Source organism: Macromonas nakdongensis, assembly GCF_002837145.1.
GTDB lineage: Bacteria > Pseudomonadota > Gammaproteobacteria > Burkholderiales > Burkholderiaceae_C > Macromonas_B > Macromonas_B nakdongensis.
The window spans coordinates 1-57281 of sequence record NZ_NWMV01000057.1 but is presented as its reverse complement, the minus strand read 5'-3'; the positions used below and the strand labels follow the sequence as shown (position 1 = coordinate 57281).

Annotated in this window: 48 protein-coding genes, 1 tRNA gene and 1 pseudogene (1 of these 50 running past the window's edge); 22 read left to right on the top strand and 28 right to left on the bottom strand. The window is 67.6% G+C overall.

Annotated elements, in window-relative coordinates:
- The 3 genes from CON77_RS09165 to CON77_RS09155 all read right to left on the bottom strand — a co-directional run.
- Positions 1-737 carry the 5' portion of an undecaprenyl-diphosphate phosphatase gene (locus CON77_RS09165; RefSeq protein ID WP_101048849.1) on the bottom strand. It extends 88 nt beyond the left edge of the window, so the window shows 737 of its 825 coding nt (coding positions 1-737); its start codon is at positions 735-737; the stop codon falls past the left edge of the window.
- 49 nt (positions 738-786) lie between these two features.
- Complete coding sequence (locus tag CON77_RS09160; protein WP_232788475.1) at positions 787-1200, bottom strand: hypothetical protein; 414 nt, start codon at positions 1198-1200, stop codon at positions 787-789.
- A gap of 183 nt (positions 1201-1383) precedes the next feature.
- Positions 1384-2391, bottom strand: coding sequence for a porin (locus CON77_RS09155; protein WP_157826895.1), 1008 nt, complete (start codon positions 2389-2391; stop codon positions 1384-1386).
- Between the two features lie 266 nt (positions 2392-2657).
- Between CON77_RS09155 and CON77_RS09150 the strand changes: the two genes are divergently transcribed.
- Entirely contained in the window at positions 2658-4508 is a 1851-nt protein-coding gene (locus CON77_RS09150; protein ID WP_101048847.1) for a glutamine--tRNA ligase/YqeY domain fusion protein, read from the top strand.
- A gap of 176 nt (positions 4509-4684) precedes the next feature.
- On the opposite strand, the gene CON77_RS09145 is transcribed toward CON77_RS09150, so the two are convergent.
- The 5 genes from CON77_RS09145 to CON77_RS09135 form a co-directional block, all read right to left on the bottom strand.
- Complete coding sequence (locus CON77_RS09145; RefSeq protein WP_232788474.1) at positions 4685-6460, bottom strand: DUF3732 domain-containing protein; 1776 nt, start codon at positions 6458-6460, stop codon at positions 4685-4687.
- A 74-nt stretch (positions 6461-6534) separates the two neighbouring features.
- A complete protein-coding gene (locus CON77_RS15155) occupies positions 6535-6981 on the bottom strand; it encodes a three component ABC system middle component (RefSeq protein ID WP_157826894.1) in 447 nt (148 codons plus the stop codon).
- Positions 6978-8198 carry an ABC-three component system protein gene (locus tag CON77_RS15150; protein WP_198552325.1) on the bottom strand — a complete coding sequence of 407 codons (1221 nt, stop codon included), beginning with the start codon at positions 8196-8198 and terminating at the stop codon, positions 6978-6980. The genes CON77_RS15155 and CON77_RS15150 overlap by 4 nt, the downstream gene beginning before the upstream one ends.
- A gap of 57 nt (positions 8199-8255) precedes the next feature.
- Positions 8256-10073 (bottom strand): DEAD/DEAH box helicase, encoded by a 1818-nt coding sequence (locus CON77_RS09140; protein WP_198552324.1) that lies wholly within the window; start codon positions 10071-10073, stop codon positions 8256-8258.
- An 84-nt stretch (positions 10074-10157) separates the two neighbouring features.
- Positions 10158-11366 (bottom strand): TGL-type protein-glutamine gamma-glutamyltransferase, encoded by a 1209-nt coding sequence (locus CON77_RS09135; protein WP_157826892.1) that lies wholly within the window; start codon positions 11364-11366, stop codon positions 10158-10160.
- Between the two features lie 134 nt (positions 11367-11500).
- On the opposite strand from CON77_RS09135, the gene CON77_RS09130 reads away from it, so the two are divergent.
- Both CON77_RS09130 and CON77_RS09125 read left to right on the top strand, forming a co-directional pair.
- Positions 11501-11827 (top strand): DUF2322 family protein, encoded by a 327-nt coding sequence (locus CON77_RS09130; protein WP_101048843.1) that lies wholly within the window; start codon positions 11501-11503, stop codon positions 11825-11827.
- Positions 11828-11930: 103 nt separating this feature from the next.
- Entirely contained in the window at positions 11931-13421 is a 1491-nt protein-coding gene (locus tag CON77_RS09125) for a protein adenylyltransferase SelO (protein ID WP_198552323.1), read from the top strand.
- Between the two features lie 13 nt (positions 13422-13434).
- Here the strand turns inward: CON77_RS09125 and CON77_RS09120 are convergent, their stop codons facing one another.
- The gene (locus tag CON77_RS09120) at positions 13435-14328 is read right to left on the bottom strand and encodes a LysR family transcriptional regulator (RefSeq protein ID WP_101048842.1); all 894 of its coding nucleotides are present in this window, start codon (positions 14326-14328) and stop codon (positions 13435-13437) included.
- 116 nt (positions 14329-14444) lie between these two features.
- Here CON77_RS09120 and CON77_RS09115 point away from each other — a divergent pair, with 116 nt between their 5' ends.
- The 6 genes from CON77_RS09115 (at position 14445) to CON77_RS09090 (ending at position 18946) form a co-directional block, all read left to right on the top strand.
- Positions 14445-15491, top strand: a complete 1047-nt coding sequence (locus CON77_RS09115) for an ABC transporter substrate-binding protein (RefSeq protein ID WP_101048841.1) — start codon at positions 14445-14447, stop codon at positions 15489-15491.
- Positions 15488-16585, top strand: a complete 1098-nt coding sequence (locus CON77_RS09110) for an aromatic ring-hydroxylating dioxygenase subunit alpha (protein WP_101048840.1) — start codon at positions 15488-15490, stop codon at positions 16583-16585. Before CON77_RS09115 ends, CON77_RS09110 begins: the two co-directional genes overlap by 4 nt.
- A gap of 7 nt (positions 16586-16592) precedes the next feature.
- On the top strand, positions 16593-17063 hold the full coding sequence (locus CON77_RS09105) for a YeeE/YedE family protein (RefSeq protein ID WP_101048839.1): 471 nt from the start codon (positions 16593-16595) through the stop codon (positions 17061-17063).
- On the top strand, positions 17060-17497 hold the full coding sequence (locus tag CON77_RS09100) for a DUF6691 family protein (protein ID WP_101048838.1): 438 nt from the start codon (positions 17060-17062) through the stop codon (positions 17495-17497). Before CON77_RS09105 ends, CON77_RS09100 begins: the two co-directional genes overlap by 4 nt.
- A 16-nt stretch (positions 17498-17513) precedes the next feature.
- Complete coding sequence (aroQ, locus tag CON77_RS09095) at positions 17514-17975, top strand: type II 3-dehydroquinate dehydratase (RefSeq protein ID WP_101048837.1); 462 nt, start codon at positions 17514-17516, stop codon at positions 17973-17975.
- Positions 17976-18055: 80 nt separating this feature from the next.
- Entirely contained in the window at positions 18056-18946 is an 891-nt protein-coding gene (locus CON77_RS09090) for a DMT family transporter (protein WP_101048836.1), read from the top strand.
- Positions 18947-18970: 24 nt separating this feature from the next.
- Here CON77_RS09090 and CON77_RS09085 read toward each other — a convergent pair whose 3' ends face one another.
- Positions 18971-20188, bottom strand: a complete 1218-nt coding sequence (locus CON77_RS09085; protein ID WP_232788473.1) for an MFS transporter — start codon at positions 20186-20188, stop codon at positions 18971-18973.
- A gap of 16 nt (positions 20189-20204) precedes the next feature.
- Positions 20205-21311 (bottom strand): chorismate synthase, encoded by a 1107-nt coding sequence (gene aroC, locus CON77_RS09080; protein WP_101048834.1) that lies wholly within the window; start codon positions 21309-21311, stop codon positions 20205-20207.
- Positions 21312-21503: 192 nt separating this feature from the next.
- Here aroC and CON77_RS09075 point away from each other — a divergent pair, with 192 nt between their 5' ends.
- Complete coding sequence (locus CON77_RS09075; RefSeq protein ID WP_101048856.1) at positions 21504-21926, top strand: cupin domain-containing protein; 423 nt, start codon at positions 21504-21506, stop codon at positions 21924-21926.
- 99 nt (positions 21927-22025) lie between these two features.
- Here the strand turns inward: CON77_RS09075 and CON77_RS09070 are convergent, their stop codons facing one another.
- Positions 22026-22682 carry a glutathione S-transferase gene (locus CON77_RS09070; RefSeq protein WP_101048833.1) on the bottom strand — a complete coding sequence of 219 codons (657 nt, stop codon included), beginning with the start codon at positions 22680-22682 and terminating at the stop codon, positions 22026-22028.
- Positions 22683-22818: 136 nt separating this feature from the next.
- Here CON77_RS09070 and CON77_RS09065 point away from each other — a divergent pair, with 136 nt between their 5' ends.
- Entirely contained in the window at positions 22819-24036 is a 1218-nt protein-coding gene (locus CON77_RS09065; protein ID WP_101048832.1) for a polyhydroxyalkanoate depolymerase, read from the top strand.
- Between the two features lie 36 nt (positions 24037-24072).
- On the opposite strand, the gene CON77_RS09060 is transcribed toward CON77_RS09065, so the two are convergent.
- On the bottom strand, positions 24073-24546 hold the full coding sequence (locus CON77_RS09060) for a CBS domain-containing protein (RefSeq protein ID WP_101048831.1): 474 nt from the start codon (positions 24544-24546) through the stop codon (positions 24073-24075).
- A gap of 82 nt (positions 24547-24628) precedes the next feature.
- On the opposite strand from CON77_RS09060, the gene CON77_RS09055 reads away from it, so the two are divergent.
- The 3 genes from CON77_RS09055 (at position 24629) to amt (ending at position 30232) form a co-directional block, all read left to right on the top strand.
- Entirely contained in the window at positions 24629-25930 is a 1302-nt protein-coding gene (locus CON77_RS09055; RefSeq protein ID WP_101048830.1) for an O-acetylhomoserine aminocarboxypropyltransferase, read from the top strand.
- Position 25931: 1 nt separating this feature from the next.
- Positions 25932-26741, top strand: coding sequence for an alpha/beta fold hydrolase (locus tag CON77_RS09050; protein ID WP_101048829.1), 810 nt, complete (start codon positions 25932-25934; stop codon positions 26739-26741).
- An 89-nt stretch (positions 26742-26830) separates the two neighbouring features.
- Entirely contained in the window at positions 26831-30232 is a 3402-nt protein-coding gene (amt, locus tag CON77_RS09045) for an ammonium transporter (protein ID WP_101048828.1), read from the top strand.
- 7 nt (positions 30233-30239) lie between these two features.
- Here amt and CON77_RS09040 read toward each other — a convergent pair whose 3' ends face one another.
- Positions 30240-31454 (bottom strand): YihY family inner membrane protein, encoded by a 1215-nt coding sequence (locus CON77_RS09040; protein ID WP_232788472.1) that lies wholly within the window; start codon positions 31452-31454, stop codon positions 30240-30242.
- A gap of 62 nt (positions 31455-31516) precedes the next feature.
- On the opposite strand from CON77_RS09040, the gene CON77_RS09035 reads away from it, so the two are divergent.
- Together CON77_RS09035 and CON77_RS09030 are read left to right on the top strand one after the other, a co-directional pair.
- Complete coding sequence (locus tag CON77_RS09035) at positions 31517-31945, top strand: DUF2069 domain-containing protein (RefSeq protein ID WP_101048826.1); 429 nt, start codon at positions 31517-31519, stop codon at positions 31943-31945.
- Positions 31946-31952: 7 nt separating this feature from the next.
- Entirely contained in the window at positions 31953-32792 is an 840-nt protein-coding gene (locus tag CON77_RS09030; RefSeq protein ID WP_101048855.1) for a thymidylate synthase, read from the top strand.
- A 60-nt stretch (positions 32793-32852) separates the two neighbouring features.
- Here the strand turns inward: CON77_RS09030 and CON77_RS09025 are convergent, their stop codons facing one another.
- From CON77_RS09025 to CON77_RS08985, 9 genes are all read right to left on the bottom strand, one after another.
- Positions 32853-33263: a cupin domain-containing protein gene (locus tag CON77_RS09025; RefSeq protein WP_232788471.1), complete on the bottom strand. Its 411-nt coding sequence runs from the start codon at positions 33261-33263 to the stop codon at positions 32853-32855.
- Between the two features lie 47 nt (positions 33264-33310).
- Positions 33311-33877 carry a dCTP deaminase gene (gene dcd / locus CON77_RS09020; RefSeq protein ID WP_101048824.1) on the bottom strand — a complete coding sequence of 189 codons (567 nt, stop codon included), beginning with the start codon at positions 33875-33877 and terminating at the stop codon, positions 33311-33313.
- Positions 33878-33925: 48 nt separating this feature from the next.
- The gene (locus CON77_RS09015) at positions 33926-34975 is read right to left on the bottom strand and encodes an adenosine deaminase (RefSeq protein ID WP_101048823.1); all 1050 of its coding nucleotides are present in this window, start codon (positions 34973-34975) and stop codon (positions 33926-33928) included.
- Positions 34975-35940, bottom strand: a complete 966-nt coding sequence (locus CON77_RS09010; protein WP_232788470.1) for a Rieske 2Fe-2S domain-containing protein — start codon at positions 35938-35940, stop codon at positions 34975-34977. Before CON77_RS09010 ends, CON77_RS09015 begins: the two co-directional genes overlap by 1 nt.
- Positions 35941-36057: 117 nt before the next feature.
- Positions 36058-37200, bottom strand: coding sequence for a BMP family ABC transporter substrate-binding protein (locus CON77_RS09005; protein ID WP_101048822.1), 1143 nt, complete (start codon positions 37198-37200; stop codon positions 36058-36060).
- Between the two features lie 54 nt (positions 37201-37254).
- Entirely contained in the window at positions 37255-38175 is a 921-nt protein-coding gene (locus tag CON77_RS09000) for an ABC transporter permease (RefSeq protein WP_101048853.1), read from the bottom strand.
- Entirely contained in the window at positions 38175-39233 is a 1059-nt protein-coding gene (locus CON77_RS08995; protein ID WP_101048821.1) for an ABC transporter permease, read from the bottom strand. The genes CON77_RS09000 and CON77_RS08995 overlap by 1 nt, the downstream gene beginning before the upstream one ends.
- Positions 39220-40758: an ABC transporter ATP-binding protein gene (locus CON77_RS08990; protein WP_101048820.1), complete on the bottom strand. Its 1539-nt coding sequence runs from the start codon at positions 40756-40758 to the stop codon at positions 39220-39222. The genes CON77_RS08995 and CON77_RS08990 overlap by 14 nt, the downstream gene beginning before the upstream one ends.
- Complete coding sequence (locus tag CON77_RS08985) at positions 40755-41780, bottom strand: LysR family transcriptional regulator (protein WP_101048819.1); 1026 nt, start codon at positions 41778-41780, stop codon at positions 40755-40757. The genes CON77_RS08990 and CON77_RS08985 overlap by 4 nt, the downstream gene beginning before the upstream one ends.
- 70 nt (positions 41781-41850) lie before the next feature.
- Between CON77_RS08985 and xdhA the strand changes: the two genes are divergently transcribed.
- From xdhA to CON77_RS08970, 3 genes are read left to right on the top strand one after another with little or no spacing between them, the layout of a single operon-like run.
- Entirely contained in the window at positions 41851-43434 is a 1584-nt protein-coding gene (xdhA, locus tag CON77_RS08980; RefSeq protein WP_232788469.1) for a xanthine dehydrogenase small subunit, read from the top strand.
- Positions 43431-45809 (top strand): xanthine dehydrogenase molybdopterin binding subunit, encoded by a 2379-nt coding sequence (gene xdhB, locus CON77_RS08975; RefSeq protein WP_101048818.1) that lies wholly within the window; start codon positions 43431-43433, stop codon positions 45807-45809. Before xdhA ends, xdhB begins: the two co-directional genes overlap by 4 nt.
- 46 nt (positions 45810-45855) lie before the next feature.
- Complete coding sequence (locus tag CON77_RS08970; protein ID WP_101048817.1) at positions 45856-46095, top strand: oxidoreductase-like domain-containing protein; 240 nt, start codon at positions 45856-45858, stop codon at positions 46093-46095.
- Here the strand turns inward: CON77_RS08970 and CON77_RS08965 are convergent.
- The 3 genes from CON77_RS08965 to dinG all read right to left on the bottom strand — a co-directional run bounded on the left by CON77_RS08965 (position 46082) and on the right by dinG (position 52305).
- On the bottom strand, positions 46082-49039 hold the full coding sequence (locus CON77_RS08965; RefSeq protein ID WP_157826891.1) for a bifunctional diguanylate cyclase/phosphodiesterase: 2958 nt from the start codon (positions 49037-49039) through the stop codon (positions 46082-46084). The genes CON77_RS08970 and CON77_RS08965 overlap by 14 nt on opposite strands.
- A gap of 216 nt (positions 49040-49255) precedes the next feature.
- Positions 49256-50044 carry a hydroxypyruvate isomerase gene (gene hyi, locus CON77_RS08960; protein ID WP_101048815.1) on the bottom strand — a complete coding sequence of 263 codons (789 nt, stop codon included), beginning with the start codon at positions 50042-50044 and terminating at the stop codon, positions 49256-49258.
- 35 nt (positions 50045-50079) lie between these two features.
- Positions 50080-52305: an ATP-dependent DNA helicase DinG gene (gene dinG / locus CON77_RS08955; RefSeq protein ID WP_101048814.1), complete on the bottom strand. Its 2226-nt coding sequence runs from the start codon at positions 52303-52305 to the stop codon at positions 50080-50082.
- A gap of 125 nt (positions 52306-52430) precedes the next feature.
- Between dinG and CON77_RS08950 the strand changes: the two genes are divergently transcribed.
- The gene (locus CON77_RS08950) at positions 52431-55403 is read left to right on the top strand and encodes a putative bifunctional diguanylate cyclase/phosphodiesterase (protein WP_101048813.1); all 2973 of its coding nucleotides are present in this window, start codon (positions 52431-52433) and stop codon (positions 55401-55403) included.
- Here the strand turns inward: CON77_RS08950 and CON77_RS08945 are convergent.
- Positions 55379-56107: an N-acyl amino acid synthase FeeM domain-containing protein gene (locus CON77_RS08945; RefSeq protein ID WP_157826890.1), complete on the bottom strand. Its 729-nt coding sequence runs from the start codon at positions 56105-56107 to the stop codon at positions 55379-55381. The genes CON77_RS08950 and CON77_RS08945 overlap by 25 nt on opposite strands.
- Positions 56108-56281: 174 nt before the next feature.
- Here CON77_RS08945 and CON77_RS08940 point away from each other — a divergent pair.
- Positions 56282-56369, top strand: a tRNA-Ser gene (locus tag CON77_RS08940).
- 60 nt (positions 56370-56429) lie between these two features.
- Positions 56430-57107, top strand: a complete 678-nt coding sequence (locus CON77_RS08935; protein WP_198552322.1) for a nitroreductase — start codon at positions 56430-56432, stop codon at positions 57105-57107.
- Positions 57108-57131: 24 nt separating this feature from the next.
- On the opposite strand, the pseudogene CON77_RS08930 reads toward CON77_RS08935, so the two are convergent.
- Positions 57132-57281, bottom strand: a pseudogene (locus tag CON77_RS08930) (acetyl-CoA C-acyltransferase); the annotation flags it as partial.

Here is a 57281-nt window from a genome sequence, read left to right as displayed (position 1 = left end):
GAGTGGCTGGCCACGTAGCGCAGCAGCCAGCGCACGCAGACCCAGGCGCTCAGGAAGGAGAACAGCAGGCCGACGGCGAACATCGGCGCGTCCGCCAGCGACAGCAAAGCACGGTCCTTGTACAGGCTGTAGGCCCCGGCCCCGATCAGCGTGGGAATGGCCAGGAAAAAGCTGAAATCGGTGGCCGCCTTGCGCGACAGGCCCAGCAACATGCCCCCAATGATGGTGGCCCCACTGCGGCTGGTGCCCGGCACCATGGCCAGGCACTGCGCCAGGCCCACCTTCAGCGCGTCCAACGGGGTCATGTCGTCCACATTGGCGATGCGCGTGGCCGACGCCGGGCGGCGCTCCGCCCACAGAATGACCAGCCCGCCCACCACGAAGGTGGTGGCCACCACCATGGGCGTGAACAGGTGCGCCTTGATGGCCTTGCCCAGCAACAGCCCCAGCAGCACCGCGGGCACAAAGCCGATGAGCACGTTGAGGGTGAAGCGCTGCGCCTGGCGCTGGGTCGGCAGCCCGACCACGGTGGCGCGGATGCGCTGCCAGTACACGATGATCACCGCCAGGATGGCGCCGGTCTGGATGGCGATCTCGAACACCTTGGCACGCTCGTCGTGGAAACCGAGCAGCGAGCCGGCCAGGATCAGGTGTCCGGTGGACGAAATGGGGAGAAATTCGGTCAGGCCCTCGACCACCCCCATCAGGGCGGCCTTGAGCAACAGCATCAGATCCATGTCAGGGGCTTGGGCACAAAACCCCCGAGTGTAGTGGCTTCACCCCGGCTCAACGGCGGTGGTCGCGGCGATCGTCCCAGCGCTCGTGCCGGTCGTCGCGGTCGCCCCAACGCTCATCACGGCCGTACCGGTCATAGCGGTCGTGGCGGCGGTCGTCGTCGCGCCAGTGGCGGTGGCGGTCGTGGTGTTTGTGCCAATGCTTGCCGTGCCCGGGGGGCGCCCAGCCGGCACGGTACACCGGCGGCGCGTACACCACCACCGGGGGCGGGCCGTACACCACGCGCGGCCCGTTGCTCACGCCCACGTGCACGCCAGGCTGGTGCACACCGATCGACCAGTACACATCGGCCGCCTGCGCCGACTGCGCCGACCACAACAGCCCGGCCACACCGGCCACCAGCACGCCCGCTGCACGGCGGGTCCGCGTCCAACGCAGGCCCAAGGTTTTTGCCGAAGAAAACATTTGCAGCTCCTGTTCAAGCAGCCCCAAGGGCCGATGGGGGGATTACAGCCCCGAAACCCGGTTACCAGGGCGTCGCAAATGTGAAGAACGTATCCAACCGTAACCCGGGGGGCAGACGCCCCCCACAAACGCAACAGCGGGTCCACCGACCGGCGGACCCGCTGCGCTTCAAGCCAAGGCCGGTCAGAACGCGTGCTTGATGCCCACGTTCAACTGGGTGGTCGTTTCACCCGCCATGCCGGGGGTCAGCGTGGCAGAGGTCTTGGCGGTGGCGCCGGCCTTGGCGTTGATGAACGCGACCTGGCCGTACGCGGTGGTGCGCTTGGACAGGGCGTATTCGTTGCCCAGGATGAAGGTGTTGGTCTTGTCCGCGGCGTTGTCTTTGTCCTTGCCCAGGTACAGGGCCGCCAGCACCGTGTTGTTGGCGGAGGTTTTCCAGTCCAGGCCCAGGCCGACCACGCCCACGTCGCTGGTCTGCACTTGCGCGAGGTTCTGGTTCTTGCCGCGCAGGTAGTTGACCTTGGCGGTCAGGTCGCCCATGGCATAGGCAGCACCCAGGGTGTAGAGGGAATTGGCGCGGTTGCCGGTGGCAGAGCTGTTGGCGCTTTGGTAAGCCGCCGACAGGGTGACCGGGCCGGTGTAGGTGGCGCCCAAGGACAGCACGGAACCGACGTTCTCTTTCAGGCCGTAACCGGCGGCCAGCTTGACCGGGCCAAAGTTGTTGCTGTAAGAAATGGCGTTCTGCAGGAACACGCCCACGTCGTCGTTGCCGTTCAGGCCGTTCGTGTCGGAGTTGAAAGCCCAGTGGTACAGGCCCGAGAAGTTCTCGCGCAGGCCGCGCGGCTCGGTCGCCGCGAAAGCCAGAATGGCGGGGCTGTACTGGTTGCCGATGGTGACGGAGCCCCAGTCGTTGGACGACACCACCAGGTTGGACTGGCGGCGGAACAGCCCGCCCACGTTGGTGCCGGTGTCGGGGTTCAGGTGGCCTTCCAGGTTGAAGCTCACCTTCAGGCCGCTGCCCAGGTCTTCGGTGCCGCGCAGGCCCCAGATGCTGGGAGAAATGCCACCGCTGTCCAGGGAGGTAGAAGAAGTGCCGGCCGCGGTCTTGCTGTTGACCATCAAACCCAGGTCCATGTTGCCGTACAGCGTCACGGTACTTTGGGCCGCCGCCAGGCCCGAAACCAGGGCCAACGAGGCCAGGGCAATTCATCGCTTGTTCATTTTGCGTGTCTCCAGTGTGTATCGCCACCAAAAGGGTGGCGGCTCCCTTGGGCAAATGCCGTGCCTGCGCTGCCACCGGCCGCAAAAGTCGCCCGGCAACGCGCAAGCAGACGATCACTGTCTCCTGCGTGACACATTTCGGCACACGCTGCCCCCGAACGCCACACCCCCGGGCCGGCGTCGGCCCCCCGTGCAACAGCCCCGGCCCACCCTGCCGCAAGGCCTAGAATTCCGTCATGAGTTCCGCACCCTCCCACGCCCCGAAAAACACCGCCCCCGCCGCCGCCGGCGAGGAGCACAAGGTCTCCAACTTCCTGCGCCAGGTCATCGAAAAAGACCTCGCCACCGGCGCCTACGCCAGCCGCCAGTGGGGCGGTGGCCCGGGTGATGCCGCCTTCCACGCCGCCGGCGTGCCCGACCCGGCCAAAATCCGCACCCGCTTCCCGCCCGAGCCCAACGGCTACCTGCACGTGGGCCACGCCAAAAGCATCTGCCTGAACTTCGGCCTGGCGCGCGACTACGGCGGCGTCTGCCACATGCGCTTTGACGACACCAACCCCGAGAAGGAAGAAAAGGAGTACGTGGACTCCATCCTCGACGCGGTGCAGTGGCTGGGCTTTGGCTGGCAGAGCCGCTTCAACGGCAAGACCGAAGACCACCTGTACTACGCGTCGAACTACTTCGACTTCATGTACCGCGCGGCCGAACACCTCATCACCGCCGGCCACGCCTATGTAGACGAACAGAGCGCCGAAGACATGCGCGTCAACCGCGGCGACTTCGGCAAGCCTGGCGTGGACAGCCCCTTCCGCACCCGCAGCCCGGAAGAAAACCTGGCCCGCTTCCGCGAAATGCGCGACGGCCAGCTGGCCGACGGCGCCGCCGTGCTGCGCGCCAAGATCGACATGGCCTCGCCCAACATCAACATGCGCGACCCGGCCATCTACCGCATCCGCCGCGCCACGCATCACAACACGGGCGACGCCTGGTGCATCTACCCCATGTACACCTTCGCGCACCCCATCGAGGACGCGCTGGAGCAGATCACTCACTCCATCTGCACGCTGGAATTTGAAGACCAGCGCCCGTTCTACGACTGGTTGATGGAGCGCCTCATCGAAGGCGGCCTGCTCAAGGCCCCGCCGCCGCGGCAGTACGAATTTGCGCGCCTGAACCTGACCTACGTCATCACCAGCAAGCGCAAGCTGGCGCAGCTGGTGAACGAGAAGAAGGTCAGCGGCTGGGACGACCCGCGCATGCCCACCATCGTCGGTCTGCGCCGCCGCGGCTACACGCCCGAGGCCATCCAGCTGTTTGCCGAACGCATCGGCGTGACCAAGAGCGATTCCTGGATCGACTACAGCACGCTCGACGGCTGCCTGCGCGAAGACCTGGAAAACAAGGCCCACCGCGGCATGGCCGTGCTCGACCCCGTCAAGCTGGTGCTCACCAACTGGGCCGAGGTGTTCGGGTCTGACGGCTACACCGAAGACTGCACCCAGCCCGCCCTGCCCCACAGCGCGATTGCCGAAGGGCAAACGCCCCCGCCCGACCGCGTGTTCAAGATCGGCAAGGACGTGTGGATCGAACGCGAAGACTTTGAAGAAGTGCCACCCAAGGGCTACAAGCGCCTGTTCCCGGGCAACGTGGTGCGCCTCAAGGGCGGCTACGTCATCGAATGCACAGGTTGCGCCAAAGACGCCGACGGCCAAGTGACCGAAGTGCACGCCAAAGTGATCGCCGGCACCAAGAGCGGCACCCCCGGCGCCGACAGCGTCAAGGCCAAAGCCGCCATCACCTGGGTGGGCGCCGCCGACGGCGTGAGCGCCGAAGTGCGCCTGTACGACCGCCTGTTCACCGACCCGCAACCCGACGCGGGCGGTAAGAACTTCCTGGACGCCCTGAACCCACACAGCCTGAAGGTGGTGACGGCCTACGTGGAGCCATCACTGGCCGCCGCCCAGCCGGACCAGAAATTCCAGTTCGAGCGCCACGGCTACTTTGTGGCCGACCGGGCGGACCACGGCGTGGGCGGGCAAGTGGTGTTCAACCGGGTGACGGGGTTGAAGGATAGTTGGGGAAAGTGATAGCTTCAGAATATCAATTAGAAAGCCAGCAAACTGAAAGGTTTGCTGGCTTTCTAATTTGGGCACCGCTTAAATGAATGATCGACCTACGCACACGACAAAAACCAGCGACCTAAACAAACCAAATACATAATCGCGGGATAAATCACAATTATTCAAAACAACTCTCATCCGCCTCATCCAGCAAGCCATTGCTGCGGAATAAGCGCATTCCCCCCATGAAACTCCTCAACAAGATGGAAATTCTTAAACCCAACGAGCATCGATTTTGGCACATGCTCGAACACAATCATCTGAAAATCCATTTGGTAGTCAGAATTCATTCGACTAATAAAGTTATCTAGAAGCTTAAAGGCCGACATAATCTTTGCTTCATCACTATGACGATTCCTAGCAGGGTCAGTGCCGTTTTGACTCCCATAATATGGCCTACTGGGCTGATCAATAACAAGAAAACTGGGAACAAAAGACGAGCCTCTATTTATTGCAACCTCGTGAAGCGCGAGAAACTGTATAAGATGCAAAAACATATGATTGGAGCTGCTACCGACATTCTCAATCAATGTTGACTTCGGCTTACGAAGCTGGATTCTCTTTTCGCGGTAATTAAAGATGGCTTGCCAATTCGCATAGTTCTCCAACGAGGAACTAACCTCCTTAACCAACTCCAGAGCAACCTCGTTGATCAGCTGAACAACTGCATCGCGCTCATCCTCGATCTCTCGAACCTGAATAGCATCTATTTTTTTCTGCAAATCAGAAACATCCGGCCTATCAATTGCAACTGAAACTAAAGTTTCAGATTCAATATACGTTGCAAGCTTCCCTCGCGCCTCCCCGAGAAACAAATACAAATCGCGCATAGATTCGAACGATTTAGGCTCTACCGGAAGCGACTCCAACTCTCGCTCCAGAGACTGCTTGCTCCTCTCCAGATCTTTTACCAACGAGGTAATCTCACCGTCGACTGGACGCTTTGGAGCAATCGCTTCCTTGATATTTTTCAAATCAACTTTCAATCCGCTGATTAGTGGATCAAATACATCTGACTTTACGAGCTCGGAAGATCGCTCAAGAATAACGGCGAGAGGCCGAAGGCTGTCATCAGTCTTCCCCAGCGCCTCTTTGTATGCGTTGTACTCTTGTGTGAATTGCTGAAGTTTCCTTAGGCGGCGATTCACCGCATAGAGCTTCACACTAGTTTCTGAGTATCGATCAAGACCCTTTGGCGTCTTTGGTGACGAGGCCTCAATGAGGACATCACGTAGCCGTTCTGGTGTTATCTCATTCGGAGCTTCCTTCATAAGACCGAACATAGCCGCCTGGGCAGCAATCTGTCGCGCCTCACGATCAAATTCACCGCGCCTAGTTACCGTGCTTTCAGCGCGTCGTTCTGCCCGCTCAAGCTCCTTGCGCAACTGCTCTCTCTTTTCACGTGCAGCGATGTTCTCAATATCATCGACACCCATTGCAAGGTCAAATATTCTCGGGAGGGCCTCTCGATATCGCTCGTCTGACTGTTTATCGAAGAACGTTTTTGTGCTGAGAATTATTTCATCTGAAATCGTATTAAAGAGAAAGAAGAACCGAAAAGAGACCTTTGATCCGGCTCGCAATGCCCGACCACCATAGGAGACAACAGTGCGTTGATCGATTCCGAATTCTGCTTCAATGATATGCCGAAGATCATCTTCCGCAATATTTGGCTGAGGAATTTGAGGCAACTCTCCTACACTCGAAAAGCAATAATCAGAAGATACACTATTTCCACTGGGACTTCGCCTCGCTACAACGAGCTCCTTATCATTAATGCACACCCTCAGACCATACCAGGCCGTATTATCATTAATGACATCATGTGGCAAATTGTGATTGCTTGCAAGGAAACAGTAATCAATGATGCCGAGCAGTGCTGTTTTACCCGTTTGACTATCCCCCGTTATCACGTTCACGCGATTCCGAGAGAAATTAATATCCCGCCTTATCCCCGTGCGGGACCAAAGGCAAATTGTATCTATAGCGAATTTCAAAGCTGAATCCTAAAGTTAAGATAAAGTTCTTCAATCGGGCTTGACAAAATGACGGCAATATTTGGTGTAGCCCTAACAATCCGCTCTGCACGCCGACCAAAATCCGGCCCGATCAGAATTGGCTTTACTGGCAGGACATCCCCCTGAATGCGAACGTAACCAAGATGAGCCAGTAGCTGTATTGAATTTAGCGACAACACTAAGCTATTTTCAAATCGATCATTGAAATTGGCGAATAACTCCGGCTTCACCGAAACCAATGCAGCAACTTCCCGCCTACGAATATTGCCCTTACTCAAGAACGTCAGGGTCGCGTCATGCATTATGAGCGGCATAATGAGAAGCGCCTTCGAAACAGGCAAACTTCCACAATGCTCCACGATATTTGCAATTGCAGCCGCACAAAGCCCAACATTGTTGAATGCACTCCAGTCCTGTCTCACATTGACTCCCAATCTCGATGCCAGCCGATTTTCTTTTGATCAGAGAGCAGGTACAACTCGCCATTACTTAAGCCGGTATCTAGAGTAGACGGCCCAACTGTGAATCGCTCCTTGCGGAACTGACGGAGAATTTCAATAGCTTCGCTTATTACTTCCTGATCGGACATACAATTTTTGAATGCAAGTTTGAATTCATTCTTCCATCTCAAAATCACATCTTCATGCAATCCTGAAACTTCATCCGAGATCAAGTCCCCGCTTTGAACCCAAACCTCCAGATATCGTGCGATACGAAGTTTGAGTAGCGTGTAATCTACAGCAGACTCCGTATCCGAAGGCGCAATAGCATTGATCTCAATAAGCCTTTTAATGAAGATTTGTGAAAATATTTGATCCGGAAGCGCCGGAGTGAATTTTGGAGCCGGCAAGCTCTTACTCCTCGCGTCAACGAACACATTTCGATATTTCTTCATGAACTGCTCATAACTAACAAGAACCGGCTTCCCAGCCTTTATTGATATGAAGTTATCTTGTCGTACATTAGAATCAAGCCTTTCAAAGACTTCATCCACGCGATGAGCATCAACAAATTTATCTCTAATTGAGACTTTTACTCTACCTACGATGTCCTCAAGGGAATGCAGGACAAAAACACGGCGAAGGAATTGCTCACCAACTGAGTCTCTTAAGCCAAGAAGCTTCTCAATGTAACTCTTTATTTTTGCATCACTCGTTTTTTTGGAAAGAGCTATCGCCGTAGCTTTTACACTACCAAAATCCAAATCCCCAATCTGAAGACGCCCCAACAGCGCCAGAAAATTATTTCCTTTGCTCTCAGATTTATTGGTAACAAGGTGAAATTCTGTCTTTCGAACAAATGCGAGCTGAGCATGCTCCTGCCCTCTCCCAAGAGCATCATCCGATATTAAAGATGACCAGTTATAAATAGTTTTCCAAAAATCAACATCAAGCTCGGGCAATGCGACTGGCTGACCTCCAACCACTTTCCTCACCGTATGCTTAAGTTGAAATAACAACAATAGATCAGCATCCATTTCAACATGAACATCATCCTCAACCTCCAACCCCACAGTTTGTCCGCTTTTTAAGTTCAATAGCCTATCTAGGAAGTAGTAATACTGATATTCAAATCCGATGCTCTTGTCATCAGCACTGGTCTTTTCTGCAACACTTTTATTATTCATAGTGTCATGCATTTAATTGGAATAAATACGCAAATAAGGGGCGCGTGCGAGTCAGGTCTTGCCTTTTGCCTATAGGCGAGCAGCGAACTTCCCGTCCCCACTCAAACCAATCACCAACCGCTGCGTCGCCCGCGTAGCCCCCACATAGAACAGCCGCGCTTCCTCGCGCTCGTCTTCGCCCTCGGCGGGCATGCGCCCGGCGCCCACCAGCGCCACCACCGGGAACTCCAGCCCTTTGCTGACGTGCAGCGTCATCACCTTGATGCTGTCGTGCGCGGGGTCGAACACGCTGGACGAGTTGCGGCGCAGCTGGTGCGGCAGCTTGCGTTTGCGCAGGAACTCGGCGCACATATCCATTTCGCTGTGGTGGCGGCAGAGGATGGCCATGTCGGCCCAGGCGTGGCCTTCGCGGTGGGCGGTGGCCAGCAGTTCGGCCACTTTGGCCACCTCTTCGCGCAGGGTGGGCAGGCGCACGATGAGCGGCGCCTCGCCGTCGCGCCCGCAGCTCACGGGCTTGAGCAGGGGCACGCCGTCGTCGTCCTTGTCTTCGGCGGTCAATAGATCAGCGGCAACGAGGCTGGCCGTTTGCAGGATCTGCCGCGTGTTGCGGTAGTTGATCTTGAGGATGGTGGTGCGCCCCTGCGCCTGGATGCCCACGCTCTTGAAGCTGAAGTTTTTCTTCTGCGTGCGTTCGTAGATGCTCTGCGCGTCGTCGTACAGCACAAGCAGGCTGTTGGTGGCGGGGTCCACCATCTGCACCACCAGGCGCAGCCATTCGGGCGCGAAGTCGTGGCCTTCGTCGATGAGCACGGCCTGGTATTGCCCGCTGGGGATCTGGTGGCGGTCCACGCCGGTGATGACGCGCTGGACCATGTCGGCCATCTTGTCGCTGACCGGCTGGTTGTTGGCCGGCATTTCCTGCCCGTAGGCCTTTAACTGGGCGTAACACCACTTGTGGAAGTGCACGGCGTGCACGCGGTCGGCAATGCCTTTGGCGGCCATCACGCGCGCAATCTGCCGGGCCAGCGGTTCGTTGTAGCAGAGGATGAGGATGGGTTTGCTGGCCGCTGTCTGCGCCTTGGCCAAGTGCTCGGCCCGGTAACCCAGCAGCATGGTTTTGCCCGAACCCGCCACGCCGTGGATGACGCGGTGCCCATCGCCCAGGCTGCGGGCCAGCTGTTCCTGCTGCAGGTCCATCACCCGCATGATGCTGGGCAGTTCGGCGGCTTCGTCGGTGTCGTCAAACAGGCTGTCTTGCGCGGCCACGCGCACCTGGGGGAACATGATCCAGCGCACGCGGTCCAGCTGCGGCAGCGACATGACGCCGCGCATGGCGTAGGGGAACATGTTCCACAGGTGGGTCTGCAGGTCTTCGGGGTCCACCTGCTCCAGCATTTCGTCTTGGCAGATGACGCGCTGCGGTTCGATGGCGTGGTGCAGTTCGGCCTTGTCGAACTGGGCACGGGTGATGTTGGGCAACACCACGCCGTAGCTCCATGGAAAGGCCAGCTTGCCCTGGTGTGGGCCGCTGGGTTGCACCAGTTGCGGGTCGCGCTCCAGCGCCTTGACCACCTGGTGGGCGTATTGCCGCGCCTGCTCCAGCGGGTTGGGTATGGTTTTGGGGCCTGCGTCGCCGTGAATGACCCAGGTTTGCCGGTCGGCCTGGATGAGCGTGCTCAGGCGAAAGTCCTTCACCTCCAGCACCAGAATGCCGCGCCGGGGGTGGATGATCACAAAGTCCGGGTGGGCGCTGCGCGGGCCCACGGGCACGTCGTACCAGAGCAGGTAGTCGTCGTCGAGCTTTTGCTCCAGCCGCTCGGCCACGCGGCGCTCGCCACCCGTCATGCGCGAGACGCAACTTCCCAATGCCGGTATCAGTGCAGCCATCCCTTGCCTTCTTGCTTTTGCGTTTCTTTGTTAGCAGATTTTGCACCATCTGCCGGGCGCATTCTGCACTCCCCACCCAACCAGCTACCGCACCGGCAACGCCGGCAGTGCTTCGTACCCAAACAGGTAAGGCACCAGCCGCCAGTCGAGCAGCAAGCCGCCTTGCGCCGGGGTCTGGCTCAGGCGGTCCAGGTCGGCCGGGGTGAGCGGGCGCACCAGGGCGGCGTCGCGCGAGCGGCTGAACACGCCGTGCCGCCACTGGTACACCTCGTCCAGCTTTTCGGCAAAGGTGTAGGCGTGGTGGTGGTCGTCGTAAAAGTCGTCGAACCGCCCACGCCCCAGGTAGATGGCGTTGGAGCCTTCGTAGCCGGTTTTCTCGTAGCTGGCGGGGTCGGTGTTGAGGAAGTAGGCCCAGTCGCCCGGCACGAAGTGGTGGGCCGGTGCGCCGCGCTCCAGCCGCAACAGCTTGCCTGGGTCGTGGCGGGTGGCGGGGTCGAAGCCGGCCTCGAAGTCCCAGGCGGCGGCGGGCTCCACGTCCACCAGGGGGTCGCCGTCGTGCAGCAGGCGCTGGCGCACCAGGGCGGCCTGGGCCGGGTCCTGGCGCACGCGGGCGTAGTAGTCGAGCACGCCGTGCGCGTACACCAGTTTGCAGGCGGTGTAGCAGCCTATGGCGTAGTCGGCCTGGCGCACGAAGGCGTCCAGCAAGGCCTCGTCCAGCGGCACGATGGGCACGCCTTTCAGCCATTTTTTCGGGTTCCAGCAAGCGGGGCCGCCATCGGGCCAGACCCAGTGCAGCTCTTCCGCCCAGGCGACGATGTGCTGGCGCAGGGCCACGTGTTCGCGCAGGGCTTGCAGGTCGCACGCGGGCCCGCCAAAGTGGTGGGCACGGCCGGGGTGGGCCAGGGCCAGCACGATTTCGCGCTGGGACACGGTGCGCACCGCCCGCGGCCGGCCCTGGGCGCGAGGCAGGTACACGGGCACGGGGCGCAGGCGGTAGCGGCGGTCCTGGTGCAGGTCCAGGGTGGAGCGGCCGGCACGGTCCAGCGTGAAGCTGAGGGCGCCGTCGGGCCATTCGGTCTGCACGATCCAGTCGCGGTCCACGTCGAGCCCGCGCAGGTAGCCGGCCATGGCCCGGGCCAGGCCGGCGCGCTGTGCAGGGGCACAGTGGAAGACCACCCCCTCTGGTACCAAGGCAGAGGGCTCGGCCGCCGGCTGGGCCACGGCCCAGGTGGCCCACAGGGCCAGCAGCCAGGCCAGCGCTAGTCGGACACGGGGGAATGAAAAGCATCGCATGGTCTGCGGCATTCTGCGCCCAAACCACCTAGGCCCGGCGCACGCCGTAACACACCACCCGCCTCAGGCGCCAGCGCCGGCCAGGGCGGGCGGCCGTGTCATGATCCGGGGTTTTGCCGCCATCTGCACACGCCATGAACTTTGCCGACCGCCTGAAACAGCTCCCCTCCGTCAGCCACCTGGCCGCCCTGCACCTGCTGGGCGCCCAGGGCGAGGTGCTGGCCACCATCGAAAACAAACCCGGGCAAGCCGGCTCCCTGGCGGTGTACCACGCGCTGGCGGCCGCCCACGGTGGTCACATCACCCCAGCCGCCGCCGCCCAGGGGCTGGAGTGGTACGCCGAGCACACGGCCGACGCCCGCACCCACCCGGGCAAACACCCCAACATCGACCGCCTGCTGACCTGGGCCGCGGGCACCGTCAGCCACCGGGTGGAGGCCGTGCCCCAAGCCGCCTCCTGAGCCCTGGGCCGGTCTGCGCGCGGCGGGTCAGCAACCCCACCCGCAGCAGGCCCATGCCCAAGCCGGACAATGCGGGCATGCCCCCCAGCCCACGGAAACCCGAGTGACCACCGCCGCCGACACGCCCATCCGCATCGCCTTCGACAACCGCTACGCCCGCGAACTGGAGGGCCTGTACCTGCCCTGTCAGCCGACCCCCTCGCCGGCGCCGCAGTGGCTCAAGTTCAACCACGCCCTGGCCGACGAACTGGGCCTGGACGGCGCGGCCCTGTCCAGCGACGCCGGCCTGGCCGTGCTGGCCGGCAACGTGGTGCCCGAAGGGGCGCAACCCATTGCCCAGGCCTACGCCGGCCACCAGTTCGGCGGCTTTGCCCCGCAGTTGGGCGACGGCCGCGCCCTGCTGCTGGGCGAGGTGCTGGACCGCCAGGGCCAACGGCGCGACATCGCCTTCAAGGGCTCGGGCCGCACGCCGTTTTCGCGCGGGGGCGACGGCAAGGCCGCCGTGGGGCCGGTGCTGCGCGAGTACCTGGTGAGCGAAGCCATGCACGCGCTCGGCATTCCCACCACCCGCACCCTGGCCGCGGTGGCCACCGGCGAAACCATCCGCCGCCAGCGCGCCCTGCCCGGTGCCGTGCTCACCCGGGTGGCGGCCAGCCACGTCCGCGTGGGCACCTTCGAATTCTTCGCCGCCCGGCAAGACTCCACCCATTTGCAGCGGCTGGCCGACCACGTCATCGCCCGCTTTGACCCGCATGTGCGGGAACACCCCGACAAGTACCTGGAACTGCTGCGCGCGGTGGTGGCGCGCCAGGCCCGGCTGGTGGCGCGCTGGATGGCGGTGGGCTTCGTCCACGGGGTGATGAACACCGACAACACCACCGTTTCGGGCGAAACCATCGACTACGGGCCCTGCGCCTTCATGGAGGCCTACGACCCGGCCACGGTGTTCAGCTCCATCGACCACCACGGCCGCTACGCCTACGGCAACCAGCCCAGCATCGCCCACTGGAACCTGGCCCGGCTGGCCGAGGCGCTGCTGCCGCTGATCGATACCGACAGCGAGCGCGCCGTGGAGCGCGCCACCGCGGCGCTGGACGAATTCCCGGCCCTGTACGCCAGCGCCTGGCGCAGCGCCATGCACGCCAAACTGGGGCTGGCCCCCGACGCCGACCCCACGCTGCTGGACGACTACCTGCAACTGCTGCACGGGCACCGGGTGGACTTCACCCTGGGCTTTCGCCACCTGGCCGACACGCTGCGCGGCCAGCCCGCCGACTGGCAGGCGCTGTTCACCGGCCCCGACCCACGCCTGGACGCGTGGTGGCAGCGCTGGCACGCCCAATGCCAGGCACCAGGCCAGCCGCCCGAAGACACGGCCCGGCGCATGGACGCCTGCAACCCGCTCTACATCCCCCGCAACCACCAGGTGGAAGCCGCCCTGGACGCCGCCACCGACCGCGGCGACCTGCAACCCTTCGAGCGGCTGCTGGCGGTGCTCACCCGCCCCTACCAGGCGCGAGCGTCCGACACCGCCTACGCCCTGCCGGGCACGCCGGAACAAAGCTTCGGCTACCAGACCTTCTGCGGCACCTGAGTGCCCCCCGGACTCAGCGCGCCCGGGTCGATCCGGTCAGGAGTTCGCGGAACACGCTGGCCGGCGGCGACAAAGGCCGCCCCGGGGCACGCAACAGCACCAGCGTGCGCGAAACGGCCGGCCGCCCCACCGGCCGGGCCACCAGGTGCAGCCAGTCCACCAGGGGCCGCAAGGCCGTGGTGATGACCGCCACCCCCAATTGCTCGCGCACCAGGCCCAGCATGGTCCAGGGCAAGGACACCTCGTGCGTGTACGACAAGCGCAGGCCCTGCCGGCCCAGTTGCTCGTCCAGGTGGCGCCGGACTGGGTTGTCAGGCAAAGGGCCGATCACCGGCACATCCCGCAGGTGGGCCCAGTTCAGCGCGGGGCGCTTGGCCAGGGGGTGTTCCGGCGGCATGGCCACGGTGTACTGGTCGGTGTAAAAGGGGGCGGCCACAAGGTCGGACCGGGCCTCGGTGGCGGTGGCAATGCCCAACTCCGCCACCCCGTCACGCACCAGGCCCTGCACCTGTTGCTCGCCCACATCGTGCAGCAGCAGTTGCACCTGCGGCAGGCGCTGGCTGAAGGCACGCACCACCGGCGGCAGCATCAGCGCGCATTGCGCCGTGGGCGCGGCCACGCACAGGCGCCCACGGCCCAGCGTGGCCAGGTCGCGGGCGTTGTCCGCCATGTGCTGCCAGTCTTGCACCAGTCGGCTGAGCGAGGGCAGCAAGGCCACGCCGGCCTCGCTCAGGCGGCACCCCCGGGTGTGCCGGTCGAACAGGCGCACCCCCAGCTGCGCCTCCAGCCGGGCGATTGCGTGGCTGAGCGTGGATTGGGACTGGCCCAGGCGCTGCGCCGCGCGGGTGAAGTTGCCGGCCTCGGCCAAGGCCAGGAAGGCCTTCATCTGGTCTATGGACGCTGTCATCGATTTTTTGGATTGATTTATCCAATTATCTGAATTTTTAGATGGCCAATCCTTCGTAGGATGCCTCCGAAGCGGTCCCACCACACCGCCCCCCAGCCCACCCACCAGGAGCCCCCATGCCCGACCCCCGCCTGCCCCCACCGTTGCGGCGCCGGACCTTCAGCGCCGCGCTCACCACCCTGCCCCTGGCCTGGGGCGCCGCCCGCGCCCAAGCCCCCACCAGAACGCTGCGCTTCACACTGGACTGGCGCGTGGACGGGCCAGGCGCCATCGTGCTGCTGACCCAAGGGCGCGGCTACTTTGCCCAGGAAGGTCTGGATGTGGGCATCGACGCCGGGGCCGGCTCGGCGGCCTCGGTGCAGCGCCTGGCCAGCGGCACACACGACATCGGCGTTGCCGACACCGGCGCGCTGGTGGAATACCTGGCCAACCACGCCCAGGGCGCCCGCCTGCAGGCGGTCTACATGCTGATGGAGCAGGCCCCGTCGGCGGTGTTCGCCCTCAAGAAGAGTGGCATCCTCCAACCGTCCGATCTGCCCGGCCGCACCCTGGGGGCCCCGGTGTTCGACGCCGGCCGCAAGGCCTTCCCGCTGTTCGCCAAGGCCAACCGCTTCGACGCGGGCCGCGTGCGCTGGACCAACGCCGACCCGGCCCTGCGCGAAACCCTGCTGATCAAGGGCGATGTGGACGCCATCACCGGCTTCTACTACACCAGCCTGCTCAACCTGGAGGCGCGCGGCGTCCGACGCGAGGACCTCACCATCCTGAAATACGCGGACCACGGTGTGCCCCTGTACGGCAACGCCGTGGTGGTCTCGCCCACGCTGGCGGCGGAGGAGCCGCAGGCGGTGCGGGGCTTCCTGCGCGCGCTCAACCGGGGCATCCGCGACTGCATCGCCGACCCGGCCGCCGCGGTGCGGTACGTCAAGGCGCGCGACAGCCTGCTCGACGTGAAGGTGGAGGAACGGCGCCTGCGGCATTTCCTCGACCACTTCGTGGCCACATCCGCCGTGCGCCGCGCCGGCCTGGGCGGGGTGGACCTGCCGCGCCTGCGCAACAACATCGTGCAGTTGAGCGACGCACTCGGCCTGAAGCGTTACGTGCCGGCGGAGGAGGTGTTCAGCAGCGCCTTCCTGCCCACGCTGCAGGAGCGGCGGCTGTGAACCGCACGGAAACCGGACAAGGCCCCTTCCTGCGCCAGGCCTGGTACGCCGCGGCCAGCAGCGACGAAGTCGGCGCCGGGCTGCTGGCGCGCACCCTGCTGAACGAGCCCGTGCTGCTCTACCGCCTCGAATCCGGCGAGCCCGTGGCGCTGCTGGACCGCTGCGCGCACCGCTTCGCGCCCCTGTCGCTGGGGCGGCGTTGTGGCGATGAAGTGGTCTGCCCCTACCACGGCATGCGCTACGGCCCCGACGGCGTCTGCACCCAGGTCCCCGGCCAAGCCACCGTGCCCGCACGGGCCCGGGTGCACCGCTACCCCACACTGGAACGCTACGGCCTGGTCTTCGTCTGGATGGGCGACCCGGCCCGGGCCGATGCCCGTCACCTGGTTTCGATCGCCCAGTACGGCCAGGCCGGCTGGGGGCTGTCGCGCGGACATGCCCTGTTCCATGCCTGCCTGGACAACATCCTGGACAACCTGATCGATCCGGCCCACACCACCTACGTGCACCCACGCACCATCGGCAGCGACGCCGGTGCCGATGTGGCCGTGCAAGCCGAACTGGAAGGGGCCGACACCCTGGTGTGTGGCCGCTGGGTCAACGACGCGCCGGCCGTGCCGATGGTGCAGCGCTTTGCCCCACCCGACGGACCGGTGGACCGCTGGCAGTTCTACCGGGTACGTCTGCCCTGCACCTCGTGGGTGGACTTTGGCTCCCTGCCTGCCGGCAGCCCGCACACCCCGGAGGCCATGGACGCCGCCCCCTACCGCGTCATCTCATACGCCTTTCTCACCCCGCAGGACGCCGAACACACCCACTATTTTTCCTTCCAGCTGCGCAACTTCGCCGCAGACGACGGCGCGGTCACCGCCGAATTCAACGCCCTGTACCGGGCCACCTTCGACGAGGACCGGGTGCTGCTCGAAGCCATCCAGCGCGAAGAGCGGCGCGCTCCCGGCACCGCGCCCACGCGCATCGCCTCCGACGCCGGGGTGGCCCGACTGCGGCGCATGGCCCACGCCTGGCGCGAGGCCGAGCAGCCACACGCCACTGCGGCAGCTCCACACCAGCGCACACCGGATCTCGGCGGATAATTCCCGCATGTATGTGTCTTCGCTTTTTCCCCTGGGCTGGCAACATTACCTGCTGGGCGGTCTGGTCATCGGCAGTGGGGTGGCTTTGCTGTTCGTCTGCACCGGTCTGGTCGGCGGCATGAGTTCGGTGTTTTCGTCCACCTGGTCGTACTGGGTGCAACGGCCCTATTTCCAGCAGGCACGCTACACCGGCTCGCGCACCTGGCGGCTGGTATACGCCCTGGGCCTGGTGCTGGGCGCTCTGATCTGGTGGCTGACGCTGGGCGATGGCACCCCGCTGACCACCGACATCCCCGTCTGGCAACTGCTGGTGGGCGGCTTTCTGGTGGGCTACGGCGCCCGCCTGGGCAATGGCTGCACCTCGGGCCACGGCATTTGCGGGCTGGGCTCGCTGCAATGGCCCTCGCTGCTGGCGGTGCTGACCTTCATGGCCACCGCCTTCCTCACCGCCAACCTGGTGGCCTGGGGGCTGGCATGAAGAAAACCGCCACTCCTCCCGACGCCCGGGCCCTGTTCGTCACCCTGGTGGCCGGCGCCCTGTTCGGCTTTGGTCTGGCCCTGTCCACCATGGTGCAACCCGAGGTGGTGCTGAGTTTCCTGCGCTTCCAGGACTGGGGCCTGATGCTGGTGATGGGTGGCGCCGTGGCGGTGACGCTGCTGGCCTACCAGCTCGCCCCGCGCCTGTGCCAGCGCTCGCTGCTGGGCCACGGATTCCAGGCCCACGCCAGCGTTTGGAACCGCGACACCTGGCGCGGCGCTGCCCTGTTCGGGGTGGGCTGGGGTTTGTGCGGCGTCTGTCCGGGCCCGGCCATCGCCGGCCTGGGCACCGGCAACTGGACCCTGCTGTGGGCCCTGGCGGGCATTGCCCTGGGTGCCCTGGCGCAAGGCTGGCGCGCCCGCGCCCCTCATTGACACCGCCCCACCGAACATGAAAAAAATTCTCATCCTCAACGGCCCCAACCTGAACCTGCTGGGCACCCGCGAGCCCGAACAATACGGCCGCACCACCCTGGCCGACGTGGAGGCGCAATGCCGCGCCGCCGGCGAGCGCGCGGGCTGCGCGGTGGAATGCTTCCAGAGCAACTGGGAAGGCGCCCTCATCGACAAGATCCACGAGTACGGCCGCCTCTACAAAGCGGGCGAGGCGCTGGGCTGCGTGTTCAACCCCGGGGCCTTCACCCACACCTCCATCGCGCTGCACGACGCCATCAAGGGTGTCGATGGGCTGCCGGTGATCGAGTGCCACATTTCCAACGTGCACGCGCGCGAGTCCTTCCGCCACCATTCGTGGATTTCGCCGGTGGCCGCCGGCATCGTGGTCGGCTTCGGCACCGACGGCTACCTGATCGCCCTGGACGCGCTGCTGCGCCGCGCCGACACGCCGCGCTGAATCCGCGCCAGCCCGCGCCTCTATCGCGCAGGTGACGCCCGCCGCTGGCGGGCCCCGCCCCGGCCACCCACAATCGGCGGGTGAACATCCGCTACCTGCTGCAACTGGTGGGCCTGTCGGCGCTGTGGGGCTCGTCCTTCGTGCTGCTGCGCATCGCCAGCCCCGACCTCGGCCCCCTGGTGCTGGCCACGCTGCGCCTGGGCCTGGCCGCCGCCACCCTGACCGTGTTGATGCTGGGCCTGCGCCACCGCTGGCCCCACAAGCACTGGAAAGAGGTGCTGGGCCTGGGCGTGCTGACGGCGGCCCTGCCTTTCCTGTTTTTCTCCTACGCCGCGCTGGAACTGCCAGCGGGTTACATCGCGCTGCTCAACAGCACGGCGGTGCTGTTCGGCACCCTGTCGTCGGCCTGGCTGAAGGAAGACACGCTGAACTGGCGCAAACTGGCCGGGTGCGCCGCCGGCTTCACCGGGGTGGCCATGGTGGTGCAACTGGGCCCAGTGGCCACCACCCCCGCCGTGCTGTGGGCGGCCCTGGCCGCGGTGCTGGGCGCCGGCTGCTACGGCGTGGCCACGCCGATGATGAAGCGCGCCACCACCCGCATGCAGCCCCTGGCGATTTCGGCCAGCATCCACCTGGCGGCCGGGCTGTTCATGTTGCCGGGTGCCGCCTGGGCCCTGCCGCAGGCCCGCTTCACCGCGCCCGCGCTGGCCGCGGTGGGGGTGCTCGGCATCGTCACCTCGGGCCTGGCGTACTGGGTGCACATCCGCATCCTCCAACACGTACCGCCGGTGGCGGCGATGAGCCCAGCCTTCATGATTCCGCTGTTCGGCGTGGGCTGGGGCCACCTGTTCCTGGGCGAGCCGCTGGGCTCCGGCGTGTACCTGGGCGGGGCCTTCGTGCTGCTGGCCACGGCCCTGGTCACCGGCTTCAACCCGCTGCGGCGGTTGTGGCCGGCCCCGCCGGTGGCCTGAAGCGGCACACAGACCCCAAACCCGCTACCCCGGCCCGGCAGCGCCCGACGCCGCCCGGCTCCGCGACAAGCGCCACAGCCACCAAGCCGACAGCGTGGCCAGGACCGCCGCCGCGGCCGCGCACCAGAACACCGCGGCCAGCCCCCAGCGGCTGCTGACCACGCCCCCGGCCCAGCCGCCCAGCACGCCCGACAGGCCGTAGCCCAGCACCGCGAACAGGGCCTGTCCGCGGGCGCGCAGCCGCCCCGGAAAGTGCGTGTTGACCCAGGCGATGCACACCGAATGGTGGGCCGCGAAAGTGATGGCGTGCACCGCCTGCGCGGCGAACAGCGCCCACAACCAGGCGCCGGCCGTGGCCGTCACGCCCATGCGCAACGCCATCAGGCCCGAGGCCAGCACCAGCCAGCCCGCCAGGCTCAGGCGCGGCAGCCAGCGCCCCTGGGTGAAGAACCAGCCGATCTCCACCACCACCGCGAAGGCCCACAGCAACCCGATGACGCCTTTGCCGTAGCCCAGCGCGTCCAGGTACAGCGAAAAAAAGATGTAGATGAAAACGTGCGCCAGGATGTGCCAGAACACCGCCACAAAGAACCAGCGCACCAGCGGCTGGCGCAGCACCGGGGCGACGGGCGGCTGCGTGCCGGGCGCGTGGCGCGCATCGCGCCGGTCGGGCATGGCCCAGACGCTGGCCACCACCGCCAGCAGGGTCGCCGCCGTCCAGGCCGGGAAGCTGCCCATGCCGTGGCGCTCGAACCAGGCCCCGGCCACCAGCACCGTCACCAAAAAACCCAGCGAGCCCCACAGGCGCACCCGGCCGTAGCGCCGGGCGTCAAAGGCCCCGCCCTGGCTCACCAGCTGCGACAACACCGACTCGCTCAAGGGCATCATGCCACTGGTGTGGGTGAACATCAGCAGCAGCACCACGAACAAGCCGACCGTGCCCCACTCCCACCACAAGGCCAGCGACACCGCCAGGGCCACGCTGGCGCAGTAGCGCAGCAGCCAGACGCGGTGGCCGCTGTGGTCGCTCAACCAACCCCACACGTAAGGGGCGAACAGACGCGTGGCCGACTGCAGCGATGTCATCAGGCCGATGGCCACCAGGCCGTAACCCAGGTCCTTCAGCCACAGCGGCAGGTAGGGGTTGAAAAAGCCGATGTGCGCGAAGTACCCCGCCGACAGCGCGGCGAAGGGCAGCAACTGCCGACGCGACACCGGGCCGGCCGCGGGCGCCGTGCTCACGGTGGGGACAGACCGCTCAGGCGTGACCGGGCGCGGCCGCGGGAATCGGGCCGACCGGCACGCGCACATCGCCGCACTGGGCGCGGTGGCGCAGGGCGTGGTCCATCACCACCAGCGCCAGCAGCGCCTCGGCGATGGGCGTGGCGCGGATGCCCACGCAGGGATCGTGCCGGCCCTTGGTGATCAGCTCCAGCGGCTGGCCCTGCACGTCGATGGAGGGGCGCGGGATCAGGATGGAGCTGGTCGGCTTGATGGCGATCGACACCTCCAGGTCCTGCCCGGTGCTGATGCCGCCGAGCACGCCACCGGCGTTGTTGGAGAGGAAACCTTCGGGCGTGAGCGCATCGCCGTGGGTGCTGCCGCGCTGGGCCACGCTGGCAAAGCCCGCGCCGATTTCCACGCCCTTGACCGCGTTCAGGCCCATCATGGCGTAGGCGATGTCGGCGTCCAGCTTGTCGTACAGCGGCTCGCCCAGGCCCACCGGCATGCCCTGGGCGGTGACGCGCAGCCGCGCGCCGCAGGAGTCGCCGGCCTTGCGCAGCTCGGCCATGTAGGCCTCCAGCGCCGCCGTATCGGCCACCGGCGCGAAGAAGGGGTTGTTCGGCACGTGGTCCCAGTGCTCGAACGGGATCTCCACTTCGCCCACGGCGGTCATGCAGCCGCGGAAGGTGGTGCCGAACTTTTCTTTCAGCCACTTTTTGGCCACGGCCCCGGCGGCCACGGTGGGCGCCGTCAGCCGGGCCGAGGAACGGCCGCCGCCGCGCGGGTCGCGGATGCCGTACTTCTGCCAGTAGGCGTAGTCGGCGTGGCCCGGGCGGAAGCTCTGCACGATGTCGCCGTAGTCCTTGCTGCGCTGGTCGGTGTTCTGGATCAGCAGGGCGATCGGCGTGCCGGTGGTCTGGCCCTGGTACACGCCGCTCAGGATCTGCACCTGGTCCGGCTCGTTGCGCTGGGTGACGAACTTGCTGGTGCCCGGGCGGCGGCGGTCCAGGTCGGCCTGGATGTCGGCCTCGCACAGCGCCAGGCCCGGCGGGCAGCCGTCGATGACGCAGCCGATGGCCGGGCCGTGGGATTCACCGAAGTTGGTGACCGTGAAAAGGGTGCCGAAGGTGTTGCCGCTCATGGCGCCAATTATCCCAGACGCGGCCGCACCGCCCGACGGCCGGCCCCGGTCCCATCCGGTGCGCCGCCTCCCCGTCGCGGTGCATGGCGCGCCCCAGGCCAGCGCCCACCGGCCCGCCATGGGCCATGGAACGGTTCCTGCATGATGCTGCAGCGCAGCAATTGGCTGCGGATTTTGGCGAAGGAGCGCACCATGCTGGACCGCACATCGACCCTGTTTTCGCACGTCAAACCCACCGACACCGACTTCCAAGGTGGCGGTCTGCGCGACTTTTTCCTCTACCGCGACCTGGGCGTGGCCGCGGCCACGCACGGCAAGGTCGTCGCCCACCTGGTCAAAGCCAACCTGCCGCCCGAAGGGGGCACCGGCTGGCATCGACACGAGGCCGACTTCCAGATCGTCATCATGACCCAAGGCTGGGCCAAGTTCATGTACGAAGACCAGGTGACGCTGGTGCAGGCCGGCGACGTGGTGCACCAGCGCCCAGGCATCCGCCACTACCTGTTCGACTACTCGCCCGACATGGAGTACCTGGAAATCGTCTCGCCGGCGGACTTCAAGTCCATCGACGTCGAGCCGGTGTGCGAGGTGCCACCCTCCACCCCTTGGCCCTGAAACGCCGCCCCGCAGACGGGGTAGGCACCACCAGCCCGAACGCCGGGCACGGATGCAGGTGCCGTTTGCGCGGCCACCGGCACGGCCGGTGGCCGCACCTCAGAACTCGGCGTCCAGCTCGTCGATCTCGTCCGGCTCCGCCTGGGCCGCGGCCACCCAGGCCTGCATGTCGGGCAGCGCCATCACGGTGACACAGTAGGCCACGCAGGCCGGCGGCAAGGTCACGTCGTAGGTGACGAAGCGGGTGACCACCGGGGCAAACATCGCATCGGCCATGCAGGGCCGGGCGCCGAACAGGTAGGGTCCGCCGTAGGTGGCCAGGCAGTCGGTCCAGATGTCAACGATGCGGTCGATGTCGGTCTGCGCCCGCGACCAGAGTTTGAAGCCCGGGAAGCGCGCCTTGATGTTCATGGGCAGCGAAGAGCGCAGTGCGGAAAAGCCGGAGTGCATCTCGCCGCAGATGGCGCGGCAATGGGCCCGGGCGGCGCGGTCGGCCGGCAGCAAACCGGCCTGGGGCGCGATCTCGTGCAGGTACTCGCCGATGGCCAGGGTGTCCCAGACGTGGATGCCGCCGTGGTCCAGGGCCGGCACCCGAATGGACGCCGACAACAGCAACATCTCGGCCTTCATGGCCGGGTCATCTGGGGAGACGGTGTGCTCCTCGAAGGGGAGCCCGGCGAGCCTGGCCATGAGCCAGCCGCGCAGGGCCCAGGCGCCGTAGTTTTTGCTGCTGATGGTGAGTACCGTTTTGGCCATGGTGTGCTCCTAGGGTGCGCCACAAGCAGAGCAAGGCCTGTGCCACACCGCGGCCACGAGCGCGCACCGAAACGGCGCGCCCACGGGCTGGCCCAGGACTTGCCTGTCCCGCAACAGCACCACCGGAAAGAACCCCATGCTCTACCAGGCCTACCAGTTTCAATCCGACCTGTTGTCGCCGCTGCGGCTGTCGGCCCAGGGCTTGGGCGCCGCCCTCTGGCTGCAGAAGACCGAACGCACCGTGTTGCGCCAGTTCGCGGCCGCCTGCGAAGTCGTGGCCCGGCTGCGGCTGACCCACGCCCGTCCCGCCTACGGCATCGACCGGGTGGAGGTGGACGGGCGCAGCGTGCCGGTGGTGGAGGAAACCGCCCTGCGCCTGCCCTTCGGCACCCTGCTGCACTTTCGCAAAGACGCCAGCGGCCTCCCGCCCCAACCCAAGGTGCTGCTGGCCGCGCCACTGTCCGGCCACTTCGCCACTTTGCTGCGCGACACGGTGCGCACCCTGCTGCAGGACCACGACGTCTACATCACCGACTGGCACAACGCCCGCGACGTCTCGCTGCGCCACGGCGAATTCGGGCTGGAGGACTACATCAGCTACCTGATGCGCTTCGTCGAAACGGTGGGCGAGCCTTGCCACCTCATGGCCGTGTGCCAGCCCTGCGTGGCGGCGCTCGCCGCCACCGCCCTGATGGCCGAAGGCCAGCACCCGGCCCAGCCGCGCAGCCTCACGCTGATGGCCGGACCGGTGGACTGCCGCGTGAACCCGACCGAAGTGAACCGGCTGGCCACGAGCAAGCCCATCGAGTGGTTCGAGCAAAACCTCATCAGCCACGTGCCGCTGCCGCACGCCGGCTTCATGCGCCGGGTCTACCCCGGTTTCGTGCAGCTGTCGGCCTTCATCAGCATGAACCTGGAACGCCACCGGCATTCCTTCCAACAGATGTACGAGCACCTGCTGGAAGGGCGCGAGGAAGAGGCCCGCACCATCCAGACCTTTTACGAGGAGTACCTGGCGGTGAACGACCTGCCCGCGCCCTTCTACCTGGAAACCGTGGAAAAGGTGTTCCAGACCTACGATCTGCCCCTGGGCCGGCTGCAATGGCAAGGCCGCACGGTCGATCCCGCCGCGATCCGGCGGACCGCCCTGATGACGGTGGAAGGCGAACGCGACGACATCTGTTCGGTCGGACAGACGGTGGCGGCGCAGGACCTGTGCCGCCACATCCGCCCCTACCTGAAAAAACACCACGTGCAGACCGGGGTGGGCCACTACGGCGTGTTCAGCGGCCGCAAGTGGCAGCAACAGATCTACCCGCGGGTGCGCGACATGATCCACGCCAGCGAGGGCTGACGCGGGGCCCCGCCCCGCAGCCGGGCCAGCGCGGCGTCAGGACGGGTGGGCCGTGCTCTGGCGGCTGTCTTCCTCGCCTTCGGGCCAGTCGCGGATGTAGGCCTTGAGCATCTTGTTCTCAAAGTTCTGGCTGTCCACCACGGCCTTGGCCACGTCGTAGAAGCTGATCACGCCCATCAGCATCTTGCCCTCCATCACAGGCATGTAGCGGGTGTGGCGCTCCAGCATCATGGGGCGCACCTCGTCGAGTTCGGTGTCGGGGGTGCAGAAGTGGGGCCCGGCGTCCATCACCTGGCGCACGGTGGTGGCCCCGACGCTGCCGCCGTTCTTGGCCGCGGTGTGGATGACTTCGCGGAAGGTCAGCATGCCGGCCAGGGCACCGCGTTCCATGACGGCCAGGGAGCCGATGTCGAACTGCGCCATGGTCTCGATGGCGCGGGCCAGGGATTCGTCCGGAGACACGGTGTACAACGTGCCGCCTTTGACACGCAGAATGTCGCTGACCTTCATGTTTTCTCCTCTGTCGCCGGTGTGGCGTGTGCGGAGTCAAATATAGCCCACAATTGCGCCCAACCACACCCGAGGAGACACCATGTCCGGCTACGCCGACCCCGGCTTCGATACGCTCGCGTTGCACGCGGGCGCCGCCCCCGACCCCGCCACCGGCGCGCGCGCCGTGCCCATCCACCTGACCACGTCGTTCGTGTTTGAATCGAGCGACCACGCGGCCGCGCTGTTCAACCTGGAACGCTCGGGCCACGTGTACAGCCGCATCAGCAACCCCACCAACGCGGTGCTGGAGCAGCGCGTGGCGGCGCTGGAAGGGGGCATTGGTGGCATTGCGGTGGCCAGCGGGCAGGCGGCGCTGCACCTGAGCGTGGCCACGCTGATGGGCGCGGGCTCGCACATCGTGGCGTCCACCGCGCTCTACGGCGGCAGCCAGAACCTGCTGCACTACACGATGCGGCGTTTCGGCATCGAGACCACGTTCGTGAAGCCCGGCGACATCGACGGCTGGCGCGCCGCCGTGCGGCCCAACACCAAGCTGTTCTTCGGCGAAACCATGGGCAACCCGGGGTTGGACGTGCTGGACATCCCGACCGTGGCGCAGATCGCCCACGAGACCGGCGTGCCGCTGCTGGTGGACTCGACGCTGACCACGCCCTGGCTGATGAAGCCGCTGGACCTGGGCGCCGACCTGGTCTACCACTCGGCCACCAAGTTCCTGAGCGGCCACGGCACGGTGGTGGGCGGCATCGTCGTCGATGGCGGCAGCTTCGACTGGGAGCGTTCGGGGAAATTCGCCGAACTGACCCAGGCCTACGAAGGCTTCCACCACATGGTGTTCAGCGAGGAATCGACCGTGGGCGCCTTCCTGCTGCGCGCCCGGCGCGAAGGCCTGCGCGACTTCGGCGCCTGCATGAGCCCGCACACCGCCTGGCTGATTTTGCAGGGCATCGAAACCCTGCCGCTGCGCATGGCGCGCCACATGAGCAACACCGAAAAGGTGGTGCAATTCCTGGCCAGCCACCCCTTCGTGGGCCGCGTGGGCCACCCGCTGCTGGAGAACCACCCCAGCCACGCCCTGGCGCAACAACTGCTGCCGCGCGGCGCCGGCAGCGTGTTCAGCTTCGACCTCAAAGGCAGCCGCACGCAGGGCAAGGCCTTCATCGAAACGCTGAAAATTTTCAGCCACCTGGCCAACGTGGGCGACTGCCGCAGCCTGGTCATCCACCCCGCCAGCACCACCCACTTCCGCATGGCCGACGAGGCCCTGGCCGGTGCCGGCATCGGCCCGGGCACCATCCGCCTGTCCATCGGACTGGAAGACCCGGACGACCTGATCGACGACCTGAAGCGCGCGCTGAAAGCGGCCGAGAAAGCGGGGGCTTGAGATGATCATCGACGTCCACGGCGCCCCGCTCTACGCCTACACCGGCGGCAAACCCTTCCACCCGGCCCAGCCCACGGTGGTGTTCGTCCACGGCGTGCTCAACGACCACAGCGTGTGGATCCTGCAAAGCCGCTACCTGGCCCACCACGGCTGGAACGTGCTGGCCATCGACCTGGCCGGTCACGGCAAAAGCGGCGGCGAAGCGCCCGCGAGCGTGCAGGACGCCTCGCGCGCAGTGCTCGGCCTGCTCGACGCGCTGAAGATCGAGAAAGCCGCGCTGGTCGGCCACAGCTTCGGCTCGCTGATTGCCTTGCAGACCGCGGCCGACGCGCCCGAGCGCGTGAGCCACCTGGCGATGGTGGGCACCGCCTACCCGATGAAGGTCTCGCCCGCGCTGCTGGACGCGTCGCTGAACCAGCCCATGAAGGCGATCGACATGGTCAACGTGTTCAGCCACTCCACGCTGGCCCCGCCGCCGTCGGCGCTGGGCCCCGGCACTTGGCTGCTGGGCGGCTCCAGGGCCTTGATGCGCCGGGTGCTGGCCAGCAACCCGCGGGTGAACGTGTTCCACCGCGGCTTTGTGGCCTGCGACGGCTACGACCAGGGCGAGCAAGCCATGGACCGGGTGCAATGCCCCACCCTGTTCGTGCTGGGCCGTCTGGACCAGATGACCCCGCCCAAAGCGGCCCAAAGTCTGGTGCGGCGGGCCCGCCAGGGCCAGGTCGTCGAACTCGCGGCCGGCCACTCGCTCATGACCGAAGACCCCGACGGGGTGCTGCACGCGCTGCAGCGCTTCCTGCGGCCGGCCTGAACCGCGCCGGCCGGCGCCGCCACGGCGCTGGCTGGAACACAAATTGCTAGATCTGGTCATCGGCCTGCGGGCCGCCCGGGCCCACCGCCATGACCAACAGCCAGCCTCTCGACCTCCTCTGGGTGCTTCTGTGCGCCGGCCTCGTCTTCGTGATGCAGGCCGGCTTCCTGTGCCTGGAGTCGGGGCTGACGCGCAACAAGAATTCGATCAACGTCGCGGCCAAGAACGTGGCCGACTTCGCCGTGGCTTCGCTGCTGTACTGGCTGGTGGGCTTCGGGCTGATGTTCGGCGCCTCGGACCGGGGCTGGGTCGGCAGCACCCTGTTCGGCGCCTTCGACCAGTTGCCGGCCGACCCGGCGCTGCTGACCTTCGTGTTGTTCCAGCTCATGTTCTGTGCCACCGCGGCGACCATCGTCTCGGGGGCGGTGGCCGAGCGCATGCGCTTCGGTGCCTACCTGGGCCTGTCGGCGTGCGTGTCCCTGCTGGTCTACCCGGTCTTCGGCCACTGGGCCTGGGCCGGCGCCTGGAACGGCGACCAGGGCTGGCTGAAGGCGCTGGGCTTCGTCGATTTTGCGGGCTCGACCGTGGTGCACAGCGTGGGCGGCTGGGTGTCGCTGGTGGCGGTCTGGCTGGTCGGCCCACGCCAGGGGCGCTTCGTCGCCGGACAGGCGGCCACGGTCATCCCGGCGGGTAACCTGCCCATGGCCATGCTCGGGGCACTGCTGCTGTTTTTCGGCTGGATCGGCTTCAACGGCGGCAGCACCCTGGGGTTCACCGAAGCGGTGCCCGGTATCCTGCTCAACACCACCCTGGCCGCCGTGGCGGGTTGCACCAGCGGGCTGCTGCTGGGGCGCATCTGGCACGGCTACTACGAAACGCTGTACCTGATCAACGGCCTGATCGCCGGGCTGGTGGCCATCACCGCCGGGGCGCACGCGGTGTCGGGGCTGGAGGCCATGCTGATCGGCCTGGTCGGTGCCCTGCTGATGGTCTGGGCCAACGGCATCCTGCTGCGCCTGGGCGTGGACGACGCGGTGGGCGCCATCCCCGCCCACCTGATGGCCGGTATCTGGGGCACCCTGGCCGTGGGCCTGTTCGGCGACTTGGCGGTGCTGGGCACCGGCCACGGCCGCTGGGCCCAGGTGGGGGTGCAACTGCTGGGCATCCTGAGCTGCGGGGCCTGGTGCGTGGCCGTGACCTGGCTCTGCCTGCGCCCCTGGATCCGCGGCGGGGGCCTGCGCGTGACCGCCGAAGAAGAGCAGATGGGCCTGAACGTGGCCGAGCACGGCGCCCGCACCGAACTGATCGACCTGCTCAACGCCATGGAAACCCAGCGCCGCTCGGGCGACCTGAGGCAGCGCGTGCCCGAAGAGGCCTTCACCGAAGTGGGCCAGGTGGCGCAGGCCTACAACCGCGTCATCGCGGCCCTGGAACAGGCCACGCAACGCACCCTGTCGGTGGTGCGGGACATGCGCGACGGCATCGTCACCTTCACCCGCGACGGGGTGCTGACCAGCCTGAACCCCGGCGCCGAAAAACTGCTGGGCGTGGCCGCCAGCGGCGCCACCGGGCGCCCCTTCGTGCAGGTGCTGCGCGAGGCCGGCCACCCCGACCCCCTCGACACCGAGCGCCTCTGCCGCCCCGGCGCCAAGCTGGAACTGCGCATCGCCCGGCCGGGCAAGACCAAACTGTATTACGAGGTCTCGGTCAGCGAAAACCACCAGGACCAGGAACTGCGCTTCACCGGCGCGGTGCGCGACATCACCGAACGCAAGGCCGTGGAAGCCCAGCTCCACCGCGAGCGCGACCTGGCGCAGGTGACGCTGGCCTCCATCGGTGACGGCGTCATCACCACCGACGAGGCCGGGGTGATCCAGTACATCAACCCGGTGGCCGCGCGGCTGACCGGTTGGCCGGCGCACCAGGCCAAGGGGCAGCTGATCACCACCGTCTACAACCTGCAAGACGAACACACCCACCAGCCCCTGCCCAACCCGGTGCGCGAGGTGCTCAAGCGCAGCCAGCTGCTGCCCCGGCGCGAGCACGCCCTGCTGCTGCGCCGCGACCAGGACAGCGTGCCGGTGCTCGACACCACCGCCCCCATCCGCTCGCGCGACGGCATCCTGATCGGGGCGGTGCTGGTGTTCCACGACGTCACCGTGACCCTGAACCTGGCGCGCGAACTCACCCACCAAGCCACACACGACGCGCTCACCGGCATCCCCAACCGGCGCGAGTTCGAGCGCCGGCTGAACGAACTGCTGGCCCGCCCCGAACCGCAGACCCAGCAGCACGTGCTCTGCTACCTCGACCTGGACCAGTTCAAGATCGTCAACGACACCTGCGGCCACGTGGCGGGCGACGAACTGCTGCGCCAGGTGACGCAGCTGATGCGCGGCCTGCTGCGCGCGGCCGACACCCTGGCCCGCCTGGGCGGCGACGAGTTCGGCCTGATCCTGCAGAACTGCCCGCTGGAACGCGCCCTGCAGTTGGCCAACAAGCTGCGCGAGGCGATCGCCGATTTCCGTTTTGGCTGGGAGGGCAAGTCGTTCTCCATCGGGGTGTCCATCGGGCTGGTCTGCATCGACAGCGAACAACGCGACCTGGGCCTGCTGCTGGCCTGCGCCGACGCGGCCTGCTACGCGGCCAAGGAAAGCGGCCGCAACCGGGTGCACGTCTACCAGGCCGACGACAGCCGCCTGATGGAGCAGCAGGGGCAGATGCAATGGGTGGCGCGCCTGCAATCGGCGCTGGACCAGGACCGTCTGCGCCTGTACGTGCAGCCCATCGTGCCGCTGTTCCCCGCGCCGGGGCAGAAAACCCACTACGAAATCCTGGTGCGGCTGGAAGAGGAGGGCAAGCTCATCCTGCCCGGCGCCTTCCTGCCGGCGGCCGAACGCTACGGACTGATGCCCCGCATCGACCAATGGGTGGTCAACAACACCCTGGCCTGGATGGGCGACCGCCTGCGGCAGAGCGGCAGCCTGGACGGCGTGTACTGCATCAACCTGTCGGGGGCTTCACTGTCGGACGAGCGCTTCCGCCAAAGCCTGCATGCCACCCTGGAGCAGCTGCACCTGCCGCCCGGCGCGGTGTGCTTCGAAATCACCGAAACCGCGGCGGTGGCCCACCTGTCCAAGGTGGTGCACTTCATCGGCGAGGTCAAGCAGCTCGGCTGCCTGTTCGCGCTCGACGATTTCGGCAGCGGCCTGTCCTCCTTCGCCTACCTGAAAAACCTGCCGGTGGACTTCCTGAAGATCGACGGCGGCTTCGTCAAAGACATCGAGACCGACCCGATCGACCTGGCCATGGTGCAGGCGATCAACGCCATCGGGCACGTGATGGGCCTGCAGACCATCGCCGAGTACGTCTCCAGCCCAGGCATCCTGGAACGCATCCGCGACATCGGGGTGGACTTTGCCCAAGGCTTCCACCTGGGCGAACCGCAGCCCCTGGCCAAGCTGGCACAGGTGCGCATGATGCCGCGCTGAAGGCCGCTCAAGCCCGGGGCAGAACGTCCAGCAGGCGCAGGCGGTCCCATCCACTGGCCTGCCAGGCGGCGTGTGCCCCCGGGCTGCGGGGCAGCAGCAGGGCCTGGGCCAGCGGGGCCAGCGGCACCGCGTCCGGATCGACCAGCAGCACCAACCGGCCCTCTTCGCCGGTGAGCTGCCCGACCCAACCGAAGGCCAGCAAGGTTTCCACCGAATCCGCCAATTGCAGCGGGTCCACCTGCAGTTGCTGGGCCAGCACCGCCTGGCCCAGCCCGGCGCCGTGGCGACCGCGATCGGCGTGCAGGGCCGCCACCACCTCCAGCGCCAGTTGGAAACCCCAGCCCGGGGTGTCGCCGCGCCGGGCAATGCCGGCCAGCAAACTGGGCAGGTAGGCCGTGACCACCGCCCCCAGCAGCACGATCACCCAGGCCAGGTAGAGCCAGATGAGCAAGATCGGCACGGTGGCGAAGGTGCCGTACACCACCGAATAGGTGGGCACGCTCGACAGGTACCAGGCCAGCAGCTTTTTTGCGCTCTCCAGGGACAGCGACACGAACAGCCCCCCCACCACGGCGTGGCCCCAGCGCACCTGGGCGTTGGGCACGTAGCGGTAGAGCGCGGCCATGGCCAGGATCACGACCCCGAACTCGAGCACATCGAGCGCGACCTTGACCCCGCCGTGCAGCCCGCCGACCCAGCCGCGCGAAGCGGAGATGGCGTAGGAACTCAGGCTCAGGCTGAGGGCGATGAGCAGCGGCCCCAGCGTCAGCAAAGCCCAGTAGACCAGCACCCGCTGCGTCAGCGGGCGCAGCTTGCGCACCCGCCAGATGTCGTTGAGCTTGCGGTCGATGGTGAGGATCAGCGCCAGCGCCGACACCAGCAGCACCAGGGCCCCGGCCCAGCCCATCTGCCCGGCCTTGTTGGCGAACTGCAGCAGGTAGTTGGACACCTGGCGCGCGATATTTTCCGGCACCAGGCTTTGCACCAGCCATTTCTGGAGCTGGGTTTCCATGCGGCTGAACATGGGAAAGGCGCTGAAAATGGCCAGGGCCACGGTGAACAGCGGCACCAGCGAGATGGTGGTGGTGAAGGTCAGGCTGCCGGCGGTCACGCCCAGGCGGTCTTCGCGGAAACGCTCGCGCAGCGTGCTCACGGTGGTGGCCCAGGGGAAGATGCGCAGGTCCGCCCACAGCGCCTCGGCGCGCTGGCGCAAGCGTTCCATCAACCCCGACAACCCTGTGGCACTGTGCATCCCGGTATCATGCCACCTCCCGACGCCGCACCATGACCGACACGCCCGCCCTGCCCCCGTCCACCGCCACCCCGCCCGAAGCCCTGGCCGCCGCCGGCTGGACCCGCCTGCTGGGCGTGGTCAGCCTGCTGGCCATGATCGTCCTGGGCCTGGGCTGGGAACTGTGGTGGGCGCCGCTGCGCGAAGGCGGCTCCTGGTGGGCCATCAAGGTGCTGCCGCTGACCCTGCCCCTGACCGGCCTGCTCAAACACCGCATGTACACCTACCGCTGGCTGAGCCTGCTGGTGTGGCTGTACTTCACCGAAGGCGTTGTGCGCGCCTACAGCGACACCGGCCTGTCGGCCACGCTGGCGCTGGTGCAGGTGCTGCTGTGCGTGGCCTTGTTCGTGGCCTGTGCCTCGCATGTGCGGCTGCGGCTGCGGGCGGCCAAGGCCGCGGCCCCCCGCCCACCCCAGGACTGACGCCATGATGAACCCCACCCCCCGCCCCGTTCGCCACCAGTACGAAGACTTCATGCGCCACGTGTTCGAACACGGCGTGGCCAAGGGCGACCGCACCGGCACCGGTACGCGCAGCGTGTTCGGCCACCAGATGAGGTTTGACCTGAACGAAGGCTTCCCGCTGGTGACGACCAAGAAGGTCTTCCTCAAAGCCGTCATCGTCGAGTTGCTGTGGTTCCTGCGCGGCGACTCCAACGTGAAATGGCTGCAGGAACGCGGCTGCACCATCTGGGACGAATGGGCGCGCGACGACGGCGAACTGGGCCCGGTGTACGGCGTGCAATGGCGCAACTGGCCCAAGCCGGGCGGCGGCCACATCGACCAGATCGCCGAGGTGGTGCGCACCCTCAAGACCAACCCCGACAGCCGGCGCATCATCGTCAGCGCCTGGAACGTGGCCGACCTGGACCAGATGGCCCTGATGCCCTGCCACGCCTTCTTCCAGTTCTACGTGGCACCGGCCACCGAGCCGGGCGGCAAAGGCAAATTAAGCTGCCAGCTCTACCAGCGCAGCGCCGACATCTTTCTGGGCGTGCCCTTCAACATCGCCAGCTACGCCCTGCTGACGCACATGCTGGCGCAGCAGTGCGACCTGGAGGTGGGCGACTTCGTCTGGACCGGGGGCGACTGCCACATCTACAGCAACCACTTCGAGCAGGTGGCGCTGCAACTGGGCCGTGAACCGCTGCCCTACCCCACGCTGCACCTCCAGCGCCGGCCGAACTCGATCTTCGACTACGAACTCGACGACTTCGAGGTGCGGGACTACCAGCACCACCCGGCCATCAAGGCGCCGGTGGCGGTGTAAGCCCCCGGCCGAGCCCGCGCGGGGGCGGCCGGGGTGTGCAGGTCCGCGCAGGCCCGCCGCTCACTCGACGATGACGTAGACCTTGGTCACCGCCTCCAGCACCTCGAAGGAGCCGGCAAAACCGGGCGGGATGTGGATGGCCTGGCCGGGCCCGGCTTCCTGACACCCACCGGCCGCGCTGTGGACGCGGCAACGGCCTTGCACCACGGTGAAGACTTCGCGTTCGGTCGGTCCGAAGGCGATGCGCCAATGCCCCGGTTCGCAGCGCCAGACGCCGGTGCTCAGGTTTTGGGCGCCGGCCAGCGGCGCGTCCAGCGCGTTCCAGGTTTCGCGCAGCGGCTTGCCGGCGATCAGGCGCTCGGGTTTGGGGTGGGACAACTCCGCCTCACCCGAGACGGGCAGGCCGAACGCCAGCAGGCCGTGGGCCCCTGCGGCCATGGGGCTGGGTGCCGAGGTGGGTGGGGTGCTCATGCGGGATCGGGAGCGGTCGGAGCGCTGGCGGGCGGGCCGAACTGGTATCAGGCGCGCGGCAGGGTCACGCCGTGCTGGCCCTGGTACTTGCCGCCGCGATCCTTGTAGCTGGTCTCGCAGACCTCGTCGCTCTCGAAAAACAGCACCTGGGCGCAGCCCTCGCCGGCGTAGATCTTGGCTGGCAGCGGCGTGGTGTTGCTGAACTCCAGCGTCACGTAGCCTTCCCACTCGGGCTCGAAGGGGGTGACGTTGACGATGATGCCGCAGCGCGCGTAGGTGCTCTTGCCCAGGCAGATGGTCAGCACGTTGCGCGGGATGCGGAAATACTCCACCGTGCGCGCCAGCGCGAAGCTGTTGGGCGGGATGATGCAGTGGTCGCCGTGGAAATCGACGAAGCTCTTTTCGTCGAAATTTTTGGGGTCCACCACGGTGCTGTGGATGTTGGTGAAGACCTTGAATTCGGGCGCGCAGCGGATGTCGTAGCCGTAGCTGCTGGTGCCGTAGCTGATGATCTTCTTGCCATCGGCCTGGCGGACCTGCCCCGGCTCGAACGGCTCGATCATGCCGTGCTGCTCGGCCATGCGGCGGATCCACTTGTCGCTTTTGATGCTCATGCGTGTGCGCTCCAGTTCGCGCCGATTGTAGTGGGGGCGTGCGCGGGCTCAGTCGTGCTCGCGCAGCCCTTCGAAATAGCTTTTGAGCTGGCGCTCCCAGCCGCGCTTGGCGGCCTCGTCGGCAAAGCTGGCCTCGAAGCTGTTGAAGGCCAGTTGGTAGGCGTGGCGCGGCTCCAGGTCGAGCGCGGCAAAGAGCTGCAGGTAGTTCTCGTTCAGGTAGCCGCCGAAGTAGGCCGGATCGTCCGAATTGACGGTGGCGCACAGGCCGGCGTCGAGCAGCTGGCGCAGGTTGTGCTGCGCCATGCTGGGGAACACGCAGAGCTTGACGTTCGACAAGGGGCACACCGTCAGCGGCACCTGCGCGTCGGCCAGGCGGCGCAGCAGCACCGGATCGTGCACCGCCTGGACGCCGTGGTCGATGCGCTCGGCCCCCAGCACGTCCAGCGCGCTCCAGATGTAGGCGGGCGGGCCTTCTTCACCGGCGTGGGCCACCACGCGCAGGCCCAGTTCGCGGCAGCGGGCGAAGACGCGCTCGAACTTTTCGGGCGGGTGGCCCATTTCGCTGGAGTCCAGCCCCACGCCGATGAAGTGGTGGCGGTAAGGCAAGGCCGCTTCCAGCGTGGCGAATGCGTCTGCCTCGCTCAGGTGGCGCAGGAAGCAGAGGATCAGCTTCGCGCTCAGGCCAAATTCCTGGTGCGCCCGCTGACAGGCGTGGTGCAGGCCCTGGATGACGCTGCCCATGGGCACGCCACGGGCGGTGTGGGTCTGCGGGTCGAAGAAGATTTCGGCGTGCACCACGTTCTCGGCGGCGGCCTTTTCCAGGTAGGCCCAGGCCATGTCGAAAAAGTCCTGCTCCTTCAGCAGCACGCTGGCCCCGGCGTAGTAGATGTCGAGGAAGCTCTGCAAATCGGTGAAGGCGTAGGCGGCGCGCAAGGCCTCGACGCTGGCGTAGGGCAGCGCCACGCCGTTGCGCTGCGCCAGCTTGAAGATCAGCTCCGGCTCCAGCGAGCCTTCGATGTGGATGTGCAGCTCGGCCTTGGGCATGCCGCGCAACACGGCGGGCAGGCGCTGGGGGGGGATGTGGGGCAAATGGAACATCAGCACACTCCGAACGTGATGCCGCAGGCCTGCAGGTAGCGGCGGTAGGCGGCACTCAGGCGGTCGGCGGCGCTGTGCGCCTCGCCGCCGCTCAAGGGCAGCCGCTTGGGTTGCTGCGACTCCAGCACCGGCTGGTCCTGCGAAAAAATCTCCACCTGGAAATCGCGCAACGCGTCGTCGGACGATACCGCATCGGTGGTGTATTGGGCAAACCACAGTCGGCAATGGTCGGGCGCGGTTGGGCAGGCCCAGATGGTGTAGCTGTCTTGCGGGCCGCCGGCGTCGCCCTGCTTGCTCAGCAGCGCGCTGTAGGGGCTGAGCACTTCGTAGCGGTAAGTCACCCAGTCGCCCCCCGCTGCTGCGGCGCTGGCGCGCGGTTGCCAGGCCTTGTAGCGTTCGATGACGGGGCGGCCGTCGGCGGTGTGGGTGACCTCGTAGGGCGGCACCTCAGGGTGGTCGGCGGCGCCCAGCCAGCCTTCGTGCACGAAGGCGAAGTGCGAGGTGTCAAGGAAGTTTTCCACGGCACGCGGGGCGCTGGTGGCCACGTCGAAGGGACCGTAGACCAGGCGCCGCTGCGGCAGGGCGCTGAGGTCGGGCAAGGCTTCGCGGACGGTGGCGTCGGCGGCCAGGGCCACCCAGACCAGACCTTCGTGCTCCACCGCGGCGTGGCGGCAGACGCCGCTGCTGGCCGGCGGGGTGAAACCCGGCTGTGCCGGAATGCCCACACACCGCCCTTGCGGCTCGAAGCGCCAGCCGTGGTAGGGACACTGCAAGGTGCCCGCCACCACCCGGCCCAGCGACAGTTGCGCGCCCCGGTGCGGGCAGCGGTCCACCATGGCCACCGGCTGGCCCTGGGCGTCGCGCCACAGCACCAGGGGCTGGTCCAGCAGACGCAGGCCCAGCGGCTGCGTGCCCAATTCACTGGCCAGACACACCGGCCACCACCAACGCATTTCGTTCAACATCGCGCCATCCCCATGCAGGTCGAAAAAAACAAAAAACCACCCGACCGGCGCTGCCGGTGGGGTGGCCGTGCCGAGTGCCACCCCGCGGTGGCACCGGCCCTGTGAGCCCAAAGGGATTTACTTGCCGGACGGCACTTTGCCTTCCACGCCCTTGACGAAGAAGTTGATGCCGTCTTTCCAGGCCTGGTCGGCCTGCACGCCGGCGGCCAGCACTTCCTTGCCGGTGTTGTCCTTGATCGGGCCGGTGAAGGGCTCGAAGGTGCCGGCCTTCAGGCTGGCCTTGATCTCGTCCACCTTGGTCTTGGCCGCGGCGGGCACCATGTCGCTGATCTTGATCAGGTCGTTCAGGCCTTCCTTCACGCCCCAGACGGTGCGCTCGGTCTTCCAGGTGCCGCCCTTCACGTCCTCGATGGACTTGATGTAGTACGGGCCCCAATCGGCAATGGCCGAGGCCAGGTGCGCTTTCGGGCCGAAGGCGCTCATGTCGCTGTCCCAGCCAAAGGCGTACTTGCCGTTCTTCTCGGCGGTCTGCAGCACGGCGGTGGAGTCGGTGTTCTGCAGCAGCACGTCGGCGCCCTGGTTGATCAGGCTTTGCGCGGCGTCGCTTTCCTTGGGCGGGTCGAACCAGGTGTTGACCCACACCACCTTGACCTTGGCCTTGGGGTTGACGCTCTGCGCGCCCAGAGAATAGGCGTTGATGTTGCGCAGCACCTCGGGGATGGGGAAGGAACCGACGAAGCCCAGGGTGTTGGACTTGGTCATGCTGCCCGCGATGACGCCGGCCATGTAGGTGTCCTGGTAGAAGCTGGCGTCGTAGATGCGCATGTTGTCGGCCGTTTTGTAGCCGGTGGCGTGTTCGAACTTGACGTCGGGGAATTCGGCGGCCACCTTCAGCATCGGCTCCATGTAACCGAAGGAGGTGGCGAAGATGATCTTGTTGCCCTGCTGGGCCAGGTCGCGGATGACGCGCTCGGCGTCGGCGCCTTCGGGCACGCTTTCGACGAAGGTGGTCTGCAGGTCGGCCCCGAACTTGGCCTCGGCGGCCTTGCGGCCGAGGTCGTGGGCGAAGGACCAGCCGGCGTCACCGACCGGGCCGACGTAGATCCAGGCGGCTTTCAGCGGTTCGGCCTTCGGCGCTTCGGTCACAGGGGCCGGCGCGGGTGCGGGCTCCTCTTTCTTGCCGCAACCCACCAGGGCCGCGGACGCCACCACGGTCAGGGCCGCGGCCTTGAGCCACACACGCTTGTGCACGTCGATCATCTCAACACTCCTCAAAAAGAAACACAAAAAACCATTATGTAGGCAGACCCGTGTTCAGGCACCCGGGTAGAACGGTTTGCCCAGGGACTGCGGCATGTTGGTGCGGATCCACAGCGGGCTGCGCGAGATCAGCACCAGCACCACCACCGTGGCCAGATAGGGCAACATGGTCAGGAACTGGCTGGGCACGTCCACCCCCATGCCCTGGAGGTGGAACTGCACCATGGTCAGCCCGCCGAACAGATAAGCCCCAAGCAATACGCGTGCCGGCCGCCAGGTGGCGAAGGTGGTCAGGGCCAGGGCGATCCAGCCCTTGCCGGCGATCATGCCCTCCACCCACAAGGGGGTGTACACGGTGGACACATAGGCCCCGGCCAGGCCGCACAAGGCCCCGCCCGCCACCACCGCCAGCAGGCGGATGCGGCGCACCGGGTAGCCCAGCGCGTGCGCCGATTCGGGGCTTTCGCCCACGCTGCGCAGCACCAGCCCGTTGCGCGTGCGGTACAGGAACCACACCAGCGCCAGGGTCAGCAGCACGGCGAAGTAGGCCATGGGGTGCTGGCGGAACAGCGCCGGGCCGACGAAAGGCAGATCGCTCAGAAAGGGCACGGCCGACATGCCCTGCTCCGGCAGCTTGGCCTGGGTGTAGGGGATGCCGGCGAAGGCCGACAGCCCGGCCCCGAACAGGCTCAGCGCCAGGCCGGTGGCGTACTGGTTGGTGTTGAGCCAGATGACGAGCACGCCGAACACCAGCGAGAGCAAGGCCCCAGCGCCCAGCCCGGCCAGGAAGCCCCAGCCGGTGGCACCGAAATGCACCACCGCGGCAAAGCCGGCCAGGGCACCGCACAGCATCAGCCCCTCGGCCCCGAGGTTGACGATGCCGGCCTTTTCGTTGATGAGCAGGCCCAGCGCCGCGATGGCCAACACCGTGCCGGCGTTGAGCGACGAGGCGATCAGCAGAGCGGTGGCGTCCATCAGCGGCTCCCCCATTTGACGCGGTAGGCGATGAGCGTGTCGGCGGCCAGCAGGGCGAACAGCAGCACCCCCTGGAACACGCCGGTGATGGCCTTGGGCAGCCCCAGGCGGGACTGCGCCAGTTCACCGCCGATGTAGAACATGCTCATGAGCACCGCCGAAAACACCATGCCCACCGGGTGCAGCCGCCCCACGAACGCCACGATGATGGCGGCAAAACCGTAGCCCGCCGGCACGTGCGGCGTGAGCTGGCCGATGGGCCCGGCCACCTCCAGCGCCCCCGCCAGGCCGGCCATGGCGCCCGAAAACAGCAGCGCGATCCACAAGGCCCGGCGCGAGGAAAACCCGGCGTAGCGCGCCGCCGCCGGCGCCAGCCCGCCCACCTGCTGGGCAAAGCCCGAGTGGGTGCGGAACAGGTAAAGCCAGACCCCGGCCACGCCGGCCAGCGCCAACAGCAGGCCGATGTTGACGCGCGACCGTTCGAACAGGCGCGGCACCTGGGCCACCTTCTCGAAGGTCTGGGTCTGCGGGAAGTTGAAACCCATCGGGTCCTTCCAGGGGCCGTAGACCAGGTAATTGAGGATCTGCACCGCCACGTAGACCAGCATCAGGCTGACCAGGATCTCGTTGGCGTTGAAGCGGTCGCGCAGCAGCGCCGTGACGGCCGCCCACACCATGCCACCCAGCACGCCCGCGGCCAGCACCGCCCAGACGATCCAGGGGCCGGTGCTCTTGTCGGCCATGAGCGCCACGCCCCCGGCAAACACCGCGCCGATGACGAACTGCCCCTCGGCCCCGATGTTCCAGACGTTGGAGCGGAAACACACCGCCAGCCCCAGGCCGATGAGCAGCAGCGGCGTGGCCTTGACCATCAGCTCGCCCACCGCGTACCAGGACTTGACCGGCTCCACGAAAAACACCTGCAGGCCGCGCACCGGGTCCTTGCCCAGCAGCATGAACAGTCCGATGCCGATGAGCACCGTGACCGCCAGCGCCAGCACGGGCGAGGCGTAGCCCCACAGCGTCGAGGGCTGGGGCCGCATTTCAAGCTTGAGCATGGGCGCCCTCCTCGCGGCGTTCCGGCACCTGCCACAGGCCCGACATCCATTCGCCGATGCGCTCCACCGTGGCCTGCGCCCGCATCACCGGCGGCGACAGCCGGCCCTTGGCGATCACGTGCAGGCGGTCGCTGATTTCAAACAATTCGTCCAACTCCTCACTCACCACCAGCACCGCGCAACCGGCGTCGCGCAGGGCCAGAATCTCGCCGCGGATCTGCGCCGCCGCACCCACGTCCACGCCCCAGGTGGGCTGGCTGACGATGAGCAGCTTGGGCTGGGCCTCGATTTCGCGGCCCACGATGAACTTCTGCAAATTGCCGCCCGACAGCGACTTGGCCGCCGCGTCGGGCCCGTTGGCCTTGACCTGGTAGCGGGCGATGATGTCGCGCGCCTGCTGCTGGAGCGCGCCCAGCTTGAGCCAACCCAGCGGACCGATGGCGTCGCGACGCGACAGCAACAGGTTCTGCGCCAGGCTGAGCGTGGGCACGGCGCCGCGGCCCAGGCGTTCTTCGGGCACGAAATGCAGACCCAGCTTGCGGCGACGCCCCGGCGCCATGCGCGACACATCCTGCCCGTCCAGACAGATGCTGCCCGCCGGCGAACGCGGGTTCTCGCCCGACAGGGCGTAGAGCAGTTCGCCCTGGCCGTTGCCCGAGACGCCGGCAATGCCCACCACCTCGCCGGCCTTGACCTGCAGGTCGATGCCCTGCAGCGCGGTGCCAAAGGGGTCGGCGCTGGGCAAGTCCAGTCCGCGCACGTCGAGCACCGTGGCACCCGGTGCGCAGGCCCGGGCCTGCAGCGCCGGGGGCTCGGCCCCGATCATCAACCGGCTGAGCGAGGCGTTGGACTCCTGCCGCGGGTCGCATTCGCCGGTCACCCGGCCGCCGCGCATCACGGTGCAGGCCTGGCACAGGGCGCGGATCTCGTGCAGCTTGTGGCTGATGTAAAGGATGCTGCAGCCCTCGTCGGCCAGCTGCCGCAGCACCACGAAGAGCTTGTCCACCGCCTGCGGCGTCAGCACCGAGGTGGGCTCGTCCAGAATCAGCAACTGCGGGCTGGTCAGCAGCGCACGGATGATTTCGACCCGCTGCATCTCGCCCACGCTCAGGCTGTGCACCGGGCGGTTCGGGTCCACGTCCAGACCGTAGGCCTTGGCCTTGAGGCTGATGCTCTCGCTCACCTCCTGCAGGCTGAGAGATTTGTCCAACCCCAGCCAGACGTTTTCGGCCACGGTGAGGGTGTCGAACAGGCTGAAGTGCTGGAACACCATGCTGATGCCCAGCGCCCGCGCCTCCTGCGGGTTGCGGATGTGCACCGGCTTGCCGTTGAACAGCAGGGCGCCGTCGTCGGGCTTGACCGCGCCGTAGATGATCTTCATCAGCGTGGACTTGCCCGCGCCGTTCTCGCCCAGCACGGCGTGCACGGTGCCGGGCGCCACCGTCAGCGAGACGTTGTCGTTGGCGACCACGCCGGGGTAGCGTTTGGTGATCTGCGTCAGTTGCAGGCGGGGGGGATGGCTCATGCGGCGGACGGGTTGGGGCTGCGCCGGGCCGGGCGCGCGCGGGACCGGGTGGCGGCCGGGACCGGGATGGGGGCTTCGGCGCCAGCGTGGTCGTCGTGGCGCAGGGCCGCGGCCACGGTGCGCACGCTGTCGCGCAACCACTGCGCCGCCGGCGAGGTGTGGGTGCGCCCGTGCCAGAGCTGGTAGTACATCAGGCGCGGGAAGGGCACCGGGCAGGGCAGGATGTCCACGGGCAGGGTCTCCACGAACCGCTCGCAGAAATGGCGACCGGTGGTCAGCACAAGCAAGCTGGATGCCACCATGGCCGGGATCAGGCTGAAATGCGGGCAGCGGGCGGTGATCTGGCGCGTCAGGCCCTGGCTGGCCAGGTGGTCGTCGATCACGCCGCGCGCGCCCGGGTGGGTCGGCGTGGGCGCGATGTGCTCGGCCTGCAGCCATTCGTCCACGCTCCAGCCGCGGCGCACCGCGGGGTGGTTTTTCGAGACCAGGCACACCACCTCGTCACCGAACAAGCGGCCCAAGTGCAGGTCGCCCGAGGGCTGGGCCCAGTTGCCAATCACCACGTCCACCTCGCCCTGGGCCAGCCGGCGGTGGTAGTCGGACTCGCCCGACAGCGGCTGGATCTCGATCGGGCACAGCGGCGCCTGGGTCTTGAGGTGGGTGACCAGTTGCGGCAGGAAGAAGGGGTCGAGGTAGTCGCTGGCGGCCAGGGTGAAGGTGTGGCGGGCGGTGGCGGGGTCGAAACGGCGCGCGTCGGAAAACATCACCTCGGCCGAACGCAGGATGTGGCCGGCCGGCTCGATCATGCGCAGCCCGGCAGGGGTGGGCACCATGCCCGGGCCGGAGCGCACCAGCAAGGGGTCGCCGGCGAGCTCGCGCAGACGGCGCAGGGCGGCGCTGACCGCCGGCTGGTGCATGCCCAGGCGCAGGGCGGTGCGGGAAACGTTGCGTTCAGTGAGCACGGTGTGCAAGACCCGAATGAGATGAAGGTCTATCTTGTCGAAAAGCGTCTGATCTTTCATACCCCGCCTTGCATGGAGCGCATACCATGGCACATATGTTGCAGGCCGCCGCAGCCCCTACCCTTCGCGCATGACGATGCTTTCTGCCCCCGAAACCCCGACCCGGCCCCTGACGTTCGTGCGACGCGGCGCCCGGGTGACGCTGCCGAATGTACCACCCAGCCGCACGCTGCTGGACCTGCTGCGCGAGGACCTGCACCTGAGCGCCACCAAGGAGGGCTGCGGCGAAGGCGACTGCGGGGCCTGCACCGTGGTGCTGGCCGACACCGAGGGCGACGGCCTGCGCTACCGCGCCGTCAACAGCTGCATCCAGCTGGCCCATTCGGTGCACGGCATGGCGCTGTGGACCGCCGCCGACCTGGCCAGCGACCCGCTGATCGACCGCCAGGGCGCCGCCCTGCACCCGGTCCAGCAGGCCCTGCTGGACGCGCACGGCTCGCAATGCGGCTTTTGCACGCCCGGCTTCGCGATGAGCCTGTTCGGCATGTACCAAAACCACTGCGCGCAGGGTGGCGCCATCGACCGCGCCACCGCACAGGCCGAACTGTCGGGCAACCTGTGCCGCTGCACCGGCTACCGCCCCATCCTCGACGCCGCGCAGGCCATGGGCGAATTGCCCGCCGCGCGGGTGGACGAAGCCACCCTGGTCGGCCTGCTGCGCCAGATCGACCCGGCCGACCCCGCCCCCGATGCCGATCCGGCTTACCGCGCCCCCGCCACGCTGGCGACGCTGCTGCAGGCGCGCGCACGCCACCCCGACGCCCAGGTGGTGGCCGGCTGCACCGACGTGGGCCTGTGGGTGACCAAAGGCCACCGGCAATACCGCCAGGTGCTGGACGTGACCCGCGCCGCCGAGTTGCGGCGCATCGAGCACCACCCGCAGCACCTGGCCATCGGCGCGGCCGCCACCCTGACCGACGCTTTCGCCGCCCTGGTGCAGGACCGCCCGCAGCTCGCCGCCTTCGCCGAACGCTTTGCCGGGCTGCCCGTGCGCAACGCCGGCACCCTGGGCGGCAACGTGGCCAACGGCTCGCCCATCGGCGACGGCATGCCCCTGCTCATCGCCCTGGGCGCCCGCGTGGTGCTGGCGCGCTGGACGGACGGACAGGTGGCCGAGCGCGAACTGGCGCTGGAAGACTTCTACACCGGCTACCGCCAGAACGTGCTGCGCCCGGACGAACTGCTGACCCGGATCCTCGTGCCCCGCCCGGCGGCGCCCTGCCCCGCCGGCGAGCCCGGTGGCCTCGGCGAATGGACGCGCGTCTACAAGGTGTCCAAGCGCTTCGACGACGACATCTCGGCCGTGTGCCTGGCCGTGTCGCTGCAACTGGAGCAGGGCACGGTGGTGCGCGCCTCCATCGGCGCCGGCGGCGTGGCCGCGACGCCGGCACGCGCCACGGCCGCCGAAGCCGCGCTCACCGGCCAGCCCTGGAACGCCGACAGCGTGCGCCACGCCATGGCGGTGCTGCGCGACGCCTTCCAGCCCATTTCCGACATGCGCGCCAGCGCCGCCTACCGCCGCGAGGTGCTGGGCAACCTGCTGTGGCGCTGCTGGCTCGACAGCCGCACCCCGCCGGACGGTCCGGTCATCGGCCTGGAACGCCTGCACCCCGCGCTTCTGCGCACGCCCGCCACCCAGGAGGGCGCACGATGAACGCCGCCACCCGCGCCCCCAACCCCAACCCCAACCCCGACACGCAGGCCAGGGCCTGCGGCCAGTCGCACCCGCACGACAGCGCCCGCGCGCAAATCCTGGGCGCGGCCACTTACATCGACGACATACCCGAGTTGCAGGGCACGCTGCACGCCGCCCCCATCCTCTCGCCGGTGGCGCACGGCCGGCTGCGCGGGGTGGACGCCCGCGCCGCCTTGGCACTGCCCGGCGTGCACCACGTGGTGCTGGCCGCCGACATCCCCGGCGACCGGACCCTGGCCGCCTTCGCCCACGACGAACCCGTGTTCGCCCACGACACGGTGCAGCACGTGGGCCAGGTGATCGGTCTGGTGCTGGCCGACGATGCGATGGCCGCACGCCGCGCCGCGCGCCAGGTCCAGCTCGACATCGAAACCCTGCCCGCGGTGCTGACCCCACGCGAGGCCCACGCCCGCCAGAGCTACGTGCTGCCGCCGGTGCACGTCAGGCGCGGCGACGCCGCCAGCGCCCTGGCACAGGCCCCGCACACCCTGAGCGGTGCGTTCGAAGTGGGCGGTCAGGAACACTTTTACCTGGAAGGCCAGATCGCCTACGCCGTGCCACACGAGCAGCAACAGTGGGTGATCCACAGCAGCACCCAGCACCCCGGCGAAATCCAGCACTGGGTCGCCCACGCCCTGGGCCTGCCCCAGCACCGCGTGCGGGTGGAGTGCCGGCGCATGGGTGGCGGCTTCGGCGGCAAGGAAACCCAGGCCGGCCACCTGGCGGTGTGGGCCGCGGTGGCCGCGCTCAAGGCCGGCTGCCCGGTCAAGCTGCGGCTGGACCGCGACGACGACTTCCTCGTCACCGGCAAGCGCCACCCCTTTGCCTACGACTACACAGTGGGCTTTGACGACACCGGCCGCCTGCACGGGCTGGACCTGACGCTGCTGGCCAACTGCGGCTTCAGCGCCGACCTGTCCGGCCCGGTGGCGGACCGCGCCATCTTCCACAGCGACAACGCCTACTTCCTGGAGCACGTGGCCATCCACAGCTTCCGCTGCCGGACGAATCTGCAGAGCTTCACCGCCTTCCGCGGCTTCGGCGGGCCGCAAGGCGTCATCGCCATCGAGACCATCCTGGGCGACATCGCCCGCCACCTGGGACTGGACCCGCTGGCGGTGCGGCTGCGCAACCTGTACAGCGACGCCCCCGCCGCCCCGGGCCTGACCGCCAGCGGCCGGCGCGACACCACCCACTACCAGATGCGGGTGGAGGACAACATCCTCGAACCCCTGATGACGCAACTGGCCGACACCAGCCGCTACGCCGCGCGCCGCGCCGCCATCGCCGACTGGAACGCCGGCAGCCCGGTGGTCAAGCGCGGGCTGGCACTGACGCCGGTGAAGTTCGGCATCAGCTTCACCGCCACGCTGTTCAACCAGGCCGGCGCGCTGGTGCACGTCTACACCGACGGCAGCGTGCTGGTGAACCACGGCGGCACCGAGATGGGCCAGGGCCTGCACACCAAGGTGGCGCAGGTGGTGGCCGACGAGCTGGGTGTGCCCTTCGAGCGGGTGCTGGTGAGCGCCAGCGACACCGCCCGCGTGCCCAACGCCAGCGCCACCGCCGCCTCCAGCGGCACCGACCTGAACGGCCGCGCGGCCCAGTTCGCGGCGCGCAACGTGCGCCAGAACCTGGCGGCCTTCGTCTGCGGGTTGGACGGCTGCGGCGCCGGCGAGGTGGAATTTGACGCCGGCCAGGTGTGCACGCCCCAGGCCACCCGCCCCTTCGCCGAGGTGGTGGGCATGGCCTACGCCAACCGCATCCAGCTCTGGAGCGACGGTTTTTACCGCACCCCGAAAATCCACTACGACAAGACCACCCTCACCGGCCGGCCCTTCTACTACTTCGCCTACGGCGCGGCCTGCACAGAAGTCGCCATCGACACCCTCACCGGCGAAACCCGGGTGCTGGCGGTGGACATCCTGCACGACGTGGGCCACAGCATCAACCCGGCGATCGACATCGGGCAGATCGAAGGCGGTTTTGTGCAGGGCATGGGCTGGCTGACCACCGAGGAACTGGTGTGGAAGGCCGACGGCCAGCTGGCCACCCACGCGCCCAGCACCTACAAAATCCCCACCACCGGCGACGTGCCCGCGCACCTGCGGGTGGACCTGTGGCCCGAACCCAACCGCGAAGACAACGTGTTCGGCAGCAAGGCCGTGGGCGAGCCGCCGTTCATGCTGGGCATCAGCGTGTGGGAGGCCATCCGCGACGCGGTGGCACAGGCGCGCGGCGACGGTGCCCCGGTGCGCCTGGACGCACCGGCCACGCCGGAACGGGTGTTGTGGGCGGTGTCGACCGACGGCCCGCCCGGCCCCACGCCCTGAACGCCGCGGGCGGCGCGGCCCTGCGGTTACAGTCGGGTCCGTGCCCTTGTCCACCCCACCCGCCTTCACCCCCAGCACCCTGCCGGACGCGCGCCAGCGCATCGCCGCGGTCCAGGCCGCCCTGGCCCAGGCCGGCGTGCCGCTGCGTGCGCCACCGCCCGAGCCCACCACCTGTTGCGGCCGGGGCTGCAACGGCTGTGTCTGGGAAGGCTATTACGCCGCCCTGACCTTCTGGCTGGAAGACGCCCAGGCGGCGCTGGACGCGGCGGCCCTCACACCCCGATGACGGCGCGCGACACCGGCCGGCTGCGGGCGTAGGCCGGGGCCTCGCTGACGCAGGCCGGCCGCCCGAACAGGTAGCCCTGGAAGGCGCGGCAACCGTGCCCGGCCAGGAAGTCGTGTTGCTCGGGCAGCTCCACCCCCTCGGCCACCACCGACAGGCCGAGCGTCTGCGCCAAGGTCAGGATGGCGCGCACGATGGCGGCGTCGTCCTCGTCGTCCAACACGTCGCGCACAAAGGACTGGTCGATCTTGATCTCGTCCAGCGGCAGGCGCTTGAGGTAGCTCAGCGACGAGTAGCCGGTGCCGAAGTCGTCCAGCGCAAACCGGATGCCGAACTCGCGCAGCGCCGCCATCTTGGCCGCGGTGTCCTCGGCGTCGTGCATGAACATGCTCTCGGTCACCTCCAGCTTGAGGCGGTGGGGCTGGGCGCCGGCGCGCCGCACCTCGGCCTTGACCTGGTCCACGAAACCGGCCTCGCGGAATTCGCGGGTGCTGACGTTGACCGACAGCGTCCAGTGACGCAGCTGCGGGTCCCGCGCCCAGTCGGCCAGGCATTCGCAGGCGCGACGCAGCACCCACTGGCCCAGTGGCAGGATCATGCCGCTCTGCTCGGCCAACGGGATGAAGGCGCCGGGCGGCACCATGCCGCGCTCGGGGTGTTCCCAGCGCACCAGGGCTTCGGCGCCCAGCACATGACCCAAGGCGTCCACCACCGGCTGGAAGTACAGGCGCCACTGTTCTTCGCGCAAGGCGGTGCGCAGGTCGGCCTCCAGCGCGGCGCGGCGCAGGGCACTGGCCTGCATCTCGGGGTCGAAGAAGCTGATGGTGTTGCGGCCGTCGATCTTGGCGCGGTACATGGCCAGGTCGGCGCGCTTGAGCAGGTCCTCCACCGTGTCCTGCGGCTGTCCGAACAGCGCCACCCCGATGCTGGGCGTGCTGCTGTGCCCGCAGCTCGACAGGTCGTAGGGCTGGCGCAGGGTGGTCAGGACCTTGCGCGCCACTTTGTCGGCCTCGCCGGCCGCGGCGGCGACATCGCTGCTCAGGCCCTCGATCATCACCAGGAATTCGTCGCCGCCCAAGCGCGCGACGGTGTCCACGTCGCGCACGCAGCCGCGCAGCCGCACCGCCACCAGCTGCAGCAGTTCGTCGCCCTGGTCGTGGCCCTGCGTGTCGTTCAGGTCCTTGAAGTTGTCGAGGTCGATGAACAGCAGCGCCCCGTGCTGCTGCTGCCGCTTGGCGGCTTTCAGGGCCTTGGCCAGCCGGTCCTGCACCAGCCGGCGGTTGGGCAGGTTGGTCAGTGCGTCGTGGAAGGCCAGGTGCTGGATGCGCTCGTCGATCAGGCGGCGCTGGGTGATGTCGCGCGCCAGCATGACGAAGCGCGGCGGCTGGCCGGGCTGGGGCTCGCGCCGCGTCATCGACAGTTCGTACCAGTGGACACCGTCGGGCAGCTCCAGCCGGTACTGGTGGCCGAGCGAGGCGCCGCAGATCGAGGCCTCAGCCATGGCAGCGTCGATCTCGGCAGCGGCCTCGGGCGGCAGCACGTCGTGGTAAGTGGCTTGGGCCAGGGTATCGGGCGGCGCGGTCAGCAGCTCCGGCTGACCTTTGCCGATGTAGAGGTAACGGCCCTTCGCGTCGAATTCGTAGAGCAGGTCGGGGATCGCCTCCAGGATGGTCTTGAGCTGGTCGGCCATCTCGCGGTGGGTCTGCTCCCCGGCCTGCAGCGCCTGCTGCACCCGGATGTAATCCGTCACGTCGGTGTAGGTGCGCACGCTGGCGCCATCGGCCACCACCTGCACCTGGATTTCGATGGTGCGCTGGGCCGCCGTCTTGAGCCAGAAGGTACCGGGCGCGTCGGGGCCGAGCAAGGCCCCGTGGGTTTCCAGCGCGCGGATGTGCGGTTGCCCAGCCAGGGTACCCGCTGGCAGGCCCAGCAGGATCTCCACGCGGTCGTTGCAGAAGTCCACCTGGCCGTGCCGGTTGACGCAGAGCAGCCCCTGGTTGATGTGCGACAGGGTGAGCTGCAGCGAGCGTTCGGCCTTGGCGCGGGCGGCCTGTGCACGCCAGGCCGCCGCCATGTGCGCCAGCGCGGTCAGCACGGGAGCGAGCTGCTCGGCGTCGTCCATGGCGTATCCGCCGGGCTTGTTGGCCAGACCGACCACACCCACCACCCGGCCGTCCAGCACCACGGGCAGGCCCAGGTAACTGTCGAGTCGGCGGTGGCCCTCGGGCAGGCCACGGGGGGAGCGGCGCTCGTCCTGCATCGGGTCGTTGGCCAGCACCGGGCGGGCGGTGCGCACCACCGCACCGATCAGGCTGGAGGGGTTGTCCATGGCCTGCGCCAGGGTCCGGCCCAAGGCCCGTTCGGCCTTGGACAGGCCACGGTCGCTGCGGTCGGCCAGGGCCTGCAGCTTCAAATGGGGCTGCGCACCTTCCCGGTCGTAGACCTCGGCCACGAAGCCGTGCTCGCTGTCGGTCACGCGCAGCAGTTCATTGAGCAGGCCCGCCAGCACCTGGCGCGGCGTGGCGCTGGCGATGAAGCGCGACTGGGCCGTGGCCAGGGCCTTGAGCAGGCGCTCCTGGCGCCGCCGCAGCAGTTCCGACTGCTGCAGGGCCATGCGCTGGGCCTCGCGCCGCTGCTGGCGCACCCGCGTTTCCTGGTGCAGGCTGCGCTGCAGGCGCACCCGCTTCACCGCGTCCTCGATGGACTGCGGCAAGCGCTCCAGCCAGCCGCCGTGGCGGTCCTGCACCAGGTGGTCGGCGTAACCGGCGGACTTGGCGCGCTGGGCCTTGTCGCGCTCGCCCTCGGGCAGCATCAGCAGGGCCAGGGCTTCGGTGTGCTGGGGCAGCAGGGCCAGCAACTGGTCCAACGTCCAGTGGCCGTCCACCAGCAGCAGGTCGTGCCCGGCCTCGCAGGCGTGGGCCAATGCCTCGTCCGGGTGGTGAACCACGCACAGTTGCACCGGCCGCCCAAACACACGCTGGCAAGACAGATGGTGGGCGGCCACGGCGGGCGGGGGCTCTACGGCAAGGACTCGGAAGTTCACGGACTAGATTGTCATGAATTATCCGAATAAATCAAATTACTAGTCTTAAATGAACTATTTGTACGATATATTTGATACCAATGTGTCGCATTCAGCCGACACCGCACCCCGGTGCGGGCATCAGTCCCGCGCTGTCATCCAGCCCAGACCGGCCTCGGTGCCGCCCGGTCCGGCCTGGGCCGGGTGGTATTCGCAGCCCACATGGCCGCGGTAACCGATCTGGTCCAGCCGGCGCAGCAAAAAGCCAAAGTGGATTTCGCCGGTGCCGGGTTCGTGCCGGCCCGGGTTGTCGGCCAGCTGCACATGACCGATGTGAGGCAACAACCGCTCCAAGGTGGCGGCCAGTTCGCCTTCCATGCGCTGGGCGTGGTAAATGTCGTATTGCAGGCGCAGGTTGGGCGCCCCCACCGCCTCGATCAACGCCACGGCGGCGTCCGACCGACTCACGAAAAACCCTGGAATGTCGTGGGTGTTGATGGGTTCGAGCAACAGGGTCAGGCCGTGCGCGGCCAGGGCCTGGGCCGCGAAACGCAGGTTGTCCACCAAGGTGGCGTGGGCCTGGGCCGGTGTCACGCCCGCCGGCAACACCCCGGCCAGGCAATTCAGGTGCGGCACGCCCAAAGCCCGGGCGTAAGCCAGGGCCTGCGGCACGCCCTGGCGGAACGCGTCCACCCGGTCGGGGTGGCAGGCGATGCCACGGTCGCCGGCCGCCCAATCGCCCGCGGGCAAGTTGTGCAGCACCATGTCCAGGCTGTGGGTGTGCAGGCGCGCTGCGATCTCGTCGGCCGGCCAGTCGTAAGGAAACTGGCACTCCACCGCACGGAAACCGGCGCGGGCCGCGGCCTCAAAGCGGTCCAGAAACGGCCGGTCGGTGAACAGGAGGCTGAGGTTGGCGGCAAACTGGGGCATGGGGGGGTCCTCTGACCGTTCGGGGATAGCCGACTTCAGCCGGCGCTGGCAGCCAGCTCGGCCGGCGTGACCTGGGTGAACGGCGGCAGGCCGCTGAGCAGGCGCTGGCCGTAGCTGGTCTGGCTCAGGCGGCGGTCGTAGCAATACACATGGGCCTCGTCGTCTTCGGTGCGGATGGCGCGGCCCACCCACTGCGCCAGCCGGATGGCGGTGGCCGGCACCACCAGTTCCATGAAGGGGTCGCGGCCGTTGGCGCGCAGCCACTCGGCGCGGGCCTCGCCCACGGGGTCGTCGGGCGGCATGAAGGGCAGTTTGGTGATGAACAGGTCTTCGCAGAGGCGGCCGGGCAGGTCCAGGCCCTCGCCGAAGGACTGCATGCCAAAGACGATGGACGCTTGCCCGCCGGCGACGCGCTCGCCGTGGCGCGACAGCAACTGGGCGCGCGGCCACTCGGTCTGCACCAGCACGCGCTCGCGCAGGCCGGGGGGCAGCGCCTCGGTGGCCTGGCGCAGTTGCTCGCGCGAGGTGAACAGCACCAGCGCGCCGTGCTTGACCTGGGCCAGGTCGCGCAGCAAAGCCTGCACCATTTCGGCGGTGAAGGCGGCGGCGTCCTTGGGGTCGGCGCGGGTGCCGGCCAGCACCAGCCGGCCCTGGGCGGCGAAATCGAAGGGACTGGGCACCTCCAGCGCGACCGCGTCTGGGTCGCCCTGCAGGCCGGCCTCCTTCAGGAAAAAGTCGAACTTGCCGCAGCTGGTCAGGGTGGCCGAGGTGAGCACCGCGCCGCGCACCGCCGCCCACAGGTGGTGGCGCAGGGTGGCACCGGGCAGGGTGGGGCTGGCGTGGGCCTGCACCACGAGGTAGTCGCCCCGGGTCTGCAGGGTGAACCACTTGGCCACAGGGGCACTGCTGGCTTCGGGCTGTTGCAGCAGCAGCTGGGCGGTGGCATGCACCGCCTCCAGCCGCGGCGCGAGCGATCCGAGCTGCGCGTAGTAGGTGGCCAGGCGCCGGGCCTCTTCGGGGTGGTCGCGCATTTCGGCGCGCAGGGCCTTGCTCACCGCGCGCAGGGCGTCGATGAACACCTGCGCGCTGTGCGCCAGCTGGGCCATGGGAGTGATCAGCACCTCTGGCAGGCGGCCTTGCGGCAGCCGCACCCGGCCCGGCATTTCGCGCACGTGGCGCCCGCCGCCCCAGACGCGCTGGCTGCCACGCAGCTCGTCGCCATGCTGGTGCAGCACCAGGCGCGCCAGGTCCTGCAGGCCCTGGCGCAGCAGGGCGGCGTGCTTGGGCACGTCGGCCATTTCCTCCACCGCCAGCAGCCCGCCCACCTTCAGGGTGCGGCTGGCCAGGCGGTCCACCCAGGTCAGGCGGCTCAGGTCCATGTGGCTGGCGAACTGGTCCAGCGCGGTGGCCGGCAGGTGGTGCGCCTCGTCCAGCACCAGCAGGCAGTTGTCGAGTTCGGGCAGGGCCCGCGAGCCGAGCGAACTCAACAGCAGGTCGTGGTTGACGACGATGACCTGCGCCCCCACCAGTTGCTTGCGCTGTTCGTAGTAGCTGCATTGCCCGTAGGACGGGCAGTGCTTGGCAGCGCAGGAGCCCACGTCCGCCGCCACCGATTGCCAGAGCACCGGATCGGGCGGGGTGGCCAGGGTGTCGCGGTCGCCGCTCCAGCGGCCGCTGGCCAGGTCGCCCAGCATCGCGGCGTAGGTGGCCTGGCGCACGGCGTCGTCCTGCACCGCGAGCGCGGCCTGGGCCCCGGCCGGCTCGTGGAACAGGTCGTCGTCGTGCAGGTCGTCGTCGTCCATCTCGGGGTGGGCCACCGGGTCGTGAGCCGCCAGCAGCCGCTCCAGCTTGAGCCGGCACAGGTAGCGCCCGCGCCCCTTGGCCAAGGCAAAGCGGAAGGGCTGCTCGAAGGCCTTGGCCAGGGCCGGCAGGTCCTTGTGGACGAGCTGCTCCTGCAGCGCCACGGTGGCGGTCGAGATCATCACCCGGGTGTTGCGCGCCAGCGCCAGCGCGATGGCCGGAGCGGCGTAGGCCAAGGACTTGCCCACGCCGGTACCGGCCTGAATGACGGCGATCGAACGGGCCGGGGGCTCGGCCTCGGCGTCAAGGGTGGACGGCTTGCCCAGGTCGGCCTCGCTGAAGGTGCAGGCCACCTGTTCGGCCATCAGGCGCTGCCCCGGGCGGGCGCGCAAACCCCCGCCCGTTTGCACCAGGCGGTCGAACACGGCCAGCGCCGCCCGCGCCATCTCAGCTTTTTCCATGGATGGCGAGTGTGGCACAAGCCAAAAAACACCTGCGGACCACGCATAATGGCAGGCGACGACGGCGCCAGACCGATCGCCAGGCCCAGGGAGCCTACTGCACCAGACGACAGGATCATCCGCACATGACCTTCGCGCCCCCACCCCGTCCGCCCGGCCCCGCCCGCCTGGACCTGGACAGGGCTTTGCAGGTCTTCTCGGCTTACTGGATACCGGTATTGGTGGCCTTGCTGACCCTGGCGGCCATGGGCCTGTGGCCGAACCAGTTTCCCAGCAGCACCGGTCGGGTGCTGAGCTTCCAGGCCCTGCAGGACCGCAGCGGGCAGTGGGACGCGGCCACGGCATTGACACAACTTCCCGGCAGCCCGGCGGCCGAATTGCTGGACACGCGCCTGTCCGAAGCCCCTTTTTGGGTGTTGCTGCCGCCCGCGGCCGCTTCCGAAGTGCTGGAATTCCCTTCGCGCCACGCCAGCAGCCTGGCCTGCTGGGACACCGCCACCCTGAGCCTGCTGGGCCGCATCGACCGCACCCAGGCCGAAGGTGCCCTGCGGCCATCGCGCGCGGGCTTCGCCCTGGCGCCACCGGCCGGTACCGGCCTGCTGTGCCGGGCCAGCTTCATGGGGCCGGCGCGCTTCAGCGCCAAGGCCTGGACGGCCGAACAGTTGAGTACGCGCGAGCGGGAGTTCCAGCGCAACTCGGGCTTGCTGGACGGCGGGATTCTGGTGCTGGCCCTGTTCACCCTGATCGCCGGCTTCATCAACCACAACCGGCATTACCTGCTGTTTGCCGCCTGGCTGGTGGTGAACCTGCGCATGGCCGCCCTGTCCATGGGCTGGGACGACCAGTGGCTGGGCCAGCTCATCCCCTTCGACTGGCTGATGCGGCTGCGCCCCCTCACCCTGGCGCTGTATTTCCTGGCCACCGTGGTGCTGTTCCGCGCGCTGTTCGAACACGACCTGGTCAAGGCCGGCAGCGACAAATGGGTGCGCGGGGTCCAGTGGCTGTGTTTTCCGCTGGTGTTCCTGTCGCTGGTGCTGCCTTACGCGCACTTCCTTCCGGTCATCTGGGTCAGCACCGCCCTGGGCACGGCCTTGCTGGTGTACACCCTCTCGCGCCTGCTGCTGCGCACCCGCTCGCGCGTGGCCATGTGGTACGCCGCTTCCATCGCCATCGCGCTGTTCGCCAGCCTGTACGAGGTGGTGGCAGCGGCCCTGGGGCTCAAGGGCCTGATCGGCACGGTCAACAGCGTCACCGCGGCCCTGACTTCCAGCCTGCTGGCCTCGCTGGCCATCGCCGAGCAGATGCGCCAGGAACACCAGCAGCGCCTGGCCGCCCAGGAAGAACTCAGCCACACCTACGAGGTCATTCCCATCGGCCTGTTCACCCTGGACCTGCAAGGCCACTGGGTGAGCGCCAACCCGGCCCTGCTGCAGATGCTGGGCGTGCCGGCCCTGCCACCGGACGCGCGCTGGCAGCAGCAGTTTTCCGAAGAGGCCTGGCAGCAGCTCGTGGCGCGCACCCAGGGCGGTGTGCCGGTGGAAATGGAGGTGCTGGTCGACCCCGACCGCCCAGTTTCCAAGCGCTTTCTGGTCAAGGCCGCGCTGGCCAGCGACAAGATCGAAGGCTCGCTGCAGGACATCACCGAAAAGGCCCGGGCCACCGAACACCTGCAGTTCCTGGCCGACCACGACACCTTGACCAAGGTGCTCAACCGCCGCGGCATCGAAGCCAAGCTGCAGCGCGGCCTGCAACGCCTGGGCCGGGGCCGGCCGCTGTCGGTGGCCTACCTGGACCTGGACCGATTCAAGCTCATCAACGACCTGTACGGCCACGCCGCTGGCGACGTGGTGCTGCAGGAAGTCTGTGCCCGCGCCCAGGCCCCGCTGGCCCCCAACATGCACCTGGGCCGCGTCGGCGGTGACGAGTTCCTGCTGGTGATGATCGACACCCCGCTGCACCGGGCCGAAACCATCTGCCGCGACATCGTGGCCCGCCTGGCCAGCAGTCCCTGCCAGGTGGGCGACCGCGCCTTCCAGGTGCGCGGCTCGATCGGGCTCATCGAAGTGGGCGTGGGCGCGCAGGCCAAGGACATCGTCTCCACCGCCGACCACGCCTGCCGCCAGGCCAAGAAGGCCCAGCCTTGCGGGCTGGTGGTGTTCGAGCAGGGCTCGCGCGTGTTCACCGAACACGAGGCCGAACTGCAGCTGATCGAACGGCTGGCCTCGAACCAGCGCATCGAAGGCCTGTTCCTGGAAATGCAGCCCATCATGTCGCTGCACCAGCCGCACGCCTCGCTCAACTTCGAGGTGCTGCTGCGCATGCAGGACGAGCACGGCGACCGGGTCCCCACCGAGCGGCTGATCCACGCCGGCGAGAACGCCGGCCGCATGGGCGTGATCGATCGCTGGGTGCTGCACAACACCCTGGAGTGGATGGAAGCGCACGCGCAGGCGCTGGCCAACACCCAGTTCGTCTGCATGAACCTCAGCGGCGCCTCGCTCAACGACGAGCGCTTCATGGAGGACGTGTTCGCCCTGCTCGACAGCAAACGCCACCTGGCGCAGCGCATCTGCCTGGAAATCACCGAAAGCGTGGCCCTGCACGACATGGGCAACACCCGCCGCTTCATCGACAAGGTGCGCAGCTACGGCGCGCGCGTGGCACTGGACGACTTTGGCGCCGGCTACACCTCGTTCTCCTACCTGAAGGACCTGCCGGCCGACCTGCTCAAGATCGACGGCAGCTTCATCGTCAACATGAACCGGCACCCGGCCAACATCGCCATCGTCGAGGCCATCGTCAGCCTGGCGCAGAACCTGGGCATGAAAACGATTGCCGAATGGGCCGAAGATTTCGAAACGGTGGAAACGCTGGCCGAAATCGGGGTGGACTACGTGCAGGGCTACGTGGTGGCCCGGCCGCTGGACCCGTCACGCTTGCTGCAGGCCACCTCGGGCGCCGACTTCATCCGCGACGCTCACCTGCAGCACTACCTCAGCACCCTGGCCCCCGACGACGAACTCGGCCACGTCGATCTGGTGCTGGGCCAGCCCCAGGCCGGCCTGGGCACCGATCACACCAGCACCAAGTCCGGGTGACGGGTGTGGAACATGTAGTCGCTCAGGGGGTGGCCTTCGCTCTTCCAGAGGCGCTCGACGTTGTACACGTCCAGGTACATGATGCGGTGCGGCAGGTTGAACACGTGCTCCAGCGGCATGTAGCCCATGCCCGGGTACACGTCCTGGAACAGCAGGCGGTCGTACTGGCGGTCGATCGGCGCGCGCGCGGTGATCACCATGTAGCGGATGTCGTGCAGCAGGCAATAGAGGTAGTAGGCCTTGAACAGCACCGTTTTGACCACCCGGCCCACCTTGTCCTGGGTGATGCCCAGGCGGGTGGCCTCGGCCAGACCGTGGCCGGCCATCCAGTCCGGCAGGGTCATGGACTGCTCCAGCGTCAGCGGCCGGTGCGTGTTGGTCTGGATGCGCATGGTGCCCAGCGGCGAACCATCGACCTTGGACTCGGCCAGCAGCACCACCACGCCAGGGGCCTGGTCCAGCGCCTCGGGCTGTTGCAGGGCCGCGGTCATGCTCGGCGCCAGGTGGCGGGCGTAGGCGGCGTGGCGGATGGCCACGGCCTTTTGCAGATCGGCCGACTCGCGCACCACCCGCACGGTGAACGGCAGCGATTCGGACTGCAGATGCCGGCGCACCGCAGGATGATCGGCCGGGGCCTGGACGCGGCGGGCCAGGGCGGCCACAGCGGGAACGGTCAACACTTCCGACACAGCGCTCGAGTACATGAAGAATCCCTCCTGCGGAACGGTCCGCGACAAACTGCAAAACAGCTGGGGTTCACTGTAGGCAAGCCCGGCGGCGACTGAAGTCGGAAACACGCCGTTTCGCGTGTAGGGTTTCGCTGACACCGCGCCAGGGATGGCCACACGCGGCATGCCCTTACAATCAGGTCTGACATGGGAAGCTTGGCAGAGTGGTCGATTGCACCGGTCTTGAAAACCGGCAGCCCGCAAGGGCTCCAGGGTTCGAATCCCTGAGCTTCCGCCAGCCACCCTCACCCGCCAACGGGCACAGCCGGCCGCCCCATGGCCCCATCCGTTTCCGTCCGTGCCCTCCCCCGACGCCTTCAGCCTCCTGGCCCACCAACGCCGATCGGTGCGCGCCTTCCTGCCCACCCCGGTGCCCGACGCGCAGCTGCATGCCCTGCTGGCCACGGCACGGCGTGCCCCGAGCGGCGCCAACCTGCAACCGGGGCACTTCATTGCGGTGCGCGGGGCCGCCCGGGCCCGGCTGAGCGAGGCCCTGGTCCAGGCCTGGCGTTCGGCCCACCCGGAACAGGAAGACTACGGCTACTTCCCCCGCCCCATGCCGCGCGTGCTCAAACGCCGGCAGGTGGCGGCGGCCCAGGCCCTGTACGGTGCCCTGGGCGTGGCGCGCGACGACCGCGCCGGCCGGGACGCGCACTTCGAACGCAACTTCCGCTTCTTCGATGCGCCCGTGGCCCTGGTCGTGGCCCTGGAGCACGACTTCGGCAGCGGTGGCTACATGGACCTGGGCATGGCCTTGTACGGCCTGATGCTGGCGGCCGAGGCACAGGGGCTGGCCAGCTGTGCCATCGGCGCCCTGGCCTCCTACCCTGGGGTGGTGCGCGAGCAACTGGGGCTGGACGGGCGCTTCAAGATCGTCTGCGGCATGGCCCTGGGCCACGCCGACCCGCAGGCCCCGGTGAACCAGACGCGCACCGAGCGTTGCGAATTGGACGAGTACTTCCGCGTGATCGAATGAAGCAGGGCGGCCCGGTCGGTCCGCTCAACAGCGCTCCAGCACCGCTGCAGCGCCCAGGCCACCGGCACCGGCCACGGCCGCCAGGCCCAGGTCGCCGGCACGGCCTTCGTGGCCCAGGTCGGCCAACATGCGCACCAGGGCCACGGCCGCGGAGGCCCCGATCGGGTGGCCCCG

Bases quoted from the DNA above. Each gene is read 5' to 3' on its own strand.
- CON77_RS09160 (WP_232788475.1), bottom strand. From the start codon at position 1,200: ATGTTTTCTTCGGCAAAAACCTTGGGCCTGCGTTGGACGCGGACCCGC.
- CON77_RS09130 (WP_101048843.1), top strand. From the start codon at position 11,501: ATGAACTTTGCCGACCGCCTGAAACAGCTCCCCTCCGTCAGCCACCTG.
- CON77_RS08985 (WP_101048819.1), bottom strand. From the start codon at position 41,780: ATGAAAGATCAGACGCTTTTCGACAAGATAGACCTTCATCTCATTCGG.
- CON77_RS09115 (WP_101048841.1), top strand. From the start codon at position 14,445: ATGCCCGACCCCCGCCTGCCCCCACCGTTGCGGCGCCGGACCTTCAGC.
- CON77_RS09120 (WP_101048842.1), bottom strand. From the start codon at position 14,328: ATGACAGCGTCCATAGACCAGATGAAGGCCTTCCTGGCCTTGGCCGAG.
- dcd (WP_101048824.1), bottom strand. From the start codon at position 33,877: ATGAGCATCAAAAGCGACAAGTGGATCCGCCGCATGGCCGAGCAGCAC.
- CON77_RS08945 (WP_157826890.1), bottom strand. From the start codon at position 56,107: ATGTACTCGAGCGCTGTGTCGGAAGTGTTGACCGTTCCCGCTGTGGCC.
- CON77_RS09055 (WP_101048830.1), top strand. From the start codon at position 24,629: ATGTCCGGCTACGCCGACCCCGGCTTCGATACGCTCGCGTTGCACGCG.
- CON77_RS09140 (WP_198552324.1), bottom strand. From the start codon at position 10,073: ATGGCTGCACTGATACCGGCATTGGGAAGTTGCGTCTCGCGCATGACG.
- dinG (WP_101048814.1), bottom strand. From the start codon at position 52,305: ATGGAAAAAGCTGAGATGGCGCGGGCGGCGCTGGCCGTGTTCGACCGC.
- amt (WP_101048828.1), top strand. From the start codon at position 26,831: ATGACCAACAGCCAGCCTCTCGACCTCCTCTGGGTGCTTCTGTGCGCC.
- CON77_RS08995 (WP_101048821.1), bottom strand. From the start codon at position 39,233: ATGCTCAAGCTTGAAATGCGGCCCCAGCCCTCGACGCTGTGGGGCTAC.
- CON77_RS09050 (WP_101048829.1), top strand. From the start codon at position 25,932: ATGATCATCGACGTCCACGGCGCCCCGCTCTACGCCTACACCGGCGGC.
- CON77_RS09135 (WP_157826892.1), bottom strand. From the start codon at position 11,366: ATGCGATGCTTTTCATTCCCCCGTGTCCGACTAGCGCTGGCCTGGCTG.
- CON77_RS15150 (WP_198552325.1), bottom strand. From the start codon at position 8,198: ATGCATGACACTATGAATAATAAAAGTGTTGCAGAAAAGACCAGTGCT.
- CON77_RS09035 (WP_101048826.1), top strand. From the start codon at position 31,517: ATGACCGACACGCCCGCCCTGCCCCCGTCCACCGCCACCCCGCCCGAA.
- CON77_RS09065 (WP_101048832.1), top strand. From the start codon at position 22,819: ATGCTCTACCAGGCCTACCAGTTTCAATCCGACCTGTTGTCGCCGCTG.
- CON77_RS08950 (WP_101048813.1), top strand. From the start codon at position 52,431: ATGACCTTCGCGCCCCCACCCCGTCCGCCCGGCCCCGCCCGCCTGGAC.
- xdhB (WP_101048818.1), top strand. From the start codon at position 43,431: ATGAACGCCGCCACCCGCGCCCCCAACCCCAACCCCAACCCCGACACG.
- CON77_RS09015 (WP_101048823.1), bottom strand. From the start codon at position 34,975: ATGTTCCATTTGCCCCACATCCCCCCCCAGCGCCTGCCCGCCGTGTTG.
- CON77_RS09075 (WP_101048856.1), top strand. From the start codon at position 21,504: ATGCTGGACCGCACATCGACCCTGTTTTCGCACGTCAAACCCACCGAC.
- CON77_RS09000 (WP_101048853.1), bottom strand. From the start codon at position 38,175: ATGGACGCCACCGCTCTGCTGATCGCCTCGTCGCTCAACGCCGGCACG.
- CON77_RS09100 (WP_101048838.1), top strand. From the start codon at position 17,060: ATGAAGAAAACCGCCACTCCTCCCGACGCCCGGGCCCTGTTCGTCACC.
- CON77_RS09010 (WP_232788470.1), bottom strand. From the start codon at position 35,940: ATGTTGAACGAAATGCGTTGGTGGTGGCCGGTGTGTCTGGCCAGTGAA.
- CON77_RS09070 (WP_101048833.1), bottom strand. From the start codon at position 22,682: ATGGCCAAAACGGTACTCACCATCAGCAGCAAAAACTACGGCGCCTGG.
- CON77_RS09105 (WP_101048839.1), top strand. From the start codon at position 16,593: ATGTATGTGTCTTCGCTTTTTCCCCTGGGCTGGCAACATTACCTGCTG.
- CON77_RS09040 (WP_232788472.1), bottom strand. From the start codon at position 31,454: ATGGAACGCTTGCGCCAGCGCGCCGAGGCGCTGTGGGCGGACCTGCGC.
- CON77_RS09060 (WP_101048831.1), bottom strand. From the start codon at position 24,546: ATGAAGGTCAGCGACATTCTGCGTGTCAAAGGCGGCACGTTGTACACC.
- CON77_RS09030 (WP_101048855.1), top strand. From the start codon at position 31,953: ATGAACCCCACCCCCCGCCCCGTTCGCCACCAGTACGAAGACTTCATG.
- aroC (WP_101048834.1), bottom strand. From the start codon at position 21,311: ATGAGCGGCAACACCTTCGGCACCCTTTTCACGGTCACCAACTTCGGT.
- aroQ (WP_101048837.1), top strand. From the start codon at position 17,514: ATGAAAAAAATTCTCATCCTCAACGGCCCCAACCTGAACCTGCTGGGC.
- CON77_RS09005 (WP_101048822.1), bottom strand. From the start codon at position 37,200: ATGATCGACGTGCACAAGCGTGTGTGGCTCAAGGCCGCGGCCCTGACC.
- CON77_RS08990 (WP_101048820.1), bottom strand. From the start codon at position 40,758: ATGAGCCATCCCCCCCGCCTGCAACTGACGCAGATCACCAAACGCTAC.
- CON77_RS09025 (WP_232788471.1), bottom strand. From the start codon at position 33,263: ATGAGCACCCCACCCACCTCGGCACCCAGCCCCATGGCCGCAGGGGCC.
- CON77_RS09150 (WP_101048847.1), top strand. From the start codon at position 2,658: ATGAGTTCCGCACCCTCCCACGCCCCGAAAAACACCGCCCCCGCCGCC.
- xdhA (WP_232788469.1), top strand. From the start codon at position 41,851: ATGACGATGCTTTCTGCCCCCGAAACCCCGACCCGGCCCCTGACGTTC.
- hyi (WP_101048815.1), bottom strand. From the start codon at position 50,044: ATGCCCCAGTTTGCCGCCAACCTCAGCCTCCTGTTCACCGACCGGCCG.